The following is a 54,859-nucleotide window of genomic DNA, read 5'->3' as shown; positions in this document are numbered from 1 at the left end:
ATAACACACACTTTTCTGCCGTATTTTAAACCATAACTAATAGCTTGATATACGCGGTGGATATTAGAGCTAAAGGTGCTCATGATTACCCTGCCTTTAGTTTTGGCAAAAATTTGATCAAAAGTAGGTCCTACGGAGCTTTCACTTTTTGTATAACCTTCTTTATATGAGTTTGTACTATCACTTAAAAGACAAAGTACGCCTTCTTCGCCATATTGAGCTAAACGACTTAAATCTGTTGGATAGCCATCAATTGGTGTTTGATCTATTTTAAAATCGCCAGTGTGTATGATGGTTCCTGCTTTAGTTTTAATAGCCAAAGCACAAGCATCGATGATAGAGTGGGTTATGTGAATCCATTCTAAATTAAATTCACCTATTTCATAAATTTGTCTTTTTGTTATAGGTCTAAACCATTTACGCTCAGCCTTTAAACCATGCTCTTCAAATTTATTTGAAATCATACCTAGTGCTAAAGGTGTTGCGTAGATAGGAAATTGAAATTCTTTGAAAAAATATGGCACAGCACCGATGTGATCTTCATGAGCATGAGTGATGATGATAGCGCGAATTTTGTTTTTAATCTTTCTTACATAGTCAAAATCAGGTATGATAATATCTACTCCATGCATGGTTCCATCTGGAAAACTCATACCTATATCAACGATAATTGCATCGTTGTTGGTTTCAAAAACAGTGATATTTCCACCGATTTCCCCAAGCCCACCCAAAGGTGTAATACGAATTTTATGTTCGCTTGAGTTGTTGTGTTTTAAAGGGTGAAGTCTTAGCTCGTGCATGATTTTATTAGCTTCTATACTTTTGGCAAGTTCTATTTGCCATTCTTCATTACCGCTTAATTTAGATGGTAAATTTCTATTTTTTTTCTTTTTCTTTTTTTCTTCGCTAGCTTCAGTTTGAGCATTTTCTACTTTTGTTTCATTTTTAATTTCACTATTTTGCTCTTGATTTTGTGAATCTTTTTTTCTTTTGTTTCTAAATTTATTAAATCTTTTAGTTTTATTTTGTTCTTGAGTTTTGTTTTCTTCGCTCATAGTCATCCTTTAAATAGTCATAAATTTTAAGGTATGAATCAACGCTAATTTCATGAGCTCTTGAGGTAGAAGAGATGTTTAGTGCTTCAAATGCTTTTAGAATTTTTTCTTTTTTATTTTTAAAATTAGATAAGAGTTGTTTTCTAGGATTTTGAAAACAAGCTCTAAGAAATTCTTTAAAAGCTTCTATATTTTCACATTTTTGCTGATAATGAGTAGTTTTTATTAACTTCATTACAGCTGAAGTAACTTTTGGTGGAGGATTAAAGCTTTGTGGTTGTATATCAAAAAGCATTTGTCTTTGGCATATTAATGCACAAAGCACCCCTAAGGCCGAAAAATTACTTTCTTTTTCATTCGCACAAAATTTCTGTGCCACTTCTTTTTGCACCATTACTATAAGCCCAAGGCAATTTTGATCTTCTAGGGCTTTTAAAATCAAATTTGTAGCAATATAATATGGTAAATTTGCTACTAAAAAGTACTCTTTATCGCTTAAACTTCTTTGATCAAAAGCATCACTTGCATTTTGATGAATAAGCTCAAAATTTCCACCTTCAATCTCATTTTGAAATTTTTTATTTAAAATAGGAATCAAATCTTTATCAATCTCATAAGCTCTAATATGAGCTTGTGGAATTTTCAAAAGTTCTTGCGTTAAATCACCTAAGCCAGGCCCAATCTCAACTATATTTTTAGTATCTTTGGGTATGGCTTGGATGATTTTATCTACCACGCTTTTATCATATAAAAAATTTTGCCCAAAATGTTTTTTTGCTTTTATCATAAATTTATTTTATCTAAAAAATATTAATTATAGCATTATTTTAAGCGCTAATTAGATAAAATTTGAATTATTTTTTATAAAGGTTAATTTTTGAAAAATCTTATAGTGTGTGCAGGAGGAAATGAGGATTTTAAATTTGCACAAAGTATAGGTGTAGGCTTAGTTAATTCTGCTTTTTCTCTAGGTAAAATTTTAAGTCAAGTAAAAGTAGATAGAGTGATTTTTATAGGTACATGTGGAATTTACCAAGAAGGAAAAATTTTAGACATTTATGAAAGTTCTAATGCTGTAAATTTAGAATACGCAGATTTATTTGATAGTTTTTATACACCTATAGCAAATGAGATTAGATTAAATGTTTCACATGAAACTATGATTAATTCTTCAAATTATATTTGCAAAGATGAAAATATTGCTCAAGAATTTTTTAAAAAAGGCGTACATATAGAAAATATGGAGGCATACGCTGTGCTTTCTTGTGCAAAAATGCAAGGAATAGAAGGAATTTGTTATTTATGTGCTACAAATTTTTGTAATGAATTTGCACATGAAGATTTTTTAAAAAATCATCAAGAAGCAAAAGAATTATTAAAAGATTTTTTGTTAGATAAGAAACTTATATAGGAAAAAAATTGAGTGAATTAAAAAATATATTAGATTTTACTAAAGAAGAATTAGAAAATTTAGTCCAGCCAAAATTTAGAGCAAAGCAAATTTTTGAATGGGTATATAAAAAATATGCAGATGATTTTTTACAAATGTCATCTTTACCAAAAGACTTTAGGGTGTTTTTGCAAGAAAATTTTCATTTTTCACCTTTAAAATGTTTTAAAGAAGAAAAAAGCAAGGATGGGAGTATTAAATATCTTTTTGAGCTTTTAGATGGTAAAAAAATAGAAGCTGTTTTGCTACCTATGAAAGAAGAGCTTGTAGATGAAAATGGAAAAATCATCAAACATGCAAGATATACTATTTGTGTTTCCTCTCAAGTGGGGTGTAAAAGTGGGTGCAGTTTTTGTCTGACTGCTAAAGGCGGTTTGAAAAGAAATTTGACTGCAGGAGAAATAGTAGGACAAATTTTATGGATTAAAAAACATAATAACATACCTTATGAAAGAAGGGTTAATATAGTCTATATGGGTATGGGAGAGCCTTTGGATAATCTTAAAAATGTTTCTAAGGCAGTTAAAATTTTAGCTGATAATGATGCTTTAGCGATAAGCCCTAGAAGACAAACTATAAGCACAAGTGGTTTAGCAAAGCAAATTAAAGAGCTTGGAGAAATGAATTTAGGTGTGCTTTTGGCTATTTCACTCCATGCTGTAAATGATGAACTTAGAAGTGAATTAATGCCCATTAATAAAGCTTATAATATAGCAAGCATTATGGAAGCGGTGAGAAATTTTCCTATAGATCAGCGTAAAAGAGTGATGTTTGAATACCTTTTAATTGATGGGATAAATGATAAAATAGAACATGCAAAAGAACTAGTCAAGCTCTTAAATGGTATAAAAGCCAAAGTAAATTTAATACTTTTTAATCCACACGAAGGAAGTTTATATAAAAGACCAAGTGTTGAAAATGTGGTTAAAATTCAAGATTATTTAAGCGCAAAAGGTGTTACTTGTACGATAAGGGAAAGTAAAGGACTTGATATTTCAGCTGCATGCGGACAGCTTAAAGAAAGGCAGAGTAAACAATGACTTTTTTAGATATAGTCCAACTTATTTTTATAAGCATAGTAGTGATCATAGGACTTGGTGGGATTATTTATGTATTAAAAAATGAAGGGAAAAATAATGATAGATAAAAAACAATTGTTAGAAAATCAATTATTTCAAAATAGATATATAAAGCCAAATATTTCTTGGTATTTTTCTCATTTAAATGGTAAAAGAGGAATTGCTAGAATTTTTAAAGTTCCTTATGCTGCTTTGATGAAAAAATTTTATTTGAAAAAATACTTCGAAAAGAGGGTTTTAGAAGGTAAGGTGGATATTCCTTATTTAGAATTAGTTTTAACTACAAGATGTACTTTGCGTTGTGAATCATGTAATAATTTGATGTAGTATTTTTCACCATCAAATCAATATACCTGTACTTTAGAGGGCATTATGGAATCATTAGATCTACTTTTATCTAAAGTAGATTCTATTGCAAGAGTTAGAATTATAGGCGGAGAACCCCTGTTGTTTAAAGATTTACCACAATTGATTGATTATTTAGATGCTCAAAAGAAAATACTAACTTTTTCTTTAGTTACTAATGCAACTATTGATTTTAAAGATGAATTGATGAAAAAGTTAAAAAAATCTAATAAGGTTAGAAAAATTACAATTTCAGACTACAAAAGATCGCCAAATTTAAAAATTCCACTAAAACAAGAAAGCATTCTAAGAAAATTAAAAGAAAATAAAATTCCATTTTCTATGAACTCTAGTGGCGAAAATTCTACTTGGAGTGATCCTGAAAAAAATTTATAAACGCGGTAGAAGTAAAGAAGATATAATCAAAAATTATCGTAATTGTCAAATGCCATGTGTAAGTTTGATGACATCTGAGGGCTTAGAAAATAAACAATTAGCACCTAAAGGAGCTATTTTTGTTTGTCCTATATCAAGCTCCTTGTCACGCTTAAAAGGACTTGAAGAATTTAATGGTGATTTTTTAAATTTAGAGGATTCTAAAGAAAGATTTTTTGAATTTTATTCTCAAGATTTTTATAAATCTTGTGATTATTGTAGAGATTATGGTAAACCAGCTAAGCAAATTGCAGTTGCAATCCAAACTGATAAGGTTTTAAAATTAGAAAAAGATTAAGGTAGATTTTTCAAAAATTCACCTTTTATATCTTTTTGAGATTGTATCAAAAATTTTTGATTTTTATATGTAAATTCTAAGCTAAAAGAGTGTAAAAGCAATCTTTTAGCACCTGTAATTTGAGCTCTTTTTATATCACTTATTTTTCCATCTAATATTTGCTCTATTTGTGTTTTTTCTAAACCATATAAAGGTTCACCTAAAATTTTATGTTTCACATGAAACAAATGTAATCTTATTTGGTGTTGTCTTCCTGTTAGAGGTTTAGCTAAAACTAAACTAGCATCTAAATTTTCAAAATATTCTAAAGTATAAAATTGTGTTAAAGCTTCTTTACCATTTTCACAAATATGCATCCTAGTTTTTACTGTATCATAGTCTTTAGCTAAATCCATACTTTTATCTACTATAAATTCTTTTTTAGTTTTTCCTTTTACTAGAGCGAGATAGCTTTTTTGCACTAATCTTTTTTCAAACATAGTTTTTAACTCAATTTGTGTATTTTTATGTTTTGCTATGAGTAAAAGTCCGCTTGTTTCTTTATCTAGTCTATGAGCTACGCAAGCTTTTTCACCCCATAAATGCCAAATTTCATCACAAAGACTATAAGTACAATTGCGCCCATTAGGATGAGTTAGTACTCCACTTGGTTTTTCTACGATGGCAAAATCTTCATTTTCAAAAACTATTTCTAATCCTTTGGGGTTGTTTTCATATATGATTAATTCTACTAAACCATTTAAAAATTTATTTTTTTCTTCTACCAAATTTCCATCACAAAATAATCTTTTTTTATCAATGAGTTTTTGTGCTTCACGCATAGAAATTTTCAACTCATCCATAAGTAGTCTAAATGCCTTTTTTCCATTATTTGCTAGTTTCTTTTTTATATATGCCATTTAATAACTTTCTTAGGTAATTTATAATAAAATTCAAACTATTTTTTCATAAAAAATTATATAAAAAAAGGTCTTGAAAATGGTTGAAAGATATAGTAGAGAAATCATGGCTAAAAAATGGGACATGCAAGCAAAATATGATGCATGGCTAAAAGTAGAATTAGCTGCTGTGAAAGCATGGAATAAACTTGGTCTTATTAAAGACGATGATTGTGAAAAAATTATAAAAAATGCAAAATTTGATATAGCAAGAATAGATGAAATAGAAAAAACTACCAAACATGATGTTATCGCTTTTTTAACTAGTGTAAGTGAAAGCTTAGGTGAGGAAAGTCGTTTTGTACATTATGCAATGACAAGTTCAGATTGTATTGATACTGCAGTTGCTTTGCAGATTAAAGATAGTTTGGAACTAATCTTGCAAGATTTAGATCAAGTTTTAGCAGCGATTAAAACAAGAGCATATGAGCATAAAAATACCTTAATGGTGGGAAGAAGTCATGGAATTCATGGAGAGCCTATAACTTTTGGTTTAGTTTTGGCTATTTGGTATGATTCGCTAGTTCATGCAAAAGATTTAATTATTCATGCAAAAGAAGTGATTAGCTATGGAAAAATCAGTGGTGCTATGGGAAATTTTGCTCATGCTCCACTTGAATTTGAAGAAGAAGTTTGTAAAAATTTAGATCTTAAACCAGCACCAGTTTCAAACCAAGTTATACAAAGAGATCGTTACGCACAAGTTATCTCGGCTTTAGCTATTTTAGCTTCAAGTTGTGAGCAAATTGCTGTTGCTATCCGCCATTTTCAAAGAACAGAAGTATATGAAGCTGAAGAATATTTTTCTCAAGGACAAAAAGGAAGTTCAGCTATGCCTCATAAAAGAAATCCTGTTTTGAGTGAAAATATTACCGGTCTTTGCAGGATGATAAGAGCTTATGTAACACCTGCTTTAGAAAATGTAGCATTGTGGCATGAAAGAGATATATCACATTCTAGTGTAGAAAGATTTGTATTACCTGATGCTTTTATCACGACTGATTTTATGCTTTCAAGATTATGCGGTGTGGTAGAAAAGCTTTTGGTATATCCAGAAAATATGATGAAAAATTTAAATTTAACTGGAGGGCTTGTATTTTCTCAAAGAGTATTGCTTGAACTTCCATTTAAAGGTATAAGCAGAGAAGAAGCTTACAAGATTGTTCAAAGAAATGCTATGAAAGTTTGGGCTGATTTACAAAATGGTAAGCCTGCTTTAAATGAAAAAGGCGAGAGTTTGTTTTTATTAGCTTTATTAGCTGATGAGGATTTGAAAAATTCTTTAAGTGAAGCAGATATTAGAAATTGCTTTGATTATAACTACTATACTAAAAATGTAGATAAAATTTTTGAAAGAACTTTTAAATAATAAACTAGGGGTTGTGAGTGAAAGTATTAAAAAGAAATGGAAGAACTGAAGAGTTAGATGTTTCTAAGATTAAAAAATATACTACCGACGCGGTGGCAAATTTAGAAAATGTAAGTCAAAGTGAGCTTGAAGTAGATGCAAAAATTCAATTTCGTGATGGTATAACAACAGAAGAAATCCAACAAACTCTTATAAAAACAGCAGTAGATAAAATAGATATTGATAGACCTAATTGGACCTTTGTTGCCGCAAGATTGTTTTTGTATGATTTATATAAAAAAGTAAGTGGTTATAATGGGTATAAGCATTTAAGAGAATACCTTGAAAAAGGCGAAAAAGAAGGTAGGATTTTAATCGGCCTAAAAGAAAAATATGATTTAGATGATCTTAATGCTTATATCAAGCCAGAGCGTGATTTGCAATTTACTTATCTTGGTATAAAAACTTTGTATGATAGGTATTTGATTAAAGATTCTAAAGGTATGCCTATAGAATTACCACAACAAATGTTTATGGCTATTGCGATGTTTTTAGCACAAAATGAATTAGATTCTCAAACTTGGGCTAAAAAATTTTATGATTTGATCTCAACTTTTGAAGTAATGCTTGCAACTCCAACCCTTTCAAATGCAAGAACTACAAGACACCAATTAAGCTCATGTTATATAGGAAGCACACCTGATAATATAGAAGGGATTTTTGATTCCTATCAAGAAATGGCACTCTTATCTAAATTTGGCGGTGGCATAGGCTGGGATTGGTCTAAGGTGCGTGCTATGGGTGGAAGTATAGATGGGCATAAAAACGCAGCAGGCGGGATCATACCATTTTTAAAAATCACTAATGACATAGCCGTTGCTGTTGATCAACTTGGTACTAGAAAAGGGGCGATTGCTGTATATATCGAACCTTGGCATATGGATATTAATGACTTTTTAGATTTGCGTAAAAATTCTGGCGAAGAAAGAAGAAGAGCGCATGAACTTTTCCCTGCTTTGTGGATTAATGATTTGTTCATGAAAAGAGTAAGGGCAAATGGTAAATGGACGCTTTTTGATCCTGCTGATACAGCAAGTTTATGCGATTTATACGGTGAAGAATTTGAAAAAAAATACGAAGAATTTGAAAAAGATGAAAGCATAGCTAAAGAAATTATAGATGCAAAAGAGCTTTGGAAAAAAATACTTTTATCTTATTTTGAAACAGGTATGCCATTTTTATGTTTTAAAGATAGTGCAAACAAAACAAATCCAAATTCCCACGCAGGAATTATAAGAAGTTCAAATTTATGTACAGAAATTTTTCAAAATACAGATCCAAACTATTATCAAATTAAAATCGTATTTGATGATAAAACAGAGCTTCATTTAGACGAGGATGAAGAGCTTACAATAGATGGAGGGTATAAAAAACTTGCTAAGAAAGTTTCTACTTTAGATAGTATCAATGGTAAAAAAGTTTACATAGTAGAAAAATATAAAAACGAAGGAAAAACAGCAGTTTGCAATCTAGCAAGTATAAACTTAAGTAAAATCAACACTAAAGAAGATATCCAAAGAATAGTACCAACGGCGATAAGAATGCTTGATAATGTGATTGATTTGAATTTTTATCCCCATGTAAAGGTTAAAAATACCAACTTAAAATCACGCGCTATAGGACTTGGTGTAATGGGTGAAGCGCAAATGCTGGCTGAAGCTCAAATTTATTGGGGTTCTAATGAGCATTTTGAAAAAATTGATCGTATTATGGAGATGATTAGCTATGAGGCAATTTTAGCTAGCTCAAATTTAGCCTTAGAAAAAGGAAGCTATCCTGACTTTGAAGGATCAAACTGGAGTAAAGGTATAGTGCCAATTGATGTAGCAAATGAAAATGCTAAAAAACTTACCGCAAGTGAAGGTTTGTTTGATCAAAGCGAGTGTGATTGGGAAAAATTAAGAGAAAAACTAAAAAGAGATGGTATAAGAAATGGTTATTTAATGGCTATAGCACCAACTTCTTCTATCTCGATTTTAGTGGGTACTACTCAAACAATTGAGCCTGTATATAAAAGAAAATGGTTTGAGCAAAACTTAAGTGGTATGATACCAACTGTGGTGCCAAATTTAAGCGCTAATACTTGGCAGTATTATACTCCTGCTTATGAGCTTGATCAAAAAATCTTAGTAAAAGCAGCAGCGATTCGTGGTAAATGGATTGATCAAGGTCAATCATTAAATATCTTTGTTTCTTTAGATAAAGCAAGCGGTGGATATTTAAATGAAATTTATCAACTTGCTTGGGAATTAGGTGTTAAATCAACTTACTATCTAAGAAGCGAAAGCCCTGATAGTCAAAAAGTAAATGATGATGTGGTTGATAGAACTATAGAATGTGAAGGTTGTCAATAAAAATGGAGAAACAAAATGCATACAAAAAACTCACTACCGGAGCTTACGCTTAGGGGTATAATACTAGGAAGTATTTTAACGATTATTTTTACTGCCTCAAATGTATATTTGGGGCTTAAAGTTGGTCTTACTTTTTCTACTTCTATTCCTGCTGTTGTAATTGCAATGGCTGTTTTAAAAATCTTTAAAGATTCTAATATTTTAGAAAATAATATGGTTCAAACTCAAGTTTCAGCTGCAGGTACGCTCTCGGCTGTGATTTTTGTTATACCGGGTCTTTTTATATGTGGGTATTGGTTTGAATTTCCACTTTGGCTTACCTTTATGCTCTGTCTTTGCGGAGGTGGATTAGGCGTGCTTTTTACTATACCTTTGCGTAGAGCTATGGTAGTAGAGAGTAAATTGGCTTATCCTGAAGGAAGGGCTGCTGCTGAAATTTTAAAAGTGGCCAATAAAGATCAAGCTGATAAAAAAGGAAAGGTGGGCTTAAAAGAAATCACACTTGGTGTAGTATTAGCTTCTATTGTAAGCCTTTTTTCAAGTGGCTTTAAACTACTTTCAAGTGGAAGTAGTTTTGCATTTATTTGGCAAAAAATGACTTTTGGATTTTCTATGGGCTATTCAGTGGCGCTTTTGGGTGCTGGATACTTAGTAGGTATAGCCGGAGGTGTTGCATTGCTTGTGGGTATGGTGCTTGCTTGGATGGTTTTTGTGCCATATTTTTCTGCTAAAGAAAATTTTGATGCAAGCTTAAGTGCGCTTGATATAGCTAATCAAATTTGGGCTCAAAAAGTACGCTTAATAGGTACAGGAGCTATTGCCATAGCAGCATTATGGACTTTAATAGAACTTGCAAAGCCTGTATATGATGGCATGAAAAATATGCTTAAAAAAACTTCATTAAACCTCTCACAAGATCCTAAAGATATGGATTTATCTTTAAAAGCTATGCTAGGTTTATTTGTGCTTATGTGTATAGGTTTGTTTATTTCATTTTATGCTTTTGTGGCCGATTCAAATTTAGCAAGTGGCTATCAAATTCTTTTTGCTTTGGTAGGAACTTTAGTAGCTATTTTTATAGGCTTTTTTGTAGCTTCTGCTTGTGGATATATGGCAGGTTTAGTGGGTTCATCATCTTCTCCTATTTCAGGTATAGGACTAATTGGGATTATGATTTCTTCTTTGATTATTTTACTTTTGGGTTATCAAGTAGATTTATTTAGCGATCCTTTAATGTCTAAATTTGCTATTGCTTTTGCTATATTTACTACCAGTGTTATTTTGGCAACTGCTGCTATTTCTAATGATAATTTACAAGATTTAAAAACTGGTTATTTAGTAGGTGCAACTCCTTGGAAACAACAAGTTTCTTTGATTATAGGCTGTGTGTTTGGAGCTTTGGCTATAGCTCCTGTGTTAAATTTATTATACCAAGCTTATGGTTTTGTGGGTGCAATGCCAAGAGAAGGAATGGATGAGGCAAATGCGCTTGCTGCACCACAAGCAAATTTGATGAGTACTATAGCACAAGGCATTTTTAATGCTAATATCGATTGGAGTTATATTATAGCGGGAGCTTTTGTGGGCGTTGGTATAATCATCGTCGATCGTTTATTAAGAAAGAAAAATATGTCTTTACCACCTTTAGCCGTGGGTATAGGTATATATTTACCACCTGCTGTTAATATGCCTTTATTTGTAGGCGGATTATTAGCGTATTTAATCAAAAAGCGTTTGGAGCAAAGATATGCTAAAAATGCTCATAAAAAAGAACTTATTCAAGAGCATGAGCAAAAAGGAACCTTATTTGCCTCTGGTTTGATAGTGGGTGAGAGTTTATTTGGAGTATTAATAGCTGGTTTAACTGTGCTTTCTATTAGTAGAGGTGGAGCTGAAGATCCACTTGCTATTGCAACTTCATTTAAAGACGATGGGATTATAGGTTTTGTAGTGTTTGTAGCGATCATGCTAATTTTTACAAGAAGAGTACTTAAAAAATGAATTTAGATTATTATTATGCTTTGATTTTAGGAATTATCGAGGGTTTGACAGAATTTTTACCTGTTTCATCTACAGGACATATGATTTTAGGTGCCGAAATTTTGGGTTTAAATATAGATGATTTTTGGAGAAGTTTTTTCATCATCATTCAGCTTGGTTCTATACTAGCGGTGATTTTTATTTTTAAAGAAAAACTAACTCAAAAACTTGATATTTGGTTAAAACTTGCTGTGGGCTTTTTGCCTGCAGGTGGGGTGGGTTTTATAGCATATAAGTTTTTAAAAGAAATATTTAATGGCTATACCGTGGCTACTATGTTAATCATTGGTGGGATTGTTTTTATCATCATAGAACTTAAACATAGAAAAAAAGACTATACAATCCACTCTTTAGATGAGGTAAGTTATAAACAAGCTTTTTTGATAGGTTTAACTCAAGCTCTTGCTATTATACCAGGTACTTCAAGAAGTGGAGCAAGTATCATAGGTGGGTTATTGCTCGGACTTGATCGCAAAGTTGCTTCTGAATTTTCATTTTTGCTTGCAATTCCTACCATGATTATAGCAACAGCTTATAGCATTTATAAAGAACCACAAGTTCTAAGCAATATGAATAATTTCATTCCTTTAGCCATAGGTTTTATAACAGCTTTTGTAGTGGCTTTTATAGTAATTAAAATATTTTTAAAATTAATTAGCAAAATAAACTTCATACCTTTTGGAATTTATAGGATAATTTTAGGTTTTGTATTTTTATACCTTTTTATGAGTGGTACTTTAGATATATCAAGAACAGGTGTTTGAAATATAAAAATATCCTTTATTTAAAAAAAGTTTAAGTTTTTCATAGCTAAAATTAGTCTTATATTTTAATTTAAGCTCACAAGGTTAGTGAGTGTTAAGGGTAGAAATGACAAAAGATATAATTGCATATGCAAATAATGAAACTTTGGTAGATACTCAAAGTTTTAACAATGATACAAATTTAACTCCGATTTATTTTGATAACTCTAAAGAAAGTTTAGAAGTTATCCGCCACTCTTGTGCGCATTTAATGGCTCAAGCGATTAAAAGTTTATATCCAGAGGCTAAATTTTTCGTAGGACCTGTGATAGAAGATGGGTTTTATTATGATTTTAGAGTTGATAGTAAGATTTCAGAAGAAGACTTAAGCAAAATCGAAAAGAAAATGAAAGAACTAGCTGAAGCAAAGCTAGACATCACAAAATATGAACTCTCAAAGACTGAGGTTAAAGAAAAATTTGCTAATGATGATTTAAAACAAGAAGTTTTACTAAGAATTCCTGATGGAAAAGTAAGTATTTATAAGCAAGGCGAATTTGAAGATTTATGCCGTGGACCTCATGTACCAAACACTAGATATTTAAGATTTTTCAAGCTTACTCGTGTAGCGGGAGCGTATTTGGGTGGTGATGAAAAAAGAGAAATGCTCACAAGAATTTATGGTACTGCCTTTGCAGATAAAGAAAGTTTAAATGAATACTTAAAAATCATTGAAGAAGCTAAAAAAAGAGATCATAGAAAACTTGGTAATGAAATGAAACTTTTTGCCTTTGATGATGAAATAGGCGGTGGGCTTCCTATATGGCTTAGCAATGGTGCAAAATTAAGAAGCAAATTAGAGCATTTGCTATATAAAGCACATAGATTAAGAGGCTATGAGCCTGTGCGTGGGCCTGAACTTTTAAAAGCTGATGCGTGGAAAATTAGTGGGCATTATGCAAACTATAAAGAAAATATGTATTTTACGCAAATTGATGAGCAAGAATATGGCATTAAGCCGATGAATTGTGTAGGACATATTAAAATTTATCAAAGTGATGTTAGAAGTTATCGCGATTTACCTTTGAAATTTTTTGAATACGGCGTGGTGCACCGCCATGAAAAAAGTGGAGTTTTACACGGGCTTTTTAGGGTAAGAGAATTCACTCAAGATGATGCGCATATTTTTTGTATGCCAAGTCAGATAAAAGAACAAGTTTTAGAAATTTTAAGCTTTGTCGATACTTTGATGAAAGCTTTTGAGTTTGATTATGAAATGGAAATTTCAACACGCCCAGCAAAAGCAATAGGCGATGATGAAATTTGGGATATAGCTACAAAGGCTTTAAAAGAAGCTTTAGACGAGCAAGGTTTAAAATATGGTATTGATGAGGGTGGTGGAGCTTTCTATGGTCCAAAAATCGATATTAAAATCACTGATGCGCTAAAAAGAAAATGGCAGTGTGGAACTATACAAGTAGATTTTAACTTACCAAGCCGTTTTAAACTCGAATACACAGACGCAGATAATGAGAAAAAACAACCTGTAATGCTTCACCGTGCTATTTTGGGTTCTTTTGAAAGATTTATAGGAATTTTAGTAGAGCATTGTGCGGGTGAGTTGCCATTTTTCATAGCACCAACTCAAGTAGCTATAGTGCCTATTTCGCAAAATCATCATGAGTATGCAAAAGAAATAGCAAGAAAACTTTTAGAACTTGGCATTGATAGTGAAGTGTATAATAAAAATGAAAGCTTAAATAAAAAAATCCGCACAGCCGAAAAAGCACATGTGCCTATGATACTTGTTTTAGGCGATGAAGAAGTAGCAAACAAAAGTGTGGCTTTAAGAGATAGAAGAGCAAAAGAACAAAAAACAATGACTTTAGATGAATTTATAACCCTAACAAAGGAGAAATTAAGTGAGGTACGCTTTTGAGTAAAGAAAAAGAAGTATTGCTAAATGAAGAAATTCAAGCAGATGAGATCAGATGTATAGGTGATGATGGCAAGGTTTATGGCATTATTAGTAGTGATGAAGCACTAGATATAGCAAATAGACTAGGGCTTGATTTGGTGATGATAGCCCCTGAAGCCAAACCACCTGTATGTAAGATAATGGATTATGGAAAATTCCGTTATCAACAAGAAAAGAAACAAAAAGAAGCAAAGAAAAAACAAAAAGTTATTGATATAAAAGAAATCAAACTTTCTGTGAAAATCGCTCAAAATGACATTAATTATAAAGTCAAACATGCAAGCGAGTTTTTAGAGCAAGGCAAGCATGTGAAATTTAGAGTGTTTTTAAAAGGTCGTGAGATGGGCTCTCCTGAAGCAGGGGTAGCTTTGCTTGAAAAAATTTGGCAAATGGTTGAAGATATAGCAGATAGAGACAAAGAGCCTTTACTCGAAGGACGCTATGTAAATATGCTAGTAACTCCTAAAAAGAAAAAATAATCACAAGCCTTTTTGAGGCTTGTATTTTAAACTTATGCTAGAAGAAAATCCGCAATTTTTAAAAGAACAAATCATAACTTATCTTGGTAATAAAAGATCTTTGCTCGAGTTTTTAAATCAAGGCTTTAAATTCGCACAAAATGAGCTTAAAAAAGACAAATTTAGTTTTTGTGATGTATTTAGTGGCTCTGGGGTAGTTTCGCGTTTTGTGAAGCCTTATACGAGTTTTATCATGGCAAATGATTTGGAAGATTATTCTAAAATCATCAATGAGTGTTATTTAAGCAATCAAAACGCGAAATTTTTACAAGAATTACAAAAACATTATGCTTTTTTAACTTCTGATTTAAAACTCAAAAAAGGCTTTATAAGCAAGCTTTATGCACCAAATGATGATGAGTATATCCAAAAGAATGAAAGAGTTTTTTACACGCTTAAAAACGCTATGTATTTAGACTCTATGCGAGAAAAAATTTCAAGCCTGCCAAAAGAAATTCAAAAATATTTCATTGCACCACTTATTTATGAAGCAAGTGTGCATGCAAATACAAGCGGGGTTTTTAAAGGTTTTTATAAAGATAAAAATGGAGTGGGAAAATTTGGAGGAAATGGAGCAAACGCACTTAGTCGTATAAAAGGCGATATAGCTTTAAAAATGCCTATTTTTTCAAATTTTACTTGTGAGTATGAGGTTTTTCAAAAAGACGCAAATATTTTAGCTAAAGAGCTTGATAGCTTTGATGTAGCGTATTTAGACCCACCTTATAATCAACACCCTTATGGATCAAATTATTTTATGTTAAATTTAATCGCTAATTATAAAAAGCCAAAGGAAATTTCAAAGGTTTCTGGCATACCAAAAGACTGGAACCGCAGTGCTTTTAACAAAGAAAAAAAAGCTGAAGATGCTTTGTTTGATTTGATAAATGATTTAAAAGCTAAGATTGTATTGCTTTCTTATAATTGCGAGGGTTTTGTAAAAAAAGAAAATTTCACAAAAAGACTTCAAAGTCTTGGAGAATGCTTTGTGCTTGAGCAAAAATACAATGCCTTTAGAGCCAGTAGAAACCTTTCTAAACGCTCTACGCATATACAAGAACAACTCTATGTATTAAAAAAACGCTAATCTTGCATATATGCGTTTAATTGCTTAAAAAGCTTTTCTTTTAAAACAATAGGTTTGTTTATTTTAATATATGGTATCCAATATCTTATTAAATTTAAAAGCTCATCATCATAGGTATAAAATGCCTTGATGTAAATAAAATTCTCATCCTCATTTATAAATTCGTATTTAGTAAGGGCATTTTTTCTTAAGAAATATTCTTTAGCTTTTTTATCAAGTTTTAAAATAGCTTCTTTGTTTTCTTTACTAATCCAATTACTTTGATCTTTTTGAATTTGTTTTAAAAACTCTTCTTTTGGGGTAAAAATTTCTTTTTTTTCTACTTTTAGTTTTGCGATTTTAGAAAAAGTAAAGGTTTTTAAAGTATCGTTTTCATCTGCTAAAAGATACCATATGTGGTCAATATTGATGAGTTTGTATGGATTAGCTTTTCTGTGTTTTTCTTTGTAGTGAAAGTTAATGGAGTGTTTTGCTATGATAGCTGCGCTTAGTTCTTCAAAAATTTCTCTATCAAGTGTTTCATAGCTTTGAGTTTTGACTAAAAAGGCTTTATTGATTTTTTCATTAAGCAAGTCGTTTAAAAACTCTTTATCTAAACTAGGATAAAGCCTATCTATACCGCTTAAAATAGCAAAATTTTGTATATCTTTAAAGCTTAATTTTCCTAAAACATAGCCTTCTAAAAAGTATTTTCCATTTTCTTTTTTTATAGGGATAAAAGCAAGGCGTTCATGCAAGTCTCTTTGTATAGTGCGAATGCTGACATTAAATTCTTGCGCAAGCTCTTCTAAGCTAAAACGCTCGCCATTGTTTAAACACTGCAGTATAGAAACTAAACGCGTAGAAAGCTTGTCTTTTTCCATATACAACCTTTTTTATTTTTGTTTATTTTAGCAAATCTTTGATGTTTTGTTTGATTGTTTTTGGATCGTTTTCATAGGTAGTTAAAAGCTCTTGAATAAGCTTTAAAAAATCATTAAAATCATCAGGATTTTCTTTTTTAAATTTAAGTACTCTATCTAGGATGATAAAAGCAGCTTCGGTTTTGTCGTTTTCTTTTTCATAAAGCTCTTTTAGCTCTAAAGCAAACTTGGTGTAAGTATAAGCTTGCTTTGGCTTTGAGATGATGTTAAAGATGTTTAATTTATAACTAAAAAGCAATGAAAAAAGTTGGGGTAGTTTGTTTAGCATGGTTTATTGTATATATTGCAATAAAATTGCTATTATTGCAATCCCCAAAGATGTAATAGAAACTATTTTTAATATATTATTATCTAATAGATTTTCGTGTTTTTTTATTACAGTTTTTATATTTTCCAATTCCTGCATAATATCTTTCGATAAATTTGCTATTTGGTTTTCATATTTTTGCATAAATTCATTTTGTTGCATTGATAAATTGTCGATTTTTTTTGAAGATAATAGTAAATCTTTATTAAGTGAGTTTATTTTATTTTCTTGTAACTCAATAGTTTCGGTGAAGTTTTTTTGTTGTTGTTTAATTAGATTTACTTCATCTTCATTTTTTTCTATTTTTATTTGAATTTCTTGAAAATGTTTTGTATGATCTTGCATTTGATTTATTACAATATCTGTAAGTTCATTATATATTTCTAAAATTTCATTTGTATCATAAGATAATTCTGTAATGCTAGTCCTATAATTTTCATTTGTTTTGGAAATTATTAATTGTAGATCGTTGATTGTGTCATTTATAAATTCTATGCTATAACATGTGAGTTTTATAACTTCTTGAATTAAATCATTTTGTGCTTCAATAGCCTCTATATTCATCATGTTTAATTCTATTAGAATATTTATTTTTTTAATCTCTTCACTATCAATAAAAATTCCAGCAAAAGGTATATTTTTTGCCATATTTTCCAAAAAAGTATTTTTAGTATTTTTAGCTAATTTTGCAACTTTTTTTGCCTCTATGATTTTTTTAGAAGCTTTGTGAATTTTATTATTAAGTATGTTAGCTACTTCTTGCGAATTTGCATTTTTATTAGGTGTATTTGTTTTTGTTAAACATTCATGTGAATTTATTATACTAATTTTATGTTTACTTTTACTATAACTAATCATGCAATTCCTTTAGATCAAGAATCTTTTTCTTCAGATTAGATATTTTAGTTTTTCTTTCCTCGTCCATCTTTTTATAAGTATTTAGCTCTTGAGTGAGATTGTTTTGTAGTATTAAATTCTTTTCTTTTATAGAATTTATTGCATGTGTTAAAAAAATATATGCATCATCTAGCATAAGCCATGTTTGAGCTATTTTACAATTTAAAATAACACCACTTTGAGTAACAAGCTGTAATCGTAAATTTCCTATTTTGGAGTTGTTTTTCCATTTATCCATATAAAAAACAACAATAGTGCTAACAATAGCTCCAAAAGCAGCACTTATACTTAATGAAATTGCATCACCTATAGTTTCACTCGTAAATGGTATAGGTAAAGATAATAAAACATTAAGCCCAGGTATAGTTATAAGCCATTTATTTATCGCCTCACTTCCTAGCATTGTGAGTGAGGCGATAATACCTGCTGTAAAAATTTTAGCGGCCTCAAAATATATATCTTCTTTAGGCATATCTTTTGGAGGATTTATAATAATTTTTATCGCATTATATAAAGAAGTAAAGCCAGCACGAATAACTTGAACTATTCTTTTTAAAGTTGTAAATATAGTATTTATAGCAAATACAACTAAATTAGATAAAAATGCTTGAATTCCTGCCTCTAAAGAACTTGCAAAAATATTTTTCCATTTCTTTTTGATATCATCCCAAATGTAATGGATTCTATCTTTAAATCTTTTGAATATATCACTAAAACTCTCGTTTCCAAATTCTTTAAATGTTTTTCTAATTTCTATCATTAAGCTTTTGAAAAAGTCTCTTAAAATCATTCCAAGTGCTGAATATACAATCATTTTTGTAGAGTCTTTAGCTCCGGTTATCAAAGCTTCTTTGTAAGGTTTTAGGCTTGTATAGTAAATTTTATCAATTTCACTATCAATATATTTTTTTTGATGATTATATTCTTCTATAAATTTTTCACCATCAATTTTACATTGCATATCCAATAATCTTTCTATATTTTTTTGATCTTTTAAGGATAGTTTTCCATTTTTTATTTCTTTTTCGGTTAATATTTGTATCTGTCCTTCTAATTTCTCTAAAGTTTTTGTTGCGCTATTATCTCTTTTAAAATTATTTATCTTAGCATCTGTTTTTTTTAGATTTTGAGGTGTATTAGCTAAAGATACACCATCAGCATTAGCTAAAATTCTTGCACGATCTTCATGAATTTCTTTGGCTGAAACAACATGATCTAGCTGAGTATTGTCTTTTGGCTTAATCATCTTTCCAGTTGCATAATCATATAATCTTCCCTCTTCTATTTCTTTTTTTAGTTTATTATTTATTTTATTGTATTCCCCATTATGATATTTTTTTGAACAGTATTTTTCACGTTTTTCATATTGTTGCTTATCGTTTTCGTTGGCATATATATCTTTCCTGGCATTATGTGTGGTGCTTACATTACCACCGTCTTGAGAATCTAGAACAATAGCAGCCAATCCAAAATGACTTGTTATAGCATCAAGTGCGTTTTGGGTGCATTGCTCAAAAAGTTTTTTACTTTGCTCTTTTGGTAGTTGTGTTTCTATGTTTTTTAGTTCTTGCAAGGCTTCTTCTAAGTTTTGATTTATATTAATTTTAAGTTGTTCTCTTTGTGATATCTCTTTCAAATCATTTTCTAAAAGTTCATAATCGTTTATAAGTTCTTTATTATCTATCATAGTGGTCTCTTTTATAATAGTTTTTGGTTGTTTTGTTTCATATTATAACTTTGTCGTAGATATGCTATTTGAATAACAGCTGGTATAGTTACTCTATAAGCAGGTCCTGCTATATCTATTGCAGTCCACATCCCTGTTATTGCCCATCCAATAGGACCAACAAAAATACTCATCGCTTTTGTTAAACTCACATTAACTACAGCTGACAATCCTCTGCCTAAAATTAATTTTGATATGGCATTTGCAACAATAACTATTAATTGATAGCTTTTGAAACCACCTTGTTTTATTAAAAATTGCATTGCTGCCATTGTAGATTGTTTTGTAAAAGTTGATAAATTTAAATTTAATTCTTGAGAAATTTCCTTGATTTGCTCTTTGCTCATTTGGTCTAAAGAATTTTCTAAAATTTTCATAAAAAGATTTATTTCTATTATCTCTGTATCGGAATTTTTATTATAATTAACTTTAAGTTTATCGGCTACATCGCATAAAATTTCTTTATAAAGTACACCTTTTCCCATTCTTAAGATATTTGCAAAGGTGTTTCCCCCAAAACACTGAAACTCATCTAAAATTAAATCTAAATACTGTTTGTGATCAGGATAGAATTTTTTATACAACTCATTTACTGTTATTAATTCCGTAAATCTTGTAGTATTATCTTTATCATGTGTGAGAATACTAACAAAATCATTTAATTCTTCGCTACTTAAGTTTCTCAAAAATTCCAAATCTTTGTCATATCTATATGCCATCTTTTTCCTTTCAATTTAAATTTTTATTATATCAATACCCCCCCCCCGTATTGTCAAGGTTTTTAGTATTGTTTACTTTTAATTATCCTTGCAAGTACTACTACGCCTGCTAAAATTAGCACATAAGAAACTGCTACATTTATAATTCCGTATTTTTCTATTAAAAATAAACTTGGTAATATAACGCACCACACTACAAACAAAAATAAAGCCCAAAAAGTACCACAAACTATAGCCCATATAGCAGTAGCTATCATAACTATAATACCAATTACTATTGCCATTTGACTCCTTTATTGGATTTTATAAAATTAATAAAATCATATTAAATCCTTGTGACAGGTTGTGTCATAAAAATTTAATTTTTCTAAAGCATAGTTATAGTAAAATGATAGCTTTCTTTTATGAAAAAATTTATCCAAAGGATACACATGCCAAAAATGAAAAGCGTTAAAAGTGCTGTTAAACGCTTCAAAGTAGGTAAAAATAAAATCAAAAGAGGTGCTGCTTATAGAAGCCACATTTTGACTAAAAAACCTGCTAAAAGAATGCGTGATCTTCGCACTTCTAAGTATGTTCACTCAACCAATGTTAAAGCGGTTGAAAAAATGTTAGGAATTTAAGCTCGCTTAAATTTAGTTTTTGACGAAAGTCATTCAAACTCCCCTTATTTTAAAGGGCAAGATTCGTTTAACGAACGCCAATTTGTGAAAGGATAAATATGGCAAGAGTAAAAACAGGTGTTGTAAGACGCCGCAGACATAAAAAAGTTTTAAAACTTGCGCGTGGTTTTTATAGTGGTCGCCGCAAACACTTTAGAAAAGCTAAAGAACAATTAGAAAGAAGTTTGGTTTATGCGTATCGTGATAGACGCCGCAAAAAACGTGATTTCCGTCGTCTTTGGATAGTACGTATCAATGCAGCTTGCAGACTAAATGATATTAGTTATTCAAGATTTATAAATGGTCTTAAAAAAGCAGGCATTGAGCTTGATAGAAAAATCTTAGCTGATTTAGCGATGAATGACGCAGCTGCTTTTGCCAAAATCGCAGATGCTGCTAAAAAAGCACTTTAATCTTGCTGCAAGGCTTTTTATAAGCCTTGTTTTTCTCTTTGCTTTCTTCTTAAATTCTCTTTTTGCTAAAGATATTTTGCTTTTTAAAGTTTATGATGAAAAAGCATTTAAAGATGTAAATTTAAGCCATTATCTCATGAGTGAAAAACTTGATGGTATAAGAGGTCTTTGGAATGGTAAGTCTATGCAAACAAGAGCAGGAAATACTATAAAACTTCCTTTATTTTTCACAAAAAATTTTCCTAAATTTGAATTAGATGGAGAACTTTGGATAAAAAGAGCTTCTTTTGAAGAAATTTCATCTTTAATACGCCAAGAAAATCCTGATGAAAAACTTTGGCAAAAAGTAAGTTATAATGTCTTTGATGTGCCAAATGCTTGTGAGGAATTTAAGCTTGATCCTTGTACCTTAGAAGCAAGATTAGAAGTTTTGAAAAAGTATTTGGCTAAAAACTCAAATGATTATATAAAAATCATCCCACAAATTTCCATTAAAGATAAAAATCATTTAAAGCAGTTTTACCAAGATATCATTTCGCATAAAGGCGAGGGTGTGATCATAAGATTAAACAACGCACCTTATGAAAAGAAAAGATCAAATAATGCTTTTAAACTAAAACCTTTTGATGATACAGAATGTGTTGTAAAAAAGCATTTTGAAGGTAAGGGAAAATTTGAAGGTAAATTGGGATCTTTACTTTGTGAAGCAGTGATTGAGGGTAAAAAAGTGAGTTTTAAAATAGGCTCAGGTTTTAAAGAAAGTGATCGTTTAAACCCTCCGCCAGTTGGTGCTATAATTACTTTTAAATACAATGGTTTAACCAAAAATGGCAAACCAAAATTTGCTAGTTTTTTAAGAACGAGGGAAGTTTTTTAAAGCATTAATTCCTAAAAATATAGCAAAAGCAACACATGAGATCATAATGATACTAGCACCACTTGAGATATTAAAATAATAACTCACCATCAAACCACTTAAGCAAAAACATAAACTCAAAATACTTGAATAAATCATCATCCAACCAAGTTTTTTACTAATACCTTCTGCTATAAAGCTTGGTATGCTTAATAAAGCCATGGCTAAAATTAATCCCACAAGTCTAATACCAATAACTACGCACAAGCTTATCATAAAAATCAAAAGATAATAAAATAAATTAGTGTTAATCCCTCTAGTTTGAGCAAATTCGCTATCAAAGCTTATGATTTCAAATTGTCTATAAAAGCATAATAAAATAATGATAAAAATGATATCTGCACCAAGCATAAGCCAAATGTCTTCATTAGAAACGGTTAATATATTGCCAAATAAATATGCCATTAAGTCGTTATTGTATTTTGGGCTTAAGTCTATAAGTATGATTCCTATAGCCATACCAAACGCCCATATGACAGCTATAATGCTATCGCTTCTGTTTGGATAGTGTTTGCTTAAATAAGCCACTATAAAAGCTAAAATCAAAGTAAATAAACTTGTGCTAAGTAAAACGGGTAAAGAAAAGTAAAATGCTACTCCAATGCCACCAAATGCCCCATGTGTAATGCCACCAGCCATAGACATAAGCCTATTTACCATTACCAAACTTCCTATACAACCACATGCAATGCTTACTAGCACACAAGAAAATAAAGCATTTTGAAAAAAGTTAAAATTTAAAATTTCAAGCATTACATTCCTTACATAGGCAAGAATTTAAACTCATTTCAACATCGCAAAAATGAGAATGGTTTTGGTATAAGTGTTTTATATAGTTGATTTTATTTGGATCTTTAATGTTTTTGTGTATAAAAATTTCTTTGTTTAAATATGCGATTTTATCACTATATGCTAAAGTTATGTTAATGTCGTGACTAATGCATATAATACCTATGCCATTTTGATGAAGTTGTTTTAAAAGCTCAAAAATTTGTATAGCATTTTTAGTATCTACACTTGCTGTAGGCTCATCTAATATAAGCAATTTACACTCTCCTACTAAAGCTCTTGCTATGAGCACTCTTTGTCTTTGGCCGCCGCTTAAAGAATGGATAGTTTTATCCCAAAAATCTTCCATAGATACTTTTTTTAGAGCATCTAGAGCTAACTCTTTGTCTTTTTTGGTGTAAAAACCAAAAGTTTTATGATTTATCCTTCCCATAAGCACGACTTCTAAGACTCTAGTTGGAAAATTGGTATTAGTTAGAGTGTTTTGTGGGACATAGCCTATTTGACTTAAATTTATATTTTTAAATTCAATTATATTTTTACTTTTTAAAAGTCCAAATATGAGTTTTATAAGGGTTGATTTTCCACCACCATTTGGTCCTATGATAGATAAAAAATCATTATTATCATAGCTTAGATTGATATTTTTTAACACAAGTTCTTCATTATAAGAAAAATTTAAATTAGATATTCGAAATAATTCCACTAAAATACACCTTCTTTGGTATTGATGAATAAAAATAATCCAAATGATATCATAAATATCAAAGCTAGATACTCTAGTAAGGTTCTTATTTTTATAGTTTTGACATTTTGGTGAATTTTATTTGCCCCTATAGCAAATAAAAATAATACAAAACACATTCCCAATGTCACAAACACAGCAGAGCTTAAAGCATAAAAAAAGTTGAATTTATACGCAAAAATAAAAAGTAATATAACACCAGGACAAGGCACCAAAGAAGCTCCTAGTATGACTACCCATTCACTTGTTTTATGTGAGTGGCAAGAGCATGAGCAAGAGTTTTTATGAAGTATCTTTTTGCTTAGCATAAAAAGAGCTATAAAAACTATAAGTAAACTTGTAAATTTTGTAAGAATAAATCCAGCCATATTGATATCTTTGAGTAATTTCTCAAGGATAATTATACCAATGCTTACAAGTAAAAATGCACTCATTATATGCACTATGCCTATTTTTAATACAAAATAAAATATTTTAGAAAATGAGCTTTTGTGTGTTAAAAAATACGAACTTGTAAGCATTTTAGAATGACCTGGTGCACTAGCATGAAAAACGCCATATCCAAAAGATATGATTAATAATATTAAAAATGTTTGTATATTAAATTCTTGTTGAAGAAGTTGCTTGATATACAATAAAATATTTTCGTTAAAAATTTGCAATTTATTTAAAAAATCATCTATAAAATTTGGACTTTGCTTGATTTGAATTTCTGCAAAGGTTGTATTTGGTGTTTTGCCTTTTTGTGCTTGTAAAAATATGAGATTTAAATTGGGATTTGCACTTAGATAATAGTTTGAATTCAAAGTGATAAAATCTTGCGGTATAAATTTAAAACTAAAAAATCCTTCCTTATCTTCAAATCTTATGCTAAATGTGTTATTTTCTTTTATGGGGATGTTAAGATTTACTTCAAAAGTGAAAAATAGTTTCGTTTTATCTAAGATTAATTTGGCATTTAAAAATTTTTCTATGTAAATTTTTTCATCTAAATTGTAAAATTGAAATTGCATTAAAAATTGTCTTGGCTCTATATAATCTAAAAGAGTATATTTAATATCAGTAAGTTCGTCTTTGTCTAAAGTATTATTATAATTTATATCATAGTTTTGAAGCAGTATTTTTATAAAATCTTGCGAAAATTCCCAAGTTACATAAATTTTATTGATGTTATCATCACTTGCGTTAAAGTCTAATTTTACATTTGCCGTTGGAGTATAAGCTGCACACAAAGCACAGCTTAATACTTTTTGAAAGCATATAAAAGCTAGTATTAAAATGATTTTCATTCTAAAGCCATTTTTAATGCTTGTATGGTTTTTAAAAGTTCTTTATCCCAATCTTTAGCCAAATGATCGATAAAAACAATTTTTGCGTTTAATTCTTTAGATAATACTTTAGCCGAATTTTCACTAAAACCAGGTTGGACAAAAATAACCTTTATGTTTTTTTCTTTGGCTATTTTTATTAGTTTTTGCAAATCTTGAATTTTTGGCTCTTTTCCATCAATTTCCACAGGAATTTGGATGAGGTTGTATCTTTTTGCAAGATAATTCCAACTAGGATGATAGACTATAAATTCTCGGTGTTTGATATCTTGTAAATTTGTTTTGATTACTGAATTTAAGTCATCCAATTCTTTAAGAAAATTTTCTAAATTTTTTGCATAAAAGTCTTTATTTTGTGGAAAAGTTTGACTTAAAGCTTTATAGATATTTTGTGCTTGTATTTTTACTAAAATAGGATCTAGCCAAGTATGAGGATCGTTTTTACCATGCTCATGTTCATCGTGGTCATGTTCATCAGTCTCATCATTTTCCAGTAATGATATGCCATCATTAATATTAACAATTTTGACATTTTTGAGTGTGTTTTTAAATTTGTTTTCTAGGATTTTTTCAAGTTCTAAATCGGCAAGAAAATAAATTTTGCTTTTTTCAAGATTTTTAATCATCATAGGTTTAAATTCTACATTATGTTCATTAGAATTAGGTGAAATCAAGATATTAATTTCAACACTATCTTTAGCAATCTTTTCTACAAAAAATGCTTGAGGTGGTATGCTAACACTCACAATAGGTTTTGAAAAAGCAAGTGCGCATGATAATAACAATAACAATATTTTTAACATTATTTCCTCCTGATTATCTAAAATTTATGTAATTATATATAATGCAACTTAGTTGCAACTTAAAAATTAAGTTGCATTTATAAAACTTTTTTTGTGGTAAAATACATTTATTTTCTAAGGTAGAATTATGGAAGCTATTGATTTATTAAAAAAACATGATATTTCTATGACAACTTTACGAGTGGAAATCTTGCAAATTTTATCTCTTGCTAAAACCCCATTAAGTTATGATCAATTTAATCTCAAAGCAAATAAAACTAGCTTTTATAGAAATATGGAGCTTTTTGAAAAAAAGGGTATTGTTAATAAAAGTCAACTTGATCGCAAAAGTTTTTATGAATTAGCAGATCATGCTAAAGCACATTTTATATGCGATGTATGTCATGAGATTAGTGATGTAAAAATGCCTGAAATTAAAGGGATTATAAAAAGTGTTGTGATTAAAGGAATTTGCCAAAAATGTGAGAATGAATAATGAATTTATGGAATAAAAAAGCAAAAAGCTATGCAAGATATAGTTCTAACTTAAACGAAATTCAAAAAGTTACTTTTGCAAAACTTGGATCTTTACAAGGCAAAATCATGGTGGATATAGGCTGTGGGAGCGGTGTTTGGACTTTGCATTTAGCACAAAAAGCAAAAAGTGTTTTGGGTGTAGATAGCTCTAGTGTTATGCTTGAAATTTTACAAGAAGATGCAAAAACCCATGCCATATCAAATGTAAGAACCCTAAATTTAGACTTTGAAAACTTTTATAAAAACAATAACACAAATTTTGATTTAGCTTTTTTGAGCATGTCTCCTGCTTTGCAAAATGAAAAAGACTATAAAGCTTTTTTAAGCTTAGCTTCTAAAAAAGTATATTTAGGCTGGGCGAGTAGGCGCAAAAGTAGCTTTTTAGATCCTATATTTGAGCATTTTAACACGCATTTTAAAGGTTTTTATGAAGAGGATTTGCAAAGTTTTTTAAATGTACAAAGTATCCCTTATGAGTATGAAATTTTTAATGAAACTAGAGTGGTAAAAAGAGATAAGGATAGTGCGATAGAAAATGCCTTATGGCATTTGAGTATGAATGGCATTAATGCAAACAAACAAGAGTTAGAAAGCTTTGTAAAAGATGAGGTAGAAGAGATTATAAAAGCTAAGATAAAACTTTTGATTATTGATTAAATTTCAAGGCTAAATAACCTTGAAATTTAAAGTTTTTCCCGCCATAAATGGCACCACATCGCCGTATTTTTGCGCTACTTGCCATTCTTGTTTTTCTAAAGTGATGATTTTATCTTTTTCAAATTTAAGATTATAGATTTTACAAGCATTATCTGAAATAAATTTTTGTAAATTTGTTTCATTTGAGTGTTTTTCAAAAAGTTCAGCTAATACAGGTAAAATTACCGGTGCGCTAAATACGCCAGCTGCACACCCGCAGCATTCTTTAGCGTGCAATGGATGAGGTGCGCTATCGCTTCCAAACATAGCCTTTTCATAGCCGCTAAAAGCAAGCTCACATAAAGCGTCTTTGTCTTCATAGCGTTTTGCAATAGGCTTGCAAAACAAATGTGGATCCATCTTAGCACCTACTACATCATCAAGTGTTATCATTAAATGATGTAAAGTGATAGTTGCGTATAAATTTTCATAATCTTTTAATAAACCACACAAAACCTTAGTGGTAATATGTTCCATTACAATTTTTAATTTTGGAAAATTTTTAGTTAATTTTTCATAGATTTTAGCAAAATTTGCCTCTCTATCCATTACAAAATCATTTGTTTCTCCATGTACAAGTAAAGGCAGGCCAAGCTCGCTCATAGCATTTAGTGTAGGTTTTAACTTTTCTATATCAAAGCTTGAAATTCCATTATCTGAATTTGTAGTTATGCCTGCAGGATAAAGTTTGATAGCAAAAATTTCATCTTTAGCTTTTTCTAAAAAATTCTCATCATAGTCTTTAAAAAATAAAGTCATCAAAGGCGTAAAATCTTCATTTTTACATGCTTTTAAAATGCGTTTTTTGTAAGCTTTTAGTGTATTTATTTCAGTAAGCGGAGTGATTAAATTTGGCATGATAACTCCCGCTTTAAAGTCTTTTGCGCTAAATGGAGCTACAAGTTCAAGCATGCTTTCATCGCGTAAATGTAAATGCATATCCAAAGGGTTTTTAAGCGTCATTTTATCTCCTATTTGAGTTTATATAAGCCGTTTTTGAGCTTTTCAAGCAAAGCTTTTTCTTCTAAAAATTTAAAAGTAGAAATGATGGTTGGTTTGCTGATGTTTAACTTTTTAGAAAGTTCTTCGATATTTGCAAAGACAAAGCCATCTTCATTAGCATGAAGGGCTAAAAATTCTAAAATTTCAAAGCGTTTTTTACCAAAGATTTTTATGCATAGTGTTTTTACTTTATCATCCATTCTCTAGCCATATTAAAAAGAATAAAACTCCAAGTAATTATAGCCAAAACAACGCTAAAAAACACCCCAGCGCTCGCACAATCTTTTGCTTTTTTAGCTAAGATGTGAAATTCGCTCGTACAAAGATCCACGCAAGCTTCTATGGCAGAATTTAATGCCTCTATAATTAAAATCAAAACTAATACTAAAATAAGCACAAAATGTTCTAAAAAACTCACAGGTAAAAATAAGCTTACAAAAATCAAAGGTAAGATAATGGCAAATTCTATTCTAAAAGCCATTTCATCTTTAAGCAAGAATTTAATGCCACTAAAGGCATAACTTGCATTTTTAAATAAAGAATACTTTGGCTTCATTAAGGATTTTCCTTTAAATTTTTACTATATAAGTCATAGTTTTCTTCATATTCTTTAGTTTGGACATTAAAATATCCTAATAAACTTGAAAAAATATTATCTTGAGATAATTTATAATCTTTCTTTTTTTGTAATTCTTGGATTAAATTATTATCTTTGCTCCAAAGAATCATAGGAACATGAGTTTGTTCTTTTGGTGCTATGAAATAGGGCATTCCATGAAGGTAAATTCCATTTTCTCCTAAACTTTCTCCATGGTCTGATACATACAACAATGAGGCATTTTGTGCAGGACTTTGCTTTAATAAGTCAATAAGACTTTTGATGATAAAATCTGTATAAAGTAAAGTATTGTCATAGGTATTAGTTAATTCTTCTTGCGAGCATTGTTGTAATTCATTTGTATCGCAAGTTGGCGTAAATTTTTTAAACTCATTTGGATAGCGCTTAAAATAAGCTGGTCCATGAGAACCTTGCAAATGAACGACTATGATTTTACTTGAAGATGGATTTTGTAATTGTTCTTTTACAAGCTCAAGTAAACTCTCATCATAATCTTTTGAAATCAATTTATGTGCTATACGATCGCAGTTTCCTTTGCAACCTCCAGAATTATTTCCAAGCCAAACACTTTGAACTCCAACTCTTTGTAAAATATCTAAAGCATTTTCTTCATAAAGACTATTGTCAAAAGTAGCTCTTTTGTGTCTTGAAAATATACAAGGTAAACTTCTAGCAGTTGCTGTCCCGCAAGAGCTTACATTGTCAAAATATATTAAATTAGGTTCGTTTTTGGTGTAAAAATTAGTATCATTTTTGGTATAACCACCCAAAGAATAGTTATTTGCTCTAGCGGTTTCCCCTATGACTAAAATCATAGTTTTGTTTAAGTCTTTTTCCATTTTCGCATCTAAAGCTATCTTTTGAAGTTCTTTTTCTGGAATAACTTCTAATTTTATATATTTAATTGCTGAATAAATTTGATAAAAAGGAGTGTTATAAACTCTTACTTCATTATAAGTTCTTAAAAATGGTACAATACTTTTTGAAAAAATTCCAAGCAATCCAAAAGCAACAAATAAAGCAACAAATAAAGTACTAAATTTGATGATTAAATGTTTTTTGATATTGTGATATTCTATTTTGGTTTTTATAACTAAAAATGCTGGAATCACAAAAGTAAAAAATATATAAACAAAAATATTAAAATTAATCAGATCACGTACTTCTTTTTGATCAGTTTGCATAGCATTTCTAATCATATCATGATCTATAATAACACCATAATTGATCATAAAATAACTACTAATTGAACTCACACCTATTAAAAAAATCATTAAAATCTTGCTAAGATAAGGCAAAAATAATAAAGCGAAAATTCCAACTAATAGTGCAAAATATATAATTATATATAAAATAATGGAAATATCATTATTATGAGGATGTAAATTTTCGTGAATATAAGAAAACAATTTCAGATTGATACTAGTTATATAAAAAGCACTCAAAATAATAAATTTAAGCCACGATATATTAAAAAATTTCATGAAATCCTTTCAAAATTAAAGATTTAATTATAAATAAAAATGGTTAACTTAATATCTTTATGGTATGATTTTGCTTTTTGTAAGTTTAAGGATTAAATTATGAAATTATTATCATGGAATGTAAATGGCCTAAGGGCAATTTGTGATAAAAATGCACTTGATTGGATTGAAAAAGAAGAAATTGATTTTATAGGTTTTCAAGAAATCAAAGCACACGAGGATAAATTTCCAAAAAGAATTTATGAGTATCCTTTTAAACATATGTATTCAAATAGTGCTAAAAGAGCAGGGTATTCAGGCGTAATGAGCTTGTGTAATTTTGATTGTGAGGTAAAAAAATGTGAGTTTTTTGATGATGATGAAGGTAGAGTTTTAGAGCATAGCTTTAAAAATGTAGTTTTGTTTAATATTTACTTTCCAAATGGTCAAAAAGATGAAGAGCGTTTGAATTTTAAAATGAAATTTTATAATAATTTTTTAGTGTATTTAGATAAACTTTTAAAAGAAGGTAAAGAAATTATCATCTGTGGAGATGTTAATACCGCACATCGTGAGATAGACTTAACCCACCCAAAAGCTAATGAAAAAACTTCAGGTTTTCTACCGATTGAGCGTGCTTGGATAGATGATTTATTAAAATTAGGTTTTATAGATACTTTTAGGCATATAAATGGCGATGTTAAAGAAAAGTATTCGTGGTGGAGTTATAGAATGAAAGCAAGAGAAAGAAATGTAGGCTGGAGGATTGATTATTTTTTCATTTCTAATGGCTTAAAAGATAAACTTAAAAATGCTTTTATAAGAGATGATATTTTTGGCTCAGATCATGCTCCTGTAGGGATAGAAATCGATATTTAAGGTATTTTTTAATGCCTTAAATAATTATTAAGTAAAAATTGTTATAATTTCATCTTAAAACTGCAAAATGGCCCATTCGTCTAGCGGTTAGGACATCGCCCTTTCACGGCGGTAACACGAGTTCGAGTCTCGTATGGGTCACCACTTACTATTTTATATCCGCTTTTTTTGATAATCATTGTCATATTTTACAAAAAGTTACATTGTTCGATTTAAATATTTTTTATTTGTTTTATCTTATTTAAATTAAGTTTATTTTAAAATACTTATTATTAATATATTGAAAGTTATTGTTAATAATTTGTAAATTTTTACATTGACTTCACACTTGTTTTTTAAAATATACAAAAAAGGAGGACAAAATGTATAGACCTAAAAGCAAAAATGAGTTAATGAATTTGGTGCATAATGAAAGAATTTCTCTAAGGGATATTGATGTATCTTTGATTGATGATTTTTCTTATGTATTTTATTATTCTAAAAGATTGGATTTTTTAGGTATTGAACATTGGGATGTATCAAATGCTAAAGATATGTCTTATATGTTTTTTAATTGTGTTAATTTTAATCATTCTTTATTGCATTGGAAAACTTCAAATACTACCAGAATGGCACATTGTTTTGAAAACTGCCATGCATATGAGCATAGCGTTGCAAATTGGGATGTGCAAAATGTAATTACTATGGCATATCTTTTTCACAATTGCAAAAATTTCCATCATGAATTAGATGAGTGGAATATCCAAAAGGATTGTAATACTGAAAAAATGTTTGGAAATCGTGGTATTGATAAACTTTATGCAGTAAAAGGTATAGAGTTAGAATAAACAAAATTCACACAATTTTTGTGTGAATTTTTCTTTTATCTTTTTAAGTTTTTCATCAAGTTTTTGTACTAAACTTATCTTCATAAAGCGTTATTTTTTAGCTTCTAGAGATTATTTTTTAGGAAAATTTACATGAAAATAAAATTTATTACAAAAAGAGATAAAAGTCAAGTTGCATTTGATATTTTTAAAATTAAAAATGCTATTTTTAGAGCCAATATAAACCCTACTGATAAAAAATTAGAAAATGATGAATTAGGTAGGCTTTGTGATGAGGTTGTAGCTTTGCTTGATGAAAATCATGCACAAGTAGAACAAATTCAAGATAAAGTTGAAGAGGTTTTAATAAAAAATGCTTTAATCAATACTGCAAAATCTTATATATTATACCGCCAAAAAAGAACACAAATCCGCAATGGTAGCTATGATTTGCTAAATTTGTATGATGATTTAACTTTCAAAGATTCTAAAGAAGCTGATTTAAAAAGAGAAAATGCTAATATCAACTCAGATAGTGCTATGGGTATGATGTTAAAATATGGTTCAGAAGGAGCAAAATACTATGTAGATGAGTGTATTTTACCAAAACATATCACAAATGCACATAAAAATGGCGATATACATATACACGATAAAGACTTTTATATGCTAACACAAACTTGTTGTCAAATAGACTTGTTAAAGCTTTTTGAAAATGGTTTTAGCACTGGACATGGAAGTTTGCGTGAGCCAAATGATATTAGATCCTACGCTTCTTTAGCTTGCATTGCCTTGCAGGCTAATCAAAATGAAATGCATGGGGGTCAATCTATACCAAATTTTGATTTTGCTATGGCAAAGGGTGTGGCAAAGACTTTTCAAAAAGAGTATAAAAAGGCTATAAATGCTTTTTTTGAAATAAAATTAGAACAAAACCTAGACGAGCAATGCTTTAAAAATGCTAATTTTCAAGCTTCAAATGAAAAAGAATGTTTCAAAGAGCTTTTAAAGCTTGATTTAAATAGTGATGAGAATTTTTTAAAACAAGCAAATGCTTATGCTTACAAAAGAGCATTAAGGCAAACCCAAGATGCGACTTTTCAAGCTATGGAAGCTTTGGTGCATAATCTTAATACTATGAACTCAAGAGCAGGAGCTCAAGTGCCTTTTAGCACGCTAAATTATGGCACCGATACTTCTTTTGAAGGGCAAATGGTAATAGAAAATTTACTCAAAGCCACGATGAAAGGCTTAGGAAATGGTGAAACACCAATTTTTCCTGTGCAAATTTTTAAAGTAAAAGAAGGTATTAATTATAATGAAAAAGATCCAAACTACAAGCTTTTTAAACTCGCTATAGAATGTGCTTCTAAAAGACTTTTTCCAAATTTTAGCTTTTTAGATGCAAGCTTTAATGCAAAATACTATAAAAAGGGTGATTATAATAGCGAAGTAGCTTATATGGGTTGTAGAACTAGGGTTATGGCAAATGTTTATGATGAGAGTAAAGAAATCACAAGCGGCAGGGGAAATTTAAGCTTTACGAGTATAAACCTTGTGCGTTTAGCCATAGAAGCTAAAGGAAATTTAGAGCTTTTTTACTCACTTTTAAAAGAAAAATTAGAGCTTGTGTATGAGCAATTACTTCATAGATATAAAATTCAAAGTCTAAAAAAGGTTAAAAATTTCCCATTTTTAATGGGCGAGGGAATTTGGATAGATTCAGATTCTTTAAAAGAAAATGATAGCGTAGAAAAAATCATAGCACACGGGACTTTAGCTATAGGTTATATAGGACTTTGTGAGAGTTTAATAGCTTTAGTAGGTTCTCATCATGGACAAAGTCAAGAAGCAAGGGATTTAGGTTTGCAAATCGTGCGTTTTATGCGTGAATTTGTCGATGAAAAAGCACTCAAAGATAAGCTTAATTTTTCACTCATAGCTACCCCAGCTGAGGGTTTAAGTGGAAGGTTTTTAAAGCTAGATCAAAAAAAATACGGCATTTTAAAAGGCATAACTGATAAAGATTTTTATACTAATTCTTTTCATATTCCTGTGGATTTTCCTATTAGTATATATGAAAAAATTCAAATAGAAGCCCCATATCATGAGCTAAATAATGGTGGGCATATTACTTATGTAGAATTAAACGGCGATGTGAGTAAGAATTTAGAAAGTTTTGAACGCATTATAAAATGTATGAAAGAAAGCAATATAGGCTATGGCTCGATTAATTTCCCACTAGATAGAGATCCGGTATGTGGTTATAGTGGTGTGATAGATGAGTTTTGTCCAAAGTGTCATAGAAAAGAAGATGATATTAAATTTGAACGCATAAGAAGAATCACAGGCTATTTAGTAGGAACGCTTGATCGTTTTAATGACGCTAAAAAAGCTGAAGTTCATGCAAGAATTAAACACGATCTTTCTTAGATTAGCAGGTGTCATAAAAGAATCCATAGTCGATGGCTATGGTTTGCGTTATGTGATTTTTACTCAAGGCTGCCCTCATCATTGCAAAGGTTGTCATAATCCACAAACACATGATTTTAACAAAGGATATTTGCAAGATTTAGCAAGTTTGTATGATGATATGTGTAAAAATCCTTTGCTCCAAGGTGTTACTTTTAGTGGCGGGGAGCCTTTTATGCAAGCAAAAAATTTAAGTATTCTGGCAAAGCACATTAAGGCTTTAGGACTTGATCTTACTATATATACAGGTTTTACTTATGAAGAGCTATTGCAAGAACAAGCTATGAAAGAATTGCTTATCTTAGCTGATGTTTTGATAGATGGGAAGTTTATTTTAGAGCAAAAAGACTTATCTTTAAAATTTAAAGGTAGTAAAAACCAACGCATTGTTGATGTAGCAAAAAGCTTAGAGCAAGGCAAAGTAATACTTTTTGAAAAATAAAGACTCATTTAGTCTTTTTTAACTTAACTATGTTAGAATGCTATAAAATTTAAAAAAGGAGAACAATATGTTTGAATTAAGAAAACTACCTTATGAAGCAGACGCTTTTGGAGACTTTTTGAGTGCAGAAACTTTTGCATTTCATCATGGCAAACACCATCAAACTTATGTAAACAACCTAAACAATCTTATCAAAGATACTGAATTTGCAGGAAAAGATTTAGTTTATATCATACAAAACTCAAATGGCGGAATTTTTAACAACGCTGCTCAAGTGTATAATCATGACTTTTATTTTGACTGCATTAAGCCAAAAACATGCTGTGGCTGTGGCTGTTCTTTAAGTGATGAGTTTAAAGCAGCGGTTGAAAAAGACTTTGGTTCTATGGAAAATTTAAAAGAAGAATTCATCAAAGGAGCTACAGGAGTATTTGGTTCTGGTTGGTTTTGGCTAGTTTATAACACTCAAAATCAAAAATTAGAATTAGTAGCTACAAGCAATGCTGCTACACCTATCACTGAAGGTAAAGTTCCACTTTTAGTAGTTGATGTGTGGGAGCATGCTTACTATGTAGATCACCGTAATGCACGCCCTGTGTATTTAGATAAATTCTACGCACACATTAACTGGGAATTTGTAGTAAAAGCTTATGAATGGGCTATCAAAGAAGGTATGAATTCAGTAAGCTTTTATGCAAATGAACTTCATCCTATAAAATAAGAAAAAAGTCTCTTATTTTTAAGAGGCTTTTTTTAATCAAAGCTAAATTATCTTAAGAATAACAACAATAAAAATATCCTAATTTACACAAATAATTAACAAAAGCACTATCATATTTAAAAAATATTAATAATTATTTTTTATCATTACAAAAAATTTTAATAAATCAAGGAGTTTTAATGTCTTATTTTATGGGGGGGGGGTATGTGAAAATAATCCCACTTTAAAATCATCTTATTCAAACAATAATCTTTCTTTTGTTAAAAAAACTTTCTTATCTTTAGCGACTATATCTTTTTTGGCAACCTGTGCCAATGCTAGTATAGTAACTATAAATGGTCAAAATTCTAATAGTAGTATTAAAAATACTAAAACCAAACAAGTAAAAAATTCAAAAAATATTAGTGGTGGTAATTGTAGTGGTACAGAGTGTACTATAAATGATAAACAAACAGGAACAGTAACCATAAATGGAAGTGATGGTGGTACTTTAACTATTAACAAGGGTGGTAGTGTTACAAACTCAAGTAAACATGCTGTAGAAATTATGGATAGTGCTACTAATGTAACCATTAATAATGCTGGTACAATAAAAAGTACAGCTAATGGTAATAATCATGGTATAGAAATATGGGATAGTTCTACTGTAGATAAAATAACTAATACAGGTTTAATTGAAGGCTCTAGTGCCGGTGTTAGTGTAACAACCAAAAATACTACTTTAAAAAATTTAGAAAACAGCGGAACTATAAAAGGTGGTTCTAATGGTATAAAAGTTGATAATGGAGGTAAATTAGAAACGCTTAATAATACAGGTACCATAATTGGAAGTGGAAGTCATGGTATTAGAGTTGATAGTGCTACATTGCAAAATTTAAAAAACAGCGGAACTATAAGTGGAAATGGTTATGGTGTTTATATTAGGAACTCTACATTAGATAATTTAGAAAACAGCGGAACTATTAATGATGGCAACGCTGCTGCCATTTTTGTTTATGGAGGAAATATTGGAACTATAAACAATTCTGGTAATATAATTTCTACAGGAACTAATGATTGGAGTGCAGCTATTAAGCTAGAAGGCGGTGGTAAAATAGAAAATATTACTAATACGGGCACTATAGAATCAAATCATGATGGAATTGCTGTATCTTATGGTAAATTTGAAACTCTAGACATAAAAGATGGTGGAATAATAAAAGCTAAAAGACATGGTATAAATATAAGTCAATGGCAAACATTAGGAGATTTATATGTTGATAATGCTAGTATTTATGGAGGAGAAAGTGGTATTTTATTAAGTACAGGTTCTACTACAAGCGATATATCTATAAAAAATGGTGGCGTGGTATATGGTGGTGATTATGGGATGTATTTTGATCACGCATATTTAAATCAAAACACAACTATAGCTGGAGAAAATTCTGCAATACATGGTGGAATTGCTGGAATTTATTTAAGCAGAGGATCTGCTTTAAAAGGAACTATTGAGGTTAAAGATAAAGGTATGATCTCAGGTGGTGAGAATGGATTTGGTATTGTAAATGCTGATAGTGCTAATATAGGTGGATCTATTTTAATCAATAGCGGTGGTGTGGTTGCTGGTATTTTAAATAAAGATAATGCTAAGATTACCGGAACTATAAAAGTGGATGGAGAAGGCTCTTCTATAGTAGGTGGTATAATAAATCAAGATAATGGTAAAATAGAGGGTTTTATAGAGGTTAATAATAAAGGACAGATAGATAGTATCATCAATGCTGGAAGTGGAGAGATTAGCGGTAGTGTAAAAGTAGATAATCACTCTAAAGTTGAGAATATTATCAATGGTGCTTTGGCAAGTTCTTTTTATAATAATGGAGTTTCTACTGGTAAAATTTCAGGAGATGTTAGCGTTGATAATGGAAGTATAGTTGGAAGCATCATCAATGCTGGGCAAGGAGAGATTACTGGTGGTATTAAAGTTGATCATAGTAGCGAAGTTACTAATATTTCTAATTCTGGTAATGGGCTTATTAGTAGTGATGTTAGCGTTGATAATGGATCGAAAGTAGGCAATATCATTAATGATGATTATGGAAAAATTACAGGGGATGTATCTATAGGTAAAGATTCTTCTGTAGATAAGATTATCAATAGTGGTCATGGTAATATAGGCGGAGATATTACAAACAATGGTAATTTAGGCTCAATTAACAATAGTGGTTCTATCAGCGGTTCTATTGAGAATAACAACGGTGATTTAGAAATCAAAAATGATGGAGATTTAGGTGGCTCTATCACTGTAGGTAGTGGCGGCGGTAATACTTCTATTTCAAATGGTTCCAATGGTAATATCGGCGGTGGTATAGTTAATAATGGTAATAATGATGTTAATATAGATAACCAAGGTACAGTTAAACCTGATAAAGATGGTAATCACATTACTAATAATGGTAATGGTAATGTTGTTGTAGATGATTGGATAGTAAAACCAAATGAAGATGGTAGCTTTGATGGAGCTATTAATGTAGGCGGTAGTGGTAGTGGTTCTACAAATATAGATAATATCACAGTAGATACTTCAGATCCAAATTTTGATGCAAGCAAACCTATCAATCCTGACAATATAGTTAATAATACTGGCAGTGGTGGTAACATAGGAGTAGGTAATGTTGGTTCAAACAATGATTTATTAAATTTAGTTTATGATCCTATAGCAGGACAATATAAAACCTTAGCAGATGTAAGTGCTGGTGTGGGTTCTGTTATGGCTCAAACAATAATTAACACTTATATGATGAGATCATTCTTCCTTGATACTGTTTTAGACGATGCATCAAGAATGGCTTACAAACATGCAAGAATACACAATAATCATAAAACAAATAAAGACTTAGTAGGTTTTGATACAGATGAGCATTATCACGGCTTTATATTGCCTTATTTTTCATCTAATAGCATTAAGCTTTTAGGAACAAATGATTATTCTAAAGGAAATACTAAAGGTGTAGTAGCAGGTTTTCATACCTTAAAAGATATAGGTATGCTAGGAGCATATGTAGGAACCGAAGAAGCTAATATGGATACTAAAGATTACTTTTCTTTAAAAATGCAAACAGTGTATGCTGGTTTGAAGTATTCTAATATTTTATTAGAAGATGAGATAAAAGAAGCCTTTTTTAAATTCCATACCAAAGCAGCATATACCAAAAATGATGTGCAAAAATTTGTTGATAAAGGAAAAAGAGAGGCTAATGGTAATACAGATACCTATGGTTATGGAGCAAGTATTGGAACCGGTATGAATTTTTATTTAGATGGGGCAGATAATATAATTACTCCTGAGGTGTCTTTAAACTATGAAGGTGGTTTCACAAAAGCTTTCAGCATGCATGGAGATGGAGCATTAAATCATGAAAGATATTATAAGAGTGAATTAAATCTATTTTCAAGTACGGCATCTCTTAAATGGCTTAATAAATGGCATCCGCAAATTAGCACTTCATTTGAAGCAGGTGCAAGAATTAATTTTAATCCTGAAGTAGAATCAAGAGTAAATTTTGCAAACTTAAAAGCAAGTGAAACCTTAGATTTGCCAAGAACTTATCAATATGCAAGTGCGTCTTTGATTTTTTCTTTGGCAGAAGATTTAGAAATGTCATTTAATTATAATGGAACTTTTGCAAATAATTCTCATTCGCATACGGGATTTTTACAGTTTGACTTTATATTTTAATAATGATTAACTAAGCCTTTTAAGGCTTAGTGTTTAATTAATTGCCCAGAGTTTGCTTAAAACAGATTATAAAATGACAAAATAAAAATTTAAAAAAGCACAATTGGTACAATAAAGTTAAGAATGTGCCAATGTTGAATATAAAAACTATAAAAATTTTTAGTATTATAAATAATTTAAAAACAATAAACTCCTTATTAAATACACTCTATCACATTAAGCTTATTTTTAAGCTCAATGTGATTTATTAGCAAACTCTAGGGAGTTAATTACTCTAAAACAACCCCTTCATTTAGCACAACTTCGCCTATTACATAAGCATCTGAATTCTCTAAAACTTTTCCTACATTAGATGGATCTACCACCATAACTAAGCCCACACCCATGTTAAAGCTTCTATACATTTCAGCTTCTTCTACGCTTTGGCCTATTTGATAAAAAATTTCAGGAGTTTTTAGATGATGTTTTCTAATAATAGCACCTATTCCTCTTGGAAAAACTCTAGGTAAATTTTCTACTAAACCACCACCTGTTATATGAGCTAGTGCATTGATGAAGGGTTTTAATTTTAAAAAGTCTTTTACATAAATTCTTGTAGGTTCAAGTAAAATATCGATTAAATTTTTACCATCTATTTTATCATCAAATTTAAGCTTTTGTACTTCAAATAATACTTTTCTAGCTAAAGAATATCCATTAGAATGAAGCCCACTACTAGGCAAAGCTAGTAAAATATCTCCATTTTTTACAAAATTTCTTCTATCTATTTCATCTTTTTCAGCCATGCCCACTGAAAAACCTGCTAAGTCAAAGTCATTGTTATGATACATTCCAGGCATTTCAGCAGTTTCTCCGCCTATTAAGGCACAATTTGCTTTTTTACAACCATTAGTAATCCCTGCTACAACCTTTTTAGCTACTTCTACATCTAACTTTGCACTTGCATAATAGTCTAGAAAAAACAAAGGCGTAGCAAAATTGCAAATTAAATCATTCACACACATTGCTACTAAATCTTCGCCTATTGTGTCAAATTTTTGACTATCAATAGCAAGACGCAACTTTGTGCCTACCCCATCTGTTGCTGCTAGCATAACAGGATTTTTAAAACCACTTGGCATGGCAAAAGCGCCTGAAAAAGAACCTATGCCACCTAAAACATTTTCATTAAAAGTTTCTTTTACTAAAGGCTTAATTGCTTCTACAAAAGTATTACCATTGTCTATACTTACGCCCGCATCTTCATAGCTTATATTCATTTATCTTCCTTTAAGAATTTAAAAGGTATTTTAACTAAAAATATTTTAAGGTTAAATTATGCAAAATGCTTATTTTGTGACTTCAAGTATAGCAGGTGGAAAGTCAAGCTTTATAAAAATAGTTCAAAATTTGGGTTTTGATACTTTAAGTGCAGATGTGATAGCTCATGAGCTTTTAAATGAAAATGCTAATTCTATAGCTAAGCTTTTTGATAATGATGATTTACTTATAGCAGGAAAAATAGATAGAAAAAAGCTTGGTGCTATTGTATTTAATGATTTAAACGCCAAAAAAAAGTTAGAAGGTTTTTTACATCCTAAAATCAAAGAAGAAATTTTACAAAAAGCACTAATTTTAGATAAAAAAAACAAGGCTTTTTTTATAGAATTGCCTTTATTTTTTGAAAATAATCATTATCAAGATCTAGGAAAAAGTATATTGATTTATGCTCCAAAAGAAATTTTATTAAAAAGATTAATGCAAAGAGATAATTTAGATGAAAATGAAGCCTTAAAAAGAATTAATTTGCAACTTGATATAGAAGAAAAACTAAAAAAAGCAGATTTTGTGATAAAAAATATTTCAAGTTATGAAAAATTTGAAGAAAATGTGCTAAATTTTTTAAAACATACTTTAAAGGTTAAAAATGAAATTTTATAAATATTGTGCAAGCGGAAATGATTTTGTAGTATTTGCAGATGGTGAAAAAAAAGATCGTAGCGAGTTAGCTAGAATTCTTTGTAATCGTTATGAGGGCATAGGTGCTGATGGACTTATAGTAGTTGTGCCTCATGATAGATATGATTTTGAATGGGAATTTTATAATTGCGATGGTAGTAAAGCAAATATGTGTGGTAATGGATCGCGTGCAGCAGCTCATTTTGCTCATCATTATCTAAAAAAATCACAATATTTAAATTTTTTAACCGGAGCAGGACTTATAAAATCATTTGTTGATGATGACATGGTAGAGATTAAATTAAGTGGAGTGAAGGATATTAAAGAAGCTTTTAAACATAAAGATAGAATTTGGCAAGGATGTAATACAGGTGTGCCACATATGGTGACTTTTGTTGATGATTTAAATGAATTTGATGTAAATTTATGCAAAGAAGTGCGTAAAAAATATAATGCAAATGTTAATTTTGCTAAAATAGAAAATGAAGAATTTATAAGAGTTAGAACCTATGAACGCGGGGTAGAAGATGAGACTTTAGCTTGTGGTACAGGTATGGGAGCTTGTTTTTATCTTGCTTATTTAAATCAAAAAGTTAAAGATGATATTTTAGTAAAACCAAAAAGCAAAGAAAATTTATATTTTAGATTAGAGGATGATCAAATATTTTTCAGAGGAAAGGTAAAGTGCTGTTTTGAAGCTGATTATAATTTTACTTAGTAGTTTTTTATTTTTAAAAGCTGAATTTATAGCAGGTTTTGATAAATATTATTATGCTTTAAGTATAAAAGAAAAGCGTGAAGTTTTTATCAAAAAAATCAATGCTTTGTTAGATGTTTCTTTCAAAGAAATTGAAAATGAAAAAGAATTTATAGATATTTTTTTTGAGGAAGCTTTAAAGAGTAATTTTAGAAAACTAAATTCTAATGCTGTGCAAAAACTATGGTTTTTAAAAGAAAAATATCGCGTTAAAAATTTATACGATCACAAGGAATACCAACTGCGTATCCAAAAAGTTCCAAAATCTTTAGCCATAGCTCAAGCAATTATTGAAAGCGCAACTGGTACAAGTCGTTTTGCTAAAGAAGCAAATAATTTATTTGGAGAATGGACTTGGGGCGAGAAAGGTTTGATTCCAAAAGAAAGAAGTGAAGGTAAAACTCATAAAATTCGTATATTTGATACCTTGCAAGAAAGCGTGGATTCATACTTGCTAAATTTAAATCGTCATGATGCTTATAAGGAATTTAGAGCTTGGCGGTGGGATGCTATAAATCAAAATGAAAAACTTGATGGCAAAGAAGCGGCAAGTCATTTGGAAAAATATTCAGAGATTAAAAGTAATTATACCAAGCTTATTATTTCTATCATAAATCAACATAAGCTTGATGAGTTAGATTAATTTCCTAAAGCCCACTCATCAAAAGGTAAAATCATCACACGCGCCCCTTCTATGAAAAATTCATCTCTTTGCGAAAGCGTGATGATATAAATAGTCGAAAGTGCAAGTTGGTTTTTACTAAGTATTTTTTTGACTTTTAAACTAAGTAAATCTTTATCTTTAAAGGGCGAGCATAAAAATGCATTTTTAAGACTTGGTAAGTAAAAATCAAAATATTTGGTATAAAAAATTTCTTGTTCAAATTTAAACAACTCGCTTAAAATCAAATTTTCAAACAAAGCACTAAAGTCTTTTTGTATGCTTAGAGAATTTTTTAGTGAAAAGTCCCAAAAATATACTTTTTTTAAATTTTTTTCAAGATTTTTTACAAAATACAAAGTGTAGTTTGATTCTAGTTTTTCTATGCTTTTATATAAGGTATCTTTGGAAATTTTTATAGTATTTTTTAGTGTTTTTAATAGCTCATTAACGCTAAATTCATTCCCGAGTTCTAAGGCAATTTGTTTGAGTATGGTAAGCTCTAATGGAGTGTAAAAACTTCTTAAGTATGATGAGTTTGTGTTAAAGTTGTGATTTAAAATCACATTGCGTCCTGTATGTAAAAAATAACTTACCATGGTTTTAGTGTCAGCATATTTTTTGTTTAAGCTTAAAAATTCTTCAAAGTCTAAATAATCTAAATGAAGTTCTTCAAAATAATCTAAATGAAAATTGCTATCACAAACGCTTATTATGATTTGCAAATTAAGGTGTTTTAAACTGGCAAAGTCAAAATTATGAGCAAAGTTGCAAAGTGCTAAAAATTTAATCTGTGGATTATAGGTTAAAAACGAATTTAAATTTACCAAAGCACTTGCTTGAAATTTCAAATCATCACAATCGATAAAAAGTATATTTTCACTTTTGTACAAAGATAAAAAATTTAAAATTAAATTTTTCTTACCACTTGCAAAACCACCTTTTATAATGATGTTTTTATGGGTTTGAATTTGAATTTTTCTTTCATCAAATTTTTGAAATTTTGGGTAATTATCGTAAAAAAATTGTAGTGATTTCATAAATTTCTTTGCAATTAATGGTGGAGCATAGCGGGTTCGAACCGCTGACCCCAACGCTGCCAGCGTTGTGCTCTCCCAGCTGAGCTAATGCCCCTTTAGATTTTGAAATCATACTATATTTTTTCTTAGATTTTCTTAATGTATAAAAAATCTTGTAAATTTTATAAAATTTAATTTTTATCCTTTTTAAAAGGAAAATAATTAAAAAAAATGTATAAATTTCTTGACATAGCAAAGGCTCTTTTTATATAATCTCAACATCATTTTATATGGTGGTTAGATTCTTATGGGTCTAACGAGTTCTTTACAAAGGAAAAAATATGGAAAGAATCAGGCTTAAGCTAAAAGCTTATGACCACAGAGTTCTAGATCGCACAGTTGCAGCAATTGTAGAAGCTGTTAAAAGAACAGGTGCTGACATCAGAGGTCCAGTGCCAATGCCTACAAAAATCAAAAGATACACAGTTTTGAAATCTCCACACATCAATAAAGATTCACGCGAACAATTTGAGATGAGAATTCATGCTCGTATGCTTGATATTGTAGCAGCTACTCCAGATACAGTAGATTCACTCACTAAGCTTGACTTGGCTCCAGAGGTCAATGTTGAAGTAAGAGCTATGGGTAAATAAGGATAGAATATGGAATACATTGTAGAAAAAATTGGTATGAGTAGAACAATCAGCACACCAAGCATTCCTGTAACCTTACTTAAACTTGTTCAAACTAAAGTATGTGAAGTAGAAAATGGAAAAGCTTTGGTTGCTTATGTAAAAGGCAAAGCAAATAATAAATGCATTGCGGGTCAGCAAAAAAAATACAATCTTTCAGCTGAATATAATAGATTTGCTTCTTTAGAAGTAGCAAACACAGAAGCAGGTGATATTGATCTTAATCCTTTAAAAGAAGCTTCTATCTTAAAAGTAAGCTTTAATTCTAAAGGTAGAGGTTATAGTGGGGTTGTTAAAAGACACGGATTTGCCGGAGGTCCTGCAAGTCACGGTTCAAGATTCCACAGACGCCACGGATCAATCGGTAACCGCGAATGGCCAGGTCGTGTTCAACCAGGTATGAAAATGGCAGGTCATTATGGTAATGTAAAAGTTACTGTTAAAAATGAAGTAGTTTCATTTGATGAAGAAAATGGCATCTTAGTAGTAAAAGGTGCGGTACCAGGATTTAATGGTGCTATGGGTAAAATAAGGATTGCAAAATGAGTAAAGTAACTGTTTTAAATGATAAATTTGAAAAAGCTAGTGAACTCGATCTTCCAGCAAAATATGCAGAAGTTAATCCTCACAACCTTTATTTATATGTAAAATCTTATCTTGCTAGCCTTAGAGCAAACACAGCTCATACTAAAGGTAGAAGCGATGTAAGCGGTGGTGGTAAAAAACCATGGAGACAAAAAGGTCGTGGTGGTGCAAGAGCAGGTTCAACAAGAACGAATGTTTGGGTTGGTGGTGCTGTAGCATTTGGCCCTACAAACAATCGTAATTATTTCCAAAAAGTTAATAAAAAACAAAAACGCTTAGCGCTTGAAAGAGCATTGGCTGATAAAGCACAAAACAATGCATTATTCTCAGTAGATAGTTTAAGCATTGAAAGCGGTAAAACAAAAGATGCAAATGCAGTTATTAAAAAGCTTGGTTTAAAAGATGCTTTAATTGTAAAAGATTTACTAGATGAAAAAACACTTCTTGCTTTTAGAAACTTAGCAAATTGCTATGTAGTTGATATTAGCGAAGTAAATGCTTATTTAGTATCTGTATTTAATGCTGTTATCATTGAAAAAGCAGCGCTTGAATCTATCGTAAAAGAGGGTTAAAATGGCAGATATTACTGATATAAAAACAATACTTTACACTGAAAAAAGCTTAAACCTTCAAGAGCAAGGTGTTGTAGTTATTCAAACTTCTCCAAAAATGACTAAAAATGGTTTAAAAGAAGTTTTAAGAGAATATTTTGGTGTAACTCCAGTAAGAATTAATTCTTTAAAAATGGATGGAAAAGTAAAGCGTTTTAGAGGTCGTGAAGGTCAAAGAAATAGCTTTAAAAAATTCTATGTTAAGCTACCAGAAGGTGTGAGCTTAGAAAGTTCGGAGGCATAAGATGGCAATTAAAACTTATAAACCATATACTCCAAGTAGAAGATACATCACAGGTGTAAGCTCTGATGATATCACAGCAAAAGCTAGTGTGCGTTCATTACTTGTAAAACTTCCAGCTCATGCAGGTCGTAACAATAATGGTAGAATCACAAGCCGTCATAAAGAAGCAGGTGCTAAAAAACTTTACAGAATTATAGATTTTAAAAGAAGAAAATTTGGTATTGAAGGTAAAGTTGAAGCAATCGAGTATGATCCATACAGAAATTGTCGTATTGCATTAATCTCTTATAGAGATGGTGAAAAAAGATACATCTTACAACCAAAAGGTTTAAGCGTTGGTGATGTTATTTGCGCTGCTGAAAGCGGACTTGACATTAAACCAGGTAATGCTATGAAATTAAGAAACATCCCAGTGGGTACTATTGTACACAATATCGAGTTAAAACCGGGCAAAGGTGGACAAATGATCCGTTCAGCGGGTGCTTATGCTCAATTAATGGGTAAAGAAGAAAAATATGTTATCTTAAGACTTGCAAGTGGTGAAATGAGACAAGTTTTAGCTGAATGTATGGCAAGTATCGGTGAAGTTGGTAATGAAGAATGGTCAAATGTGACTATCGGTAAAGCAGGAAGAAACCGCCATAGAGGTATTCGTCCTCAAACAAGAGGTTCTGCGATGAACCCAGTTGATCACCCGCACGGTGGGGGTGAAGGTAAGAAAAATTCAGGCCGTCATCCAGTTACTCCATGGGGTAAACCAACTAAAGGTGCTAAAACTCGCCGTAAAAAAGCTAGCGATAAGCTAATAATTTCAAGAAGAAAAGGAAAGTAAGATGGCTAGGTCACTAAAAAAAGGTCCTTTTGTTGATGACCATGTAATGAAAAAAGTCATCGCTGCTAAAAAAGCTAACGATGGTAAGCCAATTAAAACTTGGTCAAGACGCAGCACTATTATACCTGATATGATAGGTTTAACTTTTAATGTTCATAATGGAAAAAGCTTTATCCCAGTATATATTACTGAAAATCATATCGGTTACAAATTAGGTGAATTTGCACCTACTAGAACATTTAAGGGTCATAAGGGCTCTGTTCAGAAAAAAATAGGTAAGTAAGGGAGATTTATGAGTAGAGCGTTAATTAAATTCATAAGATTATCTCCAACTAAAGCGAGATTGATTGCTAGAGAAGTTCAAGGTATGAATGCAGAGCTTGCATTAGCTAGTTTGAAATTTATGCCAAATAAAGGTGCTAAATTTATAGCAAATGCTATTTCAAGTGCTGTAGCAAATGGCGGATTTGAAGCAAATGAAGTTGTTGTTTCAAGTTGTCGTGTTGATGCTGGTGCGGTTTTAAAAAGATTTAGACCAAGAGCTAGAGGAAGTGCTAGTCGTATTAGAAAGCCAACTTCACACATTTTGGTAGAAGTTAGTAAAGTAGAAGCAAGTGCTGAAAAAACTACAAAAGCTAAAAAAGCATCAGTGAAAAAGGAAAGCTAATATGGGACAAAAAGTAAATCCGATTGGTTTAAGACTAGGAATTAATAGAAATTGGGAATCAAGATGGTTTCCTACAAAAGCTAATTTAGCAGAAAATATTGGTGAAGATTATAAAATCAGAACATTTTTAAAAAGAAAACTTTATTATGCAGGAATTAGCCAAATTCTTGTAGAAAGAACAGCGAAAAAATTAAGAGTAACTGTTGTAGCTGCAAGACCAGGGATTATTATTGGTAAAAAAGGTAGTGATGTTGATATTTTAAGAAAAGAACTTCAAGATTTAATCAAAAAAGAAGTTAATATCAATATCAAAGAAGAAAGAAAAGCAGGTGCTTCAGCTCAGCTTGCAGCTGAAAGTGTTGCTACTCAACTTGAAAAAAGAATTGCTTTTAGAAGAGCAATGAAAAAAGTAATTCAAGGAGCGCAAAAAGCAGGTGCTAAAGGGATTAAAGTTTCAGTTTCAGGCCGTTTAGGTGGTGCTGAAATGGCAAGAACTGAATGGTACCTAGAAGGTCGTGTTCCACTTCACACTTTAAGAGCAAAAATCGATTACGGTTTTGCAGAAGCACATACTACTTATGGAAATATAGGTATTAAAGTGTGGATCTTCAAAGGTGAAGTTTTACAAAAGGGTGTTCAACCTGAAAAAACCGAAGAAAACGCTCCAGCTAAAAAAACTAGAAGAGCAAGAAGAGGTAAATAATCATGTTAATGCCAAAAAGAACAAAATATCGTAAAATGATGAAAGGGCGTAACAGAGGTTATGCCAACAGAGGGACTGAATTTACTTTTGGTGATTTTGCCCTAAAAGCAACTGAAGCTGGCCGTATCAATTCACGCCAAATCGAAGCAGCTCGTATTGCTTTAACTCGTTTTGTAAAAAGACAAGGTAAAACTTGGATTAGAGTTTTCCCAGATAAACCTCTAACTAAAAAACCTTTAGAAACTCGTATGGGTAAAGGTAAAGGTGCAGTTGAGGAATGGGTAATGAACATTAAACCAGGTCGTATTATTTATGAAATGGCAGGGGTTAATGAAGAAATGGCAAGACAAGCTTTAACTTTAGCGATGCATAAATTGCCATTTAAAACTAAGTTTGTTACAAGAGAGAGCCAAAATGAAATATACTGAGATTAAAGATAAAACAGCAGGTGAGCTTGCAACAATGCTAAAAGAAAAAAAGGTGCTTTTATTTACTTTAAGACAAAAGCTAAAAACAATGCAGCTAACTAATCCTAAAGAGATTAGCGAAGTTAAAAAAGACATCGCTAGAATCAATACTGCAATTAGCGCTTTAAAATAAGGATAGAAAATGGCATTTAAAAGAGAAATTCAAGGCGTTGTTGTTCAAATTGCTGGAGATAAAACAGCAACAATTTTGGTTGAAAGAAAAGTGGTTCACCCAAAATACAGAAAAATCGTAAAACGCTTTAAAAAATATTTAATTCATGATGAAAGAAATGAACTTAAAGTGGGAAATACTGTAGTTGCTATTGAATGTAGACCACTTTCTAAGAGAAAATCATTTCGCTTAAAAACTATAGTATCAGCAGGAGTTGAGTAATGATTCAAAGTTTTACTAGGCTTGCAGTTGCTGATAATAGCGGTGCAAAAGAATTAATGTGTATTAAGGTTTTAGGTGGTAGCAAAAGAAGATACGCTACTGTTGGTGATGTAATCGTTGCATCTGTAAAAAAAGCTCTACCAAATGGTAAAGTTAAAAAAGGTCAAGTGGTAAAAGCAGTTATCGTTAGAACTAAAAAAGAAATTCATAGAGACAATGGTTCTTTAATTCGTTTTGATGAAAATGCAGCAGTTATTCTTGATGCTAAAAGAGAGCCTATCGGAACACGTATTTTTGGACCAGTAGGTCGTGAAGTAAGATATGGTGGCTTTATGAAAATTGTTTCACTAGCACCGGAGGTGTTGTAATGAAATTAAAAATTAAAAAGAATGATATGGTAAAAGTTATCGCAGGCGATGACAAAGGCAAAACAGGTAAAGTTTTAGCAGTATTTCCTAAGACAAATAAAGTAATTGTTGAAGGTTGTAAAATCGCTAAAAAAGCTGTTAAGCCAAGTGATAAAAATCCAAATGGCGGTTTTATCAATAAAGAAATGCCAATGGATATTTCAAATGTAGCAAAGGCAGGAGAATAAGATGATGAGATTGAAAGAAAAATACACTCAAAATATCAAACCTGCTTTAGTTAAAGAATTTGATATTAAAAATCCTATGCTTGTTCCTTTTATTGAAAAAGTTGTAATCAGTGTAGGTGCTGGGGAATTAGCAAAAGATCAAAAAGTATTACAAAATGTTGCAGATACTATTTCATTGATCGCTGGGCAAAAAGCAGTTATCACAAAAGCTAAAAAATCAGTTGCTGGTTTTAAAGTAAGAGAAGGCTTCCCAGTAGGTGTAATGGTAACATTAAGAAAAGACAATATGTATGCTTTCTTAGATAAGCTTATTACTATAGCTCTTCCTCGTGTTAAAGACTTTAGAGGTCTTCCAAGAGATGGTTTTGATGGAAGAGGAAACTATAACTTTGGTTTAGATGAGCAGTTAATGTTCCCAGAAGTTGAATATGATAAAATCTTAAGAACTCATGGTATGAACATTTCTATCGTTACAACAGCAAAATCAGATAAAGAGGCACAAAAATTATTAGAATTATTTGGCGTGCCATTTGCAAAAGGAAAGTAATATGGCTAAAAAATCAATGATTGCAAAAGCTGCCCGCAAACCTAAATTTAGCGTTAGAGGGTATACTAGATGCCAAATTTGTGGAAGACCACATTCAGTTTATAGAGATTTTGGAATTTGTAGAGTTTGCTTAAGAAAAATGGCAAATGAAGGTTTAATTCCTGGTCTTAAAAAAGCAAGTTGGTAAGAGGAAAGAACCATGATAAATGATTTAATTTCAGATTCACTAACAAGAATTAGAAATGCAGGGATGAGAAGATTAGAGACTACTCAACTTTTGCATTCTAAAGTTATCGAAGCTTTACTTGGAATTTTCCAAGCTAAAGGCTATATTGAAAGCTTTAATGTTATTGAAGAGGATAAAAAGAAATTCATCAATGTAGTTTTAAAATATGATGAAAAAGGCAAAAGCGTAATTAATGAAGTTAAGCGTATTTCTAAACCTGGTCGTCGTGTTTATAAAGGCAAAGATGAGATCAAAAGATTTAAAAACGGTTATGGTACTATCGTAGTAAGCACTTCAAAAGGTGTTTTAGCTAACGACGAAGCTTATAAAGCAGGCGTTGGCGGCGAAGTTTTATGTACTATTTGGTAAGAGTTTCTACTTTTTATGGTATTCGGTATCCATTCTTATAAAGTAGTCATATCGTAGACAAGTAAAAAGGAAAAATGAATGTCTCGTATAGGTAAACAACCAGTTGCTATTCCAAGTGGAGTAGAAGTAAAATTAGAAGGTAACTTGCTAAAATTCAAAAAAGGAAATTTAGCAAAAGAGCTTGATACAAAAGCAAATGTTAATGTTGAGATTAAAGAAGCACAAATTCTTTTCTCTCCTAAAGGTGAAGATAGACAAAGTAGAGCTTATTGGGGAACTTATAGAGCTTTAGCTCAAAACATCATCATCGGTTTAACTGATGGTTTTAGCAAAACTTTAGAAATCAATGGTGTTGGTTATAAAGCTGCATTAAAAGGTAAAGTTCTTGAACTTGCTTTAGGTTTTTCTCATCCTATCAACTATGCTATTCCAGAAGGCATAGAAATTACCGTTGATAAAAATAATGTTATTATCAAAGGTAGTGATAAACAAGTGGTAGGTCAAGTTGCTGCTCAAATTCGTGAATTTAGACCACCTGAGCCTTACAAAGGAAAAGGTGTTAAATATTCAGATGAGCGTATTATCCGCAAAGCTGGTAAGACATCTAAGAAGTAAGGATAGAATATGAGAGCAAATGTATTAAAAAGAAAAATATCTTTAAGAATTAAAAGAAAAAAAAGAATTAGAGCAAAAATTTCAGGAACACAAGCTCTTCCAAGAGTTTCTGTTTTTAAATCAAACAGAACTTTATATATCCAAGCTATCGATGATGTTAAAGCAGTAACTTTAGCAGCAGTAGATGGAAGAAAAATTGGTGTTAAAGCAAATAAAGAAGGTGCTAAAAAAATAGCAGCTGAATTTGCAAAAGTTTTAAAAGCTAAAAACATAGAAGAAGCAGTGTTTGATAGAAATGGTTATTTATACCATGGTGTTATTGCAGCATTAGCTGAAGCACTAAGAGAAAACGGAATCAAACTATAACCCAAAAGGAAGATCGATGGAAAAATATAATAGAGAAGAATTTGAAGAAGTAATCGTCGATATCGGCAGGGTTACTAAGGTTGTTAAAGGTGGTAGAAGATTTAGATTTACTGCTTTAGTTATCGTTGGAAATAGAAAAGGTTTAGTTGGTGTGGGCTATGGAAAAGCTAAAGAAGTTCCAGATGCTATCAGAAAAGCAGTTGATGATGCTTTTAAAAACATTGTTGAAGTTAAAACAAAAGGTTCAACTATACCTCATGATGTAGAAGTAAAATACAACGCAAGTAGAATCTTACTTAAACCAGCAAGCGAAGGTACAGGGGTTATTGCAGGTGGTTCAACACGTCCTATCGTGGAACTTGCAGGTATTAAAGACATTTTAACTAAGTCTTTAGGTTCAAATAATTCAGCAAATGTTGTGCGTGCTACTATCAAAGCACTTACAATGCTTAAAGGATAATCAATGAATTTAACAAAAGCACCAGGTTCAACACATAAAACCAAAAGAATAGGCCGTGGTCAAGGTAGTGGTATGGGAAAAACTTCCACTAAAGGTGGAAAAGGCCAAACTGCTAGAAAAGGTTATAACGAAAAAAGAGGTTTTGAAGGGGGTCAACAACCACTTCAAAGACGCTTACCAAAAGTAGGTTTTACTTCTAAATTTGAAAAACCTTATGTGATTAATGTTGAAAAAATCACAGCAATCAAAGAGCTTAGCGAAATTACATTTGAAACAATCAATAGCATTCATAAGCTTTCAAAAAATGTAAATAAAGTTAAGCTTATTGGAGCAAGTGCTAAAGATCTTGCTAGTAAAATTAAAGACGAGAAGATCACTTTTAGCGGACAAAAATAATGAATAAAGCATTGACAAATAAAATTCTCATAACATTAGCTTTTTTATTTGCTTATAGAATATTAGCTTATGTTCCAGTTCCGGGGGTTAATGTCAGTGTTATCAAGGAATTTTTTGATTCTAATGCATCTAATGCATTAGGCTTGTTTAATATGTTTAGTGGGGGTGCTGCTGAAAGACTTAGCATCATCTCTCTAGGCATTATGCCTTATATTACTGCTTCGATTATTATGGAGCTTTTAGCGGCAACTTTTCCTAACATAGGAAAGATGAAAAAAGAACGCGATGGTATGCAAAAATATATGCAAATTATCCGTTATGCTACTATAGCTATCACTTTGATACAAAGTATAGGCGTTTCTATAGGCTTGCAAAGTCTTCATGGGAAAGCAGGTCAGTCAGCTATTATGATTGATATGAATACTTTTATTGCACTTTCTGCTATTTCTATGCTTGCAGGTACCATGCTTTTAATGTGGATAGGTGAGCAAATCACTCAACGCGGTATAGGAAATGGTATTTCTTTGATCATCTTTGGCGGTATTGTTTCTACAATTCCAGGTGCAATTAGTGGAACAGTAAATTTGGTAAATACAGGTGAGATGAATTTCTTGACTATCATTGCTATTTTAGTTGTAATTTTACTTACTATTTGGGCTATTATAGTAGTAGAGCTTGGAGAAAGAAGAATTCCTATTTCTTACTCAAGAAAAGTAATCATGCAAAATCAAAACAAACGCATTATGAATTACATACCTATTAAAATAAATTTAAGTGGAGTAATTCCTCCTATTTTTGCAAGTGCGATTTTGATGTTTCCAAGCACTATTTTGCAAACAAGTACAAATGAGTATGTGTTAAAAATTTATGACTTTTTAAATCCAAATGGATTTTTCTTTCATTTTTTAACTTTCTTACTTGTTATTTTCTTTGCGTATTTTTATGCATCAATTGTATTTAATGCAAAAGATATAGCTGAAAATCTTAAAAGACAAGGCGGTTTCATACCAGGTATTAGACCAGGTGAAGGAACTGCAAATTATCTTAATGAAGTAGCATCAAGACTTACCTTGTCAGGTTCTATTTATTTAGGGCTTGTAGCTACATTACCATGGCTTATTGTGAAGTTGTTTGGTGTGCCTTTTTATTTTGGTGGAACTTCTGTTTTGATCGTAGTTCAAGTAGCGCTTGATACAATGAGAAAAATCGAAGCTCAAATTTATATGAATAAATACCAAACCTTAAGTGCAGTAGGCTTATAAGAAAGTAGATTTTCTACTTTCTTCTCTTTTTAAGGATTTTGATGAGACTAGGCGTTTTTGATAGCGGTGTAGGTGGGCTTAGTGTTTTAAAATCTTTACTTCAAGCAAAACTTTTTAAAGAATATATTTACTATGGAGATACCGCAAGGGTACCTTATGGGGTTAAAGATAAAAAAACTATCATTAAATTTTCCCTAGAAGCTTTAGAGTTTTTCAAAGAAAAAAAAGTCGATATGCTTATTATTGCGTGTAATACAGTTAGCGCGCATGCTTTAGAAATTCTAAAAGCAAATGCACCATTTCCAGTTCTTGGAGTTATAGAAGCAGGGGTTTTAGCGGTTAAAAACTCTTTAGAAGATAAAAACTCTAATATATTAGTCATTGCAACACAAGCTACCGTGGATTCTCACGCTTATAAGCAAGCTTTAATCAAAGAAGGTTTTTTAAAAGTGGAAGAAAAAGCAACTGGGCTTTTTGTACCTATGGTTGAAGAAGGGATTTTTCAAGGAGATTTTTTAAAAGCTGCTTTTGAGTATTATTTTAATAAGCTTAAATTTCATCCTAATGCTCTAATCTTAGCATGCACGCATTTTCCTTTAATCGCCCATTCTTTGGAAGAGTATTTTGGCAAAAATACAAAACTTATTCATTCAGGCGAGGCTATAGCTTTGCAATTGCAACAAGAATTTAACTTAACATCAATCCAAGAAGAAGCTAACATTCAATTTTATGCTTCAAGCGATGTGGAAAAACTAAAAAAAATTGCAAATTTATGGCTTTAATTAATGAATATTTACTAAAGTATTTTTTATATTAATAATTTATTTTTATTTAAACATAGTTGCATTATAATTTTTATCATTTCTAATGAAAGGACTAACATGAAAAAAATGTTAATGTGCGCAGCTATGGCACTAAGTTTAGGAGCAGGAATTTTGGAAGCAAAACCAAAAGTTGCAATTTTAGCTACAGGTGGAACTATTGCAGGCTCGATTGATAGTTCGGTAGCTACAACAGGTTATACAGCGGGTGTTTTAGGGGTTGATGCTTTGATTAAAGCAGTGCCTCAAATTCAAGATTTAGCAGTAATTAGCGGGGATCAAATTGCAAATATTGATAGTAAAGATATGACAAATGAAATTTGGCTAAAACTTGCTAAAGAA

Annotated in this window: 69 protein-coding genes and 2 tRNA genes (2 of these 71 running past the window's edge); 51 read left to right on the top strand and 20 right to left on the bottom strand. The window is 30.7% G+C overall.

What is annotated here, in order from left to right; genetic code table 11:
• Nucleotides 1–1,055: the 5' portion of a ribonuclease J gene (locus tag L8W56_RS01715; protein ID WP_263728425.1), read on the bottom strand. Its footprint begins 904 nt before the window's first position; 1,055 of the gene's 1,959 nt are visible here — the first part of the coding sequence; its start codon is at nt 1,053–1,055; its stop codon lies off the left edge, out of view.
• Nucleotides 1,021–1,842, bottom strand: coding sequence for a 16S rRNA (adenine(1518)-N(6)/adenine(1519)-N(6))-dimethyltransferase RsmA (gene rsmA, locus L8W56_RS01710; protein ID WP_263659216.1), 822 nt, complete (start codon nt 1,840–1,842; stop codon nt 1,021–1,023). Before rsmA ends, L8W56_RS01715 begins: the two co-directional genes overlap by 35 nt.
• Nucleotides 1,843–1,932: 90 nt before the next feature.
• Between rsmA and L8W56_RS01705 the strand changes: the two genes are divergently transcribed.
• The 6 genes from L8W56_RS01705 to L8W56_RS01680 are packed head-to-tail and all read left to right on the top strand — an operon-like array spanning nt 1,933 to nt 4,662.
• Complete coding sequence (locus tag L8W56_RS01705; protein WP_263659215.1) at nt 1,933–2,466, top strand: purine-nucleoside phosphorylase; 534 nt, start codon at nt 1,933–1,935, stop codon at nt 2,464–2,466.
• Nucleotides 2,467–2,474: 8 nt separating this feature from the next.
• Complete coding sequence (gene rlmN, locus L8W56_RS01700; RefSeq protein WP_263659214.1) at nt 2,475–3,545, top strand: 23S rRNA (adenine(2503)-C(2))-methyltransferase RlmN; 1,071 nt, start codon at nt 2,475–2,477, stop codon at nt 3,543–3,545.
• Complete coding sequence (locus L8W56_RS01695; protein WP_263659213.1) at nt 3,542–3,652, top strand: hypothetical protein; 111 nt, start codon at nt 3,542–3,544, stop codon at nt 3,650–3,652. The genes rlmN and L8W56_RS01695 overlap by 4 nt, the downstream gene beginning before the upstream one ends.
• On the top strand, nt 3,642–3,911 hold the full coding sequence (locus tag L8W56_RS01690; protein ID WP_263659212.1) for a hypothetical protein: 270 nt from the start codon (nt 3,642–3,644) through the stop codon (nt 3,909–3,911). Before L8W56_RS01695 ends, L8W56_RS01690 begins: the two co-directional genes overlap by 11 nt.
• Nucleotides 3,912–3,956: 45 nt before the next feature.
• The gene (locus L8W56_RS01685; protein ID WP_263659211.1) at nt 3,957–4,325 is read left to right on the top strand and encodes a hypothetical protein; all 369 of its coding nucleotides are present in this window, start codon (nt 3,957–3,959) and stop codon (nt 4,323–4,325) included.
• Nucleotides 4,282–4,662: a hypothetical protein gene (locus tag L8W56_RS01680; protein WP_263659210.1), complete on the top strand. Its 381-nt coding sequence runs from the start codon at nt 4,282–4,284 to the stop codon at nt 4,660–4,662. Before L8W56_RS01685 ends, L8W56_RS01680 begins: the two co-directional genes overlap by 44 nt.
• Here the strand turns inward: L8W56_RS01680 and L8W56_RS01675 are convergent.
• The gene (locus L8W56_RS01675) at nt 4,659–5,561 is read right to left on the bottom strand and encodes an RluA family pseudouridine synthase (protein ID WP_263659209.1); all 903 of its coding nucleotides are present in this window, start codon (nt 5,559–5,561) and stop codon (nt 4,659–4,661) included. The genes L8W56_RS01680 and L8W56_RS01675 overlap by 4 nt on opposite strands.
• A gap of 79 nt (nt 5,562–5,640) precedes the next feature.
• On the opposite strand from L8W56_RS01675, the gene purB reads away from it, so the two are divergent.
• The 7 genes from purB (at nt 5,641) to L8W56_RS01640 (ending at nt 15,728) form a co-directional block, all read left to right on the top strand.
• Nucleotides 5,641–6,969, top strand: a complete 1,329-nt coding sequence (gene purB, locus L8W56_RS01670) for an adenylosuccinate lyase (RefSeq protein WP_263659208.1) — start codon at nt 5,641–5,643, stop codon at nt 6,967–6,969.
• Between the two features lie 17 nt (nt 6,970–6,986).
• The gene (locus L8W56_RS01665; protein WP_263659207.1) at nt 6,987–9,362 is read left to right on the top strand and encodes a ribonucleoside-diphosphate reductase subunit alpha; all 2,376 of its coding nucleotides are present in this window, start codon (nt 6,987–6,989) and stop codon (nt 9,360–9,362) included.
• A 15-nt stretch (nt 9,363–9,377) separates the two neighbouring features.
• On the top strand, nt 9,378–11,363 hold the full coding sequence (locus L8W56_RS01660) for an OPT family oligopeptide transporter (RefSeq protein WP_263659206.1): 1,986 nt from the start codon (nt 9,378–9,380) through the stop codon (nt 11,361–11,363).
• Nucleotides 11,360–12,166 carry an undecaprenyl-diphosphate phosphatase gene (locus L8W56_RS01655; protein ID WP_263659205.1) on the top strand — a complete coding sequence of 269 codons (807 nt, stop codon included), beginning with the start codon at nt 11,360–11,362 and terminating at the stop codon, nt 12,164–12,166. Before L8W56_RS01660 ends, L8W56_RS01655 begins: the two co-directional genes overlap by 4 nt.
• A gap of 106 nt (nt 12,167–12,272) precedes the next feature.
• The gene (thrS, locus tag L8W56_RS01650) at nt 12,273–14,084 is read left to right on the top strand and encodes a threonine--tRNA ligase (RefSeq protein ID WP_214126685.1); all 1,812 of its coding nucleotides are present in this window, start codon (nt 12,273–12,275) and stop codon (nt 14,082–14,084) included.
• Complete coding sequence (infC, locus tag L8W56_RS01645; protein ID WP_039617082.1) at nt 14,081–14,602, top strand: translation initiation factor IF-3; 522 nt, start codon at nt 14,081–14,083, stop codon at nt 14,600–14,602. The genes thrS and infC overlap by 4 nt, the downstream gene beginning before the upstream one ends.
• A gap of 34 nt (nt 14,603–14,636) precedes the next feature.
• Nucleotides 14,637–15,728 carry a DNA adenine methylase gene (locus L8W56_RS01640; protein WP_263659204.1) on the top strand — a complete coding sequence of 364 codons (1,092 nt, stop codon included), beginning with the start codon at nt 14,637–14,639 and terminating at the stop codon, nt 15,726–15,728.
• Here L8W56_RS01640 and L8W56_RS01635 read toward each other — a convergent pair.
• The 6 genes from L8W56_RS01635 to L8W56_RS01610 all read right to left on the bottom strand — a co-directional run bounded on the left by L8W56_RS01635 (nt 15,725) and on the right by L8W56_RS01610 (nt 20,584).
• Nucleotides 15,725–16,591, bottom strand: coding sequence for a helix-turn-helix transcriptional regulator (locus L8W56_RS01635; RefSeq protein ID WP_263659203.1), 867 nt, complete (start codon nt 16,589–16,591; stop codon nt 15,725–15,727). The two genes, L8W56_RS01640 and L8W56_RS01635, sit on opposite strands and share 4 nt — an antisense overlap.
• 22 nt (nt 16,592–16,613) lie before the next feature.
• Nucleotides 16,614–16,919: a hypothetical protein gene (locus L8W56_RS01630; protein WP_263659202.1), complete on the bottom strand. Its 306-nt coding sequence runs from the start codon at nt 16,917–16,919 to the stop codon at nt 16,614–16,616.
• 3 nt (nt 16,920–16,922) lie between these two features.
• A complete protein-coding gene (locus L8W56_RS01625) occupies nt 16,923–17,816 on the bottom strand; it encodes a hypothetical protein (RefSeq protein WP_263659201.1) in 894 nt (297 codons plus the stop codon).
• Nucleotides 17,809–19,542, bottom strand: a complete 1,734-nt coding sequence (locus L8W56_RS01620) for a hypothetical protein (protein ID WP_263659200.1) — start codon at nt 19,540–19,542, stop codon at nt 17,809–17,811. Before L8W56_RS01620 ends, L8W56_RS01625 begins: the two co-directional genes overlap by 8 nt.
• An 11-nt stretch (nt 19,543–19,553) precedes the next feature.
• Nucleotides 19,554–20,300, bottom strand: a complete 747-nt coding sequence (locus L8W56_RS01615) for a DUF3944 domain-containing protein (protein ID WP_263659199.1) — start codon at nt 20,298–20,300, stop codon at nt 19,554–19,556.
• A 62-nt stretch (nt 20,301–20,362) separates the two neighbouring features.
• Nucleotides 20,363–20,584, bottom strand: coding sequence for a hypothetical protein (locus tag L8W56_RS01610; protein WP_263659198.1), 222 nt, complete (start codon nt 20,582–20,584; stop codon nt 20,363–20,365).
• 147 nt (nt 20,585–20,731) lie between these two features.
• Between L8W56_RS01610 and rpmI the strand changes: the two genes are divergently transcribed.
• The 3 genes from rpmI (at nt 20,732) to L8W56_RS01595 (ending at nt 22,252) form a co-directional block, all read left to right on the top strand.
• A complete protein-coding gene (gene rpmI, locus L8W56_RS01605; RefSeq protein ID WP_039617094.1) occupies nt 20,732–20,923 on the top strand; it encodes a 50S ribosomal protein L35 in 192 nt (63 codons plus the stop codon).
• Between the two features lie 98 nt (nt 20,924–21,021).
• Entirely contained in the window at nt 21,022–21,375 is a 354-nt protein-coding gene (rplT, locus tag L8W56_RS01600) for a 50S ribosomal protein L20 (protein ID WP_039617097.1), read from the top strand.
• The gene (locus L8W56_RS01595) at nt 21,353–22,252 is read left to right on the top strand and encodes a DNA ligase (protein WP_263659197.1); all 900 of its coding nucleotides are present in this window, start codon (nt 21,353–21,355) and stop codon (nt 22,250–22,252) included. The genes rplT and L8W56_RS01595 overlap by 23 nt, the downstream gene beginning before the upstream one ends.
• On the opposite strand, the gene L8W56_RS01590 is transcribed toward L8W56_RS01595, so the two are convergent.
• Genes L8W56_RS01590 through L8W56_RS01575 form a run of 4 tightly spaced genes read right to left on the bottom strand, consistent with a single transcriptional unit; the run spans nt 22,229 to nt 25,956 of the window.
• Entirely contained in the window at nt 22,229–23,044 is an 816-nt protein-coding gene (locus tag L8W56_RS01590) for a metal ABC transporter permease (protein ID WP_263659196.1), read from the bottom strand. The genes L8W56_RS01595 and L8W56_RS01590 overlap by 24 nt on opposite strands.
• A complete protein-coding gene (locus L8W56_RS01585; protein ID WP_263659195.1) occupies nt 23,037–23,786 on the bottom strand; it encodes a metal ABC transporter ATP-binding protein in 750 nt (249 codons plus the stop codon). The genes L8W56_RS01590 and L8W56_RS01585 overlap by 8 nt, the downstream gene beginning before the upstream one ends.
• Nucleotides 23,786–25,114 carry a DUF1007 family protein gene (locus tag L8W56_RS01580; RefSeq protein ID WP_263659194.1) on the bottom strand — a complete coding sequence of 443 codons (1,329 nt, stop codon included), beginning with the start codon at nt 25,112–25,114 and terminating at the stop codon, nt 23,786–23,788. The genes L8W56_RS01585 and L8W56_RS01580 overlap by 1 nt, the downstream gene beginning before the upstream one ends.
• On the bottom strand, nt 25,111–25,956 hold the full coding sequence (locus L8W56_RS01575) for a metal ABC transporter solute-binding protein, Zn/Mn family (protein WP_263659193.1): 846 nt from the start codon (nt 25,954–25,956) through the stop codon (nt 25,111–25,113). The genes L8W56_RS01580 and L8W56_RS01575 overlap by 4 nt, the downstream gene beginning before the upstream one ends.
• A 127-nt stretch (nt 25,957–26,083) precedes the next feature.
• Here L8W56_RS01575 and L8W56_RS01570 point away from each other — a divergent pair, with 127 nt between their 5' ends.
• Both L8W56_RS01570 and L8W56_RS01565 read left to right on the top strand, forming a co-directional pair.
• The gene (locus tag L8W56_RS01570; protein WP_220566989.1) at nt 26,084–26,431 is read left to right on the top strand and encodes a Fur family transcriptional regulator; all 348 of its coding nucleotides are present in this window, start codon (nt 26,084–26,086) and stop codon (nt 26,429–26,431) included.
• The gene (locus L8W56_RS01565; RefSeq protein ID WP_263659192.1) at nt 26,431–27,129 is read left to right on the top strand and encodes a class I SAM-dependent methyltransferase; all 699 of its coding nucleotides are present in this window, start codon (nt 26,431–26,433) and stop codon (nt 27,127–27,129) included. Before L8W56_RS01570 ends, L8W56_RS01565 begins: the two co-directional genes overlap by 1 nt.
• Nucleotides 27,130–27,138: 9 nt before the next feature.
• Here L8W56_RS01565 and pyrC read toward each other — a convergent pair whose 3' ends face one another.
• Genes pyrC through L8W56_RS01545 form a run of 4 tightly spaced genes read right to left on the bottom strand, consistent with a single transcriptional unit; the run spans nt 27,139 to nt 30,273 of the window.
• Nucleotides 27,139–28,131 (bottom strand): dihydroorotase, encoded by a 993-nt coding sequence (gene pyrC / locus L8W56_RS01560; RefSeq protein ID WP_263659191.1) that lies wholly within the window; start codon nt 28,129–28,131, stop codon nt 27,139–27,141.
• Nucleotides 28,132–28,139: 8 nt separating this feature from the next.
• Nucleotides 28,140–28,370: a helix-turn-helix domain-containing protein gene (locus L8W56_RS01555; RefSeq protein ID WP_012660796.1), complete on the bottom strand. Its 231-nt coding sequence runs from the start codon at nt 28,368–28,370 to the stop codon at nt 28,140–28,142.
• Nucleotides 28,355–28,726, bottom strand: a complete 372-nt coding sequence (locus L8W56_RS01550) for a diacylglycerol kinase (RefSeq protein ID WP_133319123.1) — start codon at nt 28,724–28,726, stop codon at nt 28,355–28,357. The genes L8W56_RS01555 and L8W56_RS01550 overlap by 16 nt, the downstream gene beginning before the upstream one ends.
• A complete protein-coding gene (locus L8W56_RS01545) occupies nt 28,726–30,273 on the bottom strand; it encodes a phosphoethanolamine transferase (RefSeq protein WP_263659190.1) in 1,548 nt (515 codons plus the stop codon). The genes L8W56_RS01550 and L8W56_RS01545 overlap by 1 nt, the downstream gene beginning before the upstream one ends.
• A 99-nt stretch (nt 30,274–30,372) precedes the next feature.
• Between L8W56_RS01545 and L8W56_RS01540 the strand changes: the two genes are divergently transcribed.
• The 7 genes from L8W56_RS01540 (at nt 30,373) to L8W56_RS01510 (ending at nt 39,290) form a co-directional block, all read left to right on the top strand.
• Nucleotides 30,373–31,131: an exodeoxyribonuclease III gene (locus L8W56_RS01540; RefSeq protein ID WP_263659189.1), complete on the top strand. Its 759-nt coding sequence runs from the start codon at nt 30,373–30,375 to the stop codon at nt 31,129–31,131.
• A 69-nt stretch (nt 31,132–31,200) separates the two neighbouring features.
• A tRNA-Glu gene (locus tag L8W56_RS01535) sits at nt 31,201–31,275 on the top strand.
• A gap of 218 nt (nt 31,276–31,493) precedes the next feature.
• Nucleotides 31,494–31,958: a BspA family leucine-rich repeat surface protein gene (locus L8W56_RS01530; protein WP_263659188.1), complete on the top strand. Its 465-nt coding sequence runs from the start codon at nt 31,494–31,496 to the stop codon at nt 31,956–31,958.
• A 132-nt stretch (nt 31,959–32,090) separates the two neighbouring features.
• Nucleotides 32,091–34,370, top strand: coding sequence for an anaerobic ribonucleoside triphosphate reductase (locus L8W56_RS01525; protein WP_263659187.1), 2,280 nt, complete (start codon nt 32,091–32,093; stop codon nt 34,368–34,370).
• Complete coding sequence (gene nrdG, locus L8W56_RS01520; RefSeq protein ID WP_263659186.1) at nt 34,342–34,851, top strand: anaerobic ribonucleoside-triphosphate reductase activating protein; 510 nt, start codon at nt 34,342–34,344, stop codon at nt 34,849–34,851. Before L8W56_RS01525 ends, nrdG begins: the two co-directional genes overlap by 29 nt.
• A gap of 67 nt (nt 34,852–34,918) precedes the next feature.
• Complete coding sequence (gene sodB / locus L8W56_RS01515; RefSeq protein WP_263659185.1) at nt 34,919–35,572, top strand: superoxide dismutase [Fe]; 654 nt, start codon at nt 34,919–34,921, stop codon at nt 35,570–35,572.
• Between the two features lie 298 nt (nt 35,573–35,870).
• Nucleotides 35,871–39,290: an autotransporter outer membrane beta-barrel domain-containing protein gene (locus L8W56_RS01510; RefSeq protein WP_263659184.1), complete on the top strand. Its 3,420-nt coding sequence runs from the start codon at nt 35,871–35,873 to the stop codon at nt 39,288–39,290.
• A 269-nt stretch (nt 39,291–39,559) separates the two neighbouring features.
• On the opposite strand, the gene purM is transcribed toward L8W56_RS01510, so the two are convergent.
• The gene (gene purM, locus L8W56_RS01505; protein WP_263659183.1) at nt 39,560–40,549 is read right to left on the bottom strand and encodes a phosphoribosylformylglycinamidine cyclo-ligase; all 990 of its coding nucleotides are present in this window, start codon (nt 40,547–40,549) and stop codon (nt 39,560–39,562) included.
• 58 nt (nt 40,550–40,607) lie between these two features.
• On the opposite strand from purM, the gene coaE reads away from it, so the two are divergent.
• The 3 genes from coaE to L8W56_RS01490 are packed head-to-tail and all read left to right on the top strand — an operon-like array spanning nt 40,608 to nt 42,628.
• Nucleotides 40,608–41,210 carry a dephospho-CoA kinase gene (coaE, locus tag L8W56_RS01500; RefSeq protein ID WP_220566998.1) on the top strand — a complete coding sequence of 201 codons (603 nt, stop codon included), beginning with the start codon at nt 40,608–40,610 and terminating at the stop codon, nt 41,208–41,210.
• Nucleotides 41,197–41,946 carry a diaminopimelate epimerase gene (gene dapF / locus L8W56_RS01495; protein WP_133319131.1) on the top strand — a complete coding sequence of 250 codons (750 nt, stop codon included), beginning with the start codon at nt 41,197–41,199 and terminating at the stop codon, nt 41,944–41,946. The genes coaE and dapF overlap by 14 nt, the downstream gene beginning before the upstream one ends.
• The gene (locus tag L8W56_RS01490) at nt 41,921–42,628 is read left to right on the top strand and encodes a glucosaminidase domain-containing protein (RefSeq protein ID WP_263659182.1); all 708 of its coding nucleotides are present in this window, start codon (nt 41,921–41,923) and stop codon (nt 42,626–42,628) included. Before dapF ends, L8W56_RS01490 begins: the two co-directional genes overlap by 26 nt.
• On the opposite strand, the gene L8W56_RS01485 is transcribed toward L8W56_RS01490, so the two are convergent.
• Nucleotides 42,625–43,686, bottom strand: coding sequence for an ATP-binding protein (locus tag L8W56_RS01485; protein ID WP_263659181.1), 1,062 nt, complete (start codon nt 43,684–43,686; stop codon nt 42,625–42,627). The two genes, L8W56_RS01490 and L8W56_RS01485, sit on opposite strands and share 4 nt — an antisense overlap.
• Before the next feature lie 18 nt (nt 43,687–43,704).
• A tRNA-Ala gene (locus L8W56_RS01480) sits at nt 43,705–43,780 on the bottom strand.
• A gap of 226 nt (nt 43,781–44,006) precedes the next feature.
• Between L8W56_RS01480 and rpsJ the strand changes: the two genes are divergently transcribed.
• The 23 genes from rpsJ to L8W56_RS01365 form a co-directional block, all read left to right on the top strand.
• On the top strand, nt 44,007–44,318 hold the full coding sequence (rpsJ, locus tag L8W56_RS01475) for a 30S ribosomal protein S10 (RefSeq protein ID WP_012660810.1): 312 nt from the start codon (nt 44,007–44,009) through the stop codon (nt 44,316–44,318).
• A gap of 9 nt (nt 44,319–44,327) precedes the next feature.
• Nucleotides 44,328–44,903, top strand: a complete 576-nt coding sequence (gene rplC / locus L8W56_RS01470) for a 50S ribosomal protein L3 (protein WP_012660811.1) — start codon at nt 44,328–44,330, stop codon at nt 44,901–44,903.
• The gene (gene rplD / locus L8W56_RS01465; protein WP_039617137.1) at nt 44,900–45,514 is read left to right on the top strand and encodes a 50S ribosomal protein L4; all 615 of its coding nucleotides are present in this window, start codon (nt 44,900–44,902) and stop codon (nt 45,512–45,514) included. The genes rplC and rplD overlap by 4 nt, the downstream gene beginning before the upstream one ends.
• 1 nt (nt 45,515) lies before the next feature.
• Nucleotides 45,516–45,797, top strand: coding sequence for a 50S ribosomal protein L23 (locus L8W56_RS01460; RefSeq protein WP_039617139.1), 282 nt, complete (start codon nt 45,516–45,518; stop codon nt 45,795–45,797).
• Nucleotide 45,798: 1 nt separating this feature from the next.
• Nucleotides 45,799–46,629 (top strand): 50S ribosomal protein L2, encoded by an 831-nt coding sequence (gene rplB, locus L8W56_RS01455; RefSeq protein ID WP_039625087.1) that lies wholly within the window; start codon nt 45,799–45,801, stop codon nt 46,627–46,629.
• 1 nt (nt 46,630) lies between these two features.
• Complete coding sequence (gene rpsS / locus L8W56_RS01450; protein WP_039664929.1) at nt 46,631–46,912, top strand: 30S ribosomal protein S19; 282 nt, start codon at nt 46,631–46,633, stop codon at nt 46,910–46,912.
• Nucleotides 46,913–46,921: 9 nt separating this feature from the next.
• Complete coding sequence (gene rplV / locus L8W56_RS01445) at nt 46,922–47,296, top strand: 50S ribosomal protein L22 (protein WP_039617143.1); 375 nt, start codon at nt 46,922–46,924, stop codon at nt 47,294–47,296.
• 1 nt (nt 47,297) lies between these two features.
• Nucleotides 47,298–47,999: a 30S ribosomal protein S3 gene (gene rpsC / locus L8W56_RS01440; RefSeq protein WP_039617145.1), complete on the top strand. Its 702-nt coding sequence runs from the start codon at nt 47,298–47,300 to the stop codon at nt 47,997–47,999.
• Between the two features lie 2 nt (nt 48,000–48,001).
• The gene (rplP, locus tag L8W56_RS01435; RefSeq protein WP_012660818.1) at nt 48,002–48,427 is read left to right on the top strand and encodes a 50S ribosomal protein L16; all 426 of its coding nucleotides are present in this window, start codon (nt 48,002–48,004) and stop codon (nt 48,425–48,427) included.
• Entirely contained in the window at nt 48,414–48,599 is a 186-nt protein-coding gene (gene rpmC / locus L8W56_RS01430) for a 50S ribosomal protein L29 (protein ID WP_012660819.1), read from the top strand. The genes rplP and rpmC overlap by 14 nt, the downstream gene beginning before the upstream one ends.
• A 9-nt stretch (nt 48,600–48,608) precedes the next feature.
• Nucleotides 48,609–48,860: a 30S ribosomal protein S17 gene (gene rpsQ / locus L8W56_RS01425; RefSeq protein ID WP_039617148.1), complete on the top strand. Its 252-nt coding sequence runs from the start codon at nt 48,609–48,611 to the stop codon at nt 48,858–48,860.
• Nucleotides 48,860–49,228 carry a 50S ribosomal protein L14 gene (gene rplN / locus L8W56_RS01420; protein WP_012660821.1) on the top strand — a complete coding sequence of 123 codons (369 nt, stop codon included), beginning with the start codon at nt 48,860–48,862 and terminating at the stop codon, nt 49,226–49,228. The genes rpsQ and rplN overlap by 1 nt, the downstream gene beginning before the upstream one ends.
• Complete coding sequence (gene rplX / locus L8W56_RS01415) at nt 49,228–49,455, top strand: 50S ribosomal protein L24 (protein ID WP_012660822.1); 228 nt, start codon at nt 49,228–49,230, stop codon at nt 49,453–49,455. Before rplN ends, rplX begins: the two co-directional genes overlap by 1 nt.
• A 1-nt stretch (nt 49,456) precedes the next feature.
• Complete coding sequence (gene rplE, locus L8W56_RS01410; protein WP_133319134.1) at nt 49,457–50,002, top strand: 50S ribosomal protein L5; 546 nt, start codon at nt 49,457–49,459, stop codon at nt 50,000–50,002.
• 1 nt (nt 50,003) lies between these two features.
• Nucleotides 50,004–50,189 (top strand): type Z 30S ribosomal protein S14, encoded by a 186-nt coding sequence (locus L8W56_RS01405; protein ID WP_012660824.1) that lies wholly within the window; start codon nt 50,004–50,006, stop codon nt 50,187–50,189.
• A gap of 12 nt (nt 50,190–50,201) precedes the next feature.
• Nucleotides 50,202–50,597 carry a 30S ribosomal protein S8 gene (gene rpsH, locus L8W56_RS01400; RefSeq protein ID WP_039617152.1) on the top strand — a complete coding sequence of 132 codons (396 nt, stop codon included), beginning with the start codon at nt 50,202–50,204 and terminating at the stop codon, nt 50,595–50,597.
• A 78-nt stretch (nt 50,598–50,675) separates the two neighbouring features.
• Entirely contained in the window at nt 50,676–51,212 is a 537-nt protein-coding gene (gene rplF / locus L8W56_RS01395) for a 50S ribosomal protein L6 (RefSeq protein ID WP_220567001.1), read from the top strand.
• Nucleotides 51,213–51,221: 9 nt separating this feature from the next.
• Nucleotides 51,222–51,578 carry a 50S ribosomal protein L18 gene (gene rplR, locus L8W56_RS01390; RefSeq protein WP_039617157.1) on the top strand — a complete coding sequence of 119 codons (357 nt, stop codon included), beginning with the start codon at nt 51,222–51,224 and terminating at the stop codon, nt 51,576–51,578.
• Nucleotides 51,579–51,594: 16 nt separating this feature from the next.
• Nucleotides 51,595–52,038, top strand: a complete 444-nt coding sequence (gene rpsE / locus L8W56_RS01385) for a 30S ribosomal protein S5 (RefSeq protein ID WP_039617161.1) — start codon at nt 51,595–51,597, stop codon at nt 52,036–52,038.
• A 3-nt stretch (nt 52,039–52,041) separates the two neighbouring features.
• Nucleotides 52,042–52,434 (top strand): 50S ribosomal protein L15, encoded by a 393-nt coding sequence (gene rplO, locus L8W56_RS01380; protein ID WP_039617163.1) that lies wholly within the window; start codon nt 52,042–52,044, stop codon nt 52,432–52,434.
• Complete coding sequence (secY, locus tag L8W56_RS01375) at nt 52,434–53,696, top strand: preprotein translocase subunit SecY (protein WP_133319135.1); 1,263 nt, start codon at nt 52,434–52,436, stop codon at nt 53,694–53,696. The genes rplO and secY overlap by 1 nt, the downstream gene beginning before the upstream one ends.
• A 41-nt stretch (nt 53,697–53,737) precedes the next feature.
• Complete coding sequence (gene murI, locus L8W56_RS01370) at nt 53,738–54,478, top strand: glutamate racemase (RefSeq protein ID WP_133319136.1); 741 nt, start codon at nt 53,738–53,740, stop codon at nt 54,476–54,478.
• Between the two features lie 114 nt (nt 54,479–54,592).
• On the top strand, nt 54,593–54,859 hold the start of the coding sequence (locus L8W56_RS01365; RefSeq protein ID WP_263659249.1) for a type II asparaginase. The gene runs 765 nt beyond the window's last position; only the first 267 of its 1,032 coding nucleotides appear in the window; it begins with the start codon at nt 54,593–54,595; its stop codon lies beyond the right edge, outside the window.

Source organism: Campylobacter sp. IFREMER_LSEM_CL1085 (genome assembly GCF_025772235.1).
GTDB lineage: Bacteria > Campylobacterota > Campylobacteria > Campylobacterales > Campylobacteraceae > Campylobacter_D > Campylobacter_D lari_D.
The sequence above is the reverse complement of the archived record's forward strand: the minus strand, read 5'-3'. Positions and strand labels throughout refer to the sequence as shown.

Excerpts from the sequence above, each read along its gene's own strand:
- rsmA (WP_263659216.1), bottom strand. The coding sequence starts at position 1,842 with ATGATAAAAGCAAAAAAACATTTTGGGCAAAATTTTTTATATGATAAA.
- L8W56_RS01695 (WP_263659213.1), top strand. The coding sequence starts at position 3,542 with ATGACTTTTTTAGATATAGTCCAACTTATTTTTATAAGCATAGTAGTG.
- L8W56_RS01690 (WP_263659212.1), top strand. The coding sequence starts at position 3,642 with ATGATAGATAAAAAACAATTGTTAGAAAATCAATTATTTCAAAATAGA.
- L8W56_RS01685 (WP_263659211.1), top strand. The coding sequence starts at position 3,957 with ATGGAATCATTAGATCTACTTTTATCTAAAGTAGATTCTATTGCAAGA.
- L8W56_RS01675 (WP_263659209.1), bottom strand. The coding sequence starts at position 5,561 with ATGGCATATATAAAAAAGAAACTAGCAAATAATGGAAAAAAGGCATTT.
- purB (WP_263659208.1), top strand. The coding sequence starts at position 5,641 with ATGGTTGAAAGATATAGTAGAGAAATCATGGCTAAAAAATGGGACATG.
- L8W56_RS01660 (WP_263659206.1), top strand. The coding sequence starts at position 9,378 with ATGCATACAAAAAACTCACTACCGGAGCTTACGCTTAGGGGTATAATA.
- L8W56_RS01655 (WP_263659205.1), top strand. The coding sequence starts at position 11,360 with ATGAATTTAGATTATTATTATGCTTTGATTTTAGGAATTATCGAGGGT.
- thrS (WP_214126685.1), top strand. The coding sequence starts at position 12,273 with ATGACAAAAGATATAATTGCATATGCAAATAATGAAACTTTGGTAGAT.
- L8W56_RS01640 (WP_263659204.1), top strand. The coding sequence starts at position 14,637 with ATGCTAGAAGAAAATCCGCAATTTTTAAAAGAACAAATCATAACTTAT.
- L8W56_RS01635 (WP_263659203.1), bottom strand. The coding sequence starts at position 16,591 with ATGGAAAAAGACAAGCTTTCTACGCGTTTAGTTTCTATACTGCAGTGT.
- L8W56_RS01630 (WP_263659202.1), bottom strand. The coding sequence starts at position 16,919 with ATGCTAAACAAACTACCCCAACTTTTTTCATTGCTTTTTAGTTATAAA.
- L8W56_RS01625 (WP_263659201.1), bottom strand. The coding sequence starts at position 17,816 with ATGATTAGTTATAGTAAAAGTAAACATAAAATTAGTATAATAAATTCA.
- L8W56_RS01620 (WP_263659200.1), bottom strand. The coding sequence starts at position 19,542 with ATGATAGATAATAAAGAACTTATAAACGATTATGAACTTTTAGAAAAT.
- L8W56_RS01615 (WP_263659199.1), bottom strand. The coding sequence starts at position 20,300 with ATGGCATATAGATATGACAAAGATTTGGAATTTTTGAGAAACTTAAGT.
- L8W56_RS01610 (WP_263659198.1), bottom strand. The coding sequence starts at position 20,584 with ATGGCAATAGTAATTGGTATTATAGTTATGATAGCTACTGCTATATGG.
- rpmI (WP_039617094.1), top strand. The coding sequence starts at position 20,732 with ATGCCAAAAATGAAAAGCGTTAAAAGTGCTGTTAAACGCTTCAAAGTA.
- rplT (WP_039617097.1), top strand. The coding sequence starts at position 21,022 with ATGGCAAGAGTAAAAACAGGTGTTGTAAGACGCCGCAGACATAAAAAA.
- L8W56_RS01595 (WP_263659197.1), top strand. The coding sequence starts at position 21,353 with ATGCTGCTAAAAAAGCACTTTAATCTTGCTGCAAGGCTTTTTATAAGC.
- L8W56_RS01590 (WP_263659196.1), bottom strand. The coding sequence starts at position 23,044 with ATGCTTGAAATTTTAAATTTTAACTTTTTTCAAAATGCTTTATTTTCT.
- L8W56_RS01580 (WP_263659194.1), bottom strand. The coding sequence starts at position 25,114 with ATGAAAATCATTTTAATACTAGCTTTTATATGCTTTCAAAAAGTATTA.
- L8W56_RS01575 (WP_263659193.1), bottom strand. The coding sequence starts at position 25,956 with ATGTTAAAAATATTGTTATTGTTATTATCATGCGCACTTGCTTTTTCA.
- L8W56_RS01570 (WP_220566989.1), top strand. The coding sequence starts at position 26,084 with ATGGAAGCTATTGATTTATTAAAAAAACATGATATTTCTATGACAACT.
- L8W56_RS01565 (WP_263659192.1), top strand. The coding sequence starts at position 26,431 with ATGAATTTATGGAATAAAAAAGCAAAAAGCTATGCAAGATATAGTTCT.
- pyrC (WP_263659191.1), bottom strand. The coding sequence starts at position 28,131 with ATGACGCTTAAAAACCCTTTGGATATGCATTTACATTTACGCGATGAA.
- L8W56_RS01555 (WP_012660796.1), bottom strand. The coding sequence starts at position 28,370 with ATGGATGATAAAGTAAAAACACTATGCATAAAAATCTTTGGTAAAAAA.
- L8W56_RS01550 (WP_133319123.1), bottom strand. The coding sequence starts at position 28,726 with ATGAAGCCAAAGTATTCTTTATTTAAAAATGCAAGTTATGCCTTTAGT.
- L8W56_RS01545 (WP_263659190.1), bottom strand. The coding sequence starts at position 30,273 with ATGAAATTTTTTAATATATCGTGGCTTAAATTTATTATTTTGAGTGCT.
- L8W56_RS01540 (WP_263659189.1), top strand. The coding sequence starts at position 30,373 with ATGAAATTATTATCATGGAATGTAAATGGCCTAAGGGCAATTTGTGAT.
- L8W56_RS01530 (WP_263659188.1), top strand. The coding sequence starts at position 31,494 with ATGTATAGACCTAAAAGCAAAAATGAGTTAATGAATTTGGTGCATAAT.
- L8W56_RS01525 (WP_263659187.1), top strand. The coding sequence starts at position 32,091 with ATGAAAATAAAATTTATTACAAAAAGAGATAAAAGTCAAGTTGCATTT.
- nrdG (WP_263659186.1), top strand. The coding sequence starts at position 34,342 with ATGCAAGAATTAAACACGATCTTTCTTAGATTAGCAGGTGTCATAAAA.
- sodB (WP_263659185.1), top strand. The coding sequence starts at position 34,919 with ATGTTTGAATTAAGAAAACTACCTTATGAAGCAGACGCTTTTGGAGAC.
- purM (WP_263659183.1), bottom strand. The coding sequence starts at position 40,549 with ATGAATATAAGCTATGAAGATGCGGGCGTAAGTATAGACAATGGTAAT.
- coaE (WP_220566998.1), top strand. The coding sequence starts at position 40,608 with ATGCAAAATGCTTATTTTGTGACTTCAAGTATAGCAGGTGGAAAGTCA.
- dapF (WP_133319131.1), top strand. The coding sequence starts at position 41,197 with ATGAAATTTTATAAATATTGTGCAAGCGGAAATGATTTTGTAGTATTT.
- L8W56_RS01485 (WP_263659181.1), bottom strand. The coding sequence starts at position 43,686 with ATGAAATCACTACAATTTTTTTACGATAATTACCCAAAATTTCAAAAA.
- rpsJ (WP_012660810.1), top strand. The coding sequence starts at position 44,007 with ATGGAAAGAATCAGGCTTAAGCTAAAAGCTTATGACCACAGAGTTCTA.
- rplC (WP_012660811.1), top strand. The coding sequence starts at position 44,328 with ATGGAATACATTGTAGAAAAAATTGGTATGAGTAGAACAATCAGCACA.
- rplD (WP_039617137.1), top strand. The coding sequence starts at position 44,900 with ATGAGTAAAGTAACTGTTTTAAATGATAAATTTGAAAAAGCTAGTGAA.
- L8W56_RS01460 (WP_039617139.1), top strand. The coding sequence starts at position 45,516 with ATGGCAGATATTACTGATATAAAAACAATACTTTACACTGAAAAAAGC.
- rplB (WP_039625087.1), top strand. The coding sequence starts at position 45,799 with ATGGCAATTAAAACTTATAAACCATATACTCCAAGTAGAAGATACATC.
- rpsS (WP_039664929.1), top strand. The coding sequence starts at position 46,631 with ATGGCTAGGTCACTAAAAAAAGGTCCTTTTGTTGATGACCATGTAATG.
- rplV (WP_039617143.1), top strand. The coding sequence starts at position 46,922 with ATGAGTAGAGCGTTAATTAAATTCATAAGATTATCTCCAACTAAAGCG.
- rpsC (WP_039617145.1), top strand. The coding sequence starts at position 47,298 with ATGGGACAAAAAGTAAATCCGATTGGTTTAAGACTAGGAATTAATAGA.
- rplP (WP_012660818.1), top strand. The coding sequence starts at position 48,002 with ATGTTAATGCCAAAAAGAACAAAATATCGTAAAATGATGAAAGGGCGT.
- rpmC (WP_012660819.1), top strand. The coding sequence starts at position 48,414 with ATGAAATATACTGAGATTAAAGATAAAACAGCAGGTGAGCTTGCAACA.
- rpsQ (WP_039617148.1), top strand. The coding sequence starts at position 48,609 with ATGGCATTTAAAAGAGAAATTCAAGGCGTTGTTGTTCAAATTGCTGGA.
- rplN (WP_012660821.1), top strand. The coding sequence starts at position 48,860 with ATGATTCAAAGTTTTACTAGGCTTGCAGTTGCTGATAATAGCGGTGCA.
- rplX (WP_012660822.1), top strand. The coding sequence starts at position 49,228 with ATGAAATTAAAAATTAAAAAGAATGATATGGTAAAAGTTATCGCAGGC.
- rplE (WP_133319134.1), top strand. The coding sequence starts at position 49,457 with ATGATGAGATTGAAAGAAAAATACACTCAAAATATCAAACCTGCTTTA.
- L8W56_RS01405 (WP_012660824.1), top strand. The coding sequence starts at position 50,004 with ATGGCTAAAAAATCAATGATTGCAAAAGCTGCCCGCAAACCTAAATTT.
- rpsH (WP_039617152.1), top strand. The coding sequence starts at position 50,202 with ATGATAAATGATTTAATTTCAGATTCACTAACAAGAATTAGAAATGCA.
- rplF (WP_220567001.1), top strand. The coding sequence starts at position 50,676 with ATGTCTCGTATAGGTAAACAACCAGTTGCTATTCCAAGTGGAGTAGAA.
- rplR (WP_039617157.1), top strand. The coding sequence starts at position 51,222 with ATGAGAGCAAATGTATTAAAAAGAAAAATATCTTTAAGAATTAAAAGA.
- rpsE (WP_039617161.1), top strand. The coding sequence starts at position 51,595 with ATGGAAAAATATAATAGAGAAGAATTTGAAGAAGTAATCGTCGATATC.
- rplO (WP_039617163.1), top strand. The coding sequence starts at position 52,042 with ATGAATTTAACAAAAGCACCAGGTTCAACACATAAAACCAAAAGAATA.
- secY (WP_133319135.1), top strand. The coding sequence starts at position 52,434 with ATGAATAAAGCATTGACAAATAAAATTCTCATAACATTAGCTTTTTTA.
- murI (WP_133319136.1), top strand. The coding sequence starts at position 53,738 with ATGAGACTAGGCGTTTTTGATAGCGGTGTAGGTGGGCTTAGTGTTTTA.